Origin of the sequence: Micromonospora noduli (genome assembly GCF_003264475.1) — a bacterium.
Taxonomy (GTDB): Bacteria; Actinomycetota; Actinomycetes; order Mycobacteriales; family Micromonosporaceae; genus Micromonospora; species Micromonospora noduli.
Genome location: NZ_PYAC01000005.1, coordinates 1 through 56,658, shown reverse-complemented (window position 1 = coordinate 56,658; position 56,658 = coordinate 1). Strand labels below are relative to the sequence as shown.

Genomic DNA, 56,658 nt, shown 5'->3' with positions numbered 1-56,658 from the left:
GTCACAGTCCGACACCTCATCGGGGTCCGGCCCGATGTGGTTGACCCACCGGTTTCACCCCGGCGATAACCATGCCCCCGCAGGGCTTCCCCTGATCGTTCGTCCCGCCGTGGTTTCGGCATCGACCCTTCAGCCCCGGGATTCGCTCACCACGCATGCCCGGCGGATGCGACGGGCAGCGCTGCGCCTCGGCCATCGCCGGCCGCCACACCGGTGGGCTACTTCTTGGCTATCGCCGGCACCTTCCGTCGGCCTACCTGACCAGCCCCGCCGGCTTGCATGATCGACCCTGCCGGCCTGCGTGACTCCCGGGCGCGACCGCCCGGCGGACGTGACGCACCGCGCGGCGTCAGTGGTCGCGGCGACCCTGCGGGCGATGCTGGGCCACGCTGCCCTGGATCGCCTCCCACACGCTGCGTCCAGCCTCTCGCAGCGTCTCCCCCGCCTGCTCGGCGAACTGGGCTGCGCTCTGCGCTGCGGCTTGCGCCGCGCCCGGCAGACCACCGTCGCCATCCCTGGACGGGCTCGGACCGGACGCAGGCGACTGGCCGGGCTTGTTGCCGGTCTTCCCGGCCGCCGGCCCCGCCGATCCCTCGGGGCGCTGCTGGTCCCGGCCCGCCGCCGCTGGGTGCTCTCCGTCACCCGCGCCTTCGGGCCGCTGTCCACCGGCGTGACGCGACCCCTCGGACCGCTGGCCTTCCGGACCGTTGCCACCTGGCGCGCCGCCCTCCGGCTCACGGCCCTCCGGCTGCCGTCTATCTGGCTGCCGGCCCTGCGCATGCGGCCCCTCAGGACGCCGACCCTCCGGCTGCTGGCCCTCCGGCTGCTGGCCCTGCGCATGCGTCTGGTCGGCCGGCCCTGGGCCGCCGGCTCGCGGCCCTGGGCCGCCGGCACCCGGTCCCGAGCCGCCCGGCCCCGCCCCGGACCCACCCGCCTCCGGCCGACCCGCCTCCGGCCGATCAGAACCCAGACGACCGGGGCCGAGCTGATCGGGACCCGGCCGGCCAGAACCCGATGGCCGACCCGGACCCGGCCGGCCGGAACCCAGTCGGTCGCGGTCGGCCACCGGGCTGGCCGCGCCGACCTGCTGGCCCGGCTCGTCGCGTACGTCGTCCGAGCGTCGACTCGACGCCTTGATATCCACTGCGCCCGCAGCCAACTGCTGGGCGCTGCGGTTCACGTCGTCGACGGCGGTGCCGGCCGTGCGCGCGAGCGCCTCGATGATGTGTGGGTTGTGGTCGAGCGTGTCGAGCGCGCGGCCCAGGATTCTGGTCAGCTGCTCCAACCGCACCCGCAGCTGCGCCTCGGCGTTCACCCCGTCGATGTTCAACTCGCCGCCGTTGAGGTGCACGCGTACGCCGGCGTCGACCTGGAGCAGGTTGGCCACCCGGGCCCGCAGCGACAGGTCGGCCTCCAGACCGTCGACCGCCAGTCGGATGGAGTCGACGGAGACCTTCGGAATGTCGAGCAGGACGTCCGGGTCCTCGCTGTCGACGTTCCGGTCCGGCTCCCGCTGCTGCCCGCTGTCGCTCATGTTCTCCCGCCCCACCTGCGCACCAGCCCGGTCGTCCGGGCCGTTGGGCGCGGTTACCCGCTTTCCGGCGGGCCATCCCGTCCGTGACGACTCGACGACCCTCTGTCTGGAACCGGGCATCGCGTGAAGCTGCACACCGAGGCATCAGCCGGTATGGTCCGGGCCTATGGGACAGGAATTGACTGATCCGGCCGACATCCGGCAGGACGCCGGCCAGTTCTCTCTCCGGTGCAGCCTTCTCGTCCCGGGCTCCGCCGAGCACGCGTTCACGGTCTTCACCGACGAGCTGACCGACTGGTGGGTCACCGAATACACCTGGTCCGGCCCGGACGCGCTGGCCGAGCTGGGCATGGAGCCTCGGGCCGGCGGCATGCTCTACGAGATCGGCCCGTACGGTTTCCGCGCCGACTGGGGCCGGGTGCTCACCTGGGATCCGCCTCGCCGGCTGGTCTTCGTCTGGCAGATCGGCCCCGACCGGGCGCCGGTGCCGGACCCGGCCCGCGCGAGCGAGGTCGAGGTGCTGTTCCAAGCCGAGGGGCCGGATCGCACCCGGGTCGAGCTGGAGCACCGGCACTTCGACCGGCACGGCGAGGCTGCCGAGGGTTACCGCAAGGCGCTCACGGCCGGTTGGCACGAGCTGCTCACCCGCTACGTCGCCACCGTGTCGCGCCACCGCCCCAGCGCGACGGCCTGACGACCCACCGGGTCACCGACCGATGACCTACCGGGTCACCGGCCGAGCCGCCGACCGGCAGCGGCGCCGCCGAGGTCCCGACCACCAAGGTTCGCGCGTTGACCGGCCTCCGCCCCTGAACCGAAGCCGGTGCCGCCCAACCGACGTGGCGGTGCGGTGCGCAGCCGTGGGTACTCCTCGGTGAGCCGGCGCTGCACCCGGTCGGACCGGTCGGCCAGCACCAGCGCCATCGACGGTGTGCCCGACTCGCTGGCCGCCGCCGACTCCGCCGCCCAGAGTCGACCTCCGACCACCTCCGCGAAGCCGGCCAGCCAGGAGCGGCGGAAGGCGGCGGGGTGGTCGTCCGCGGGCACCTCGGTGGCGGCCAGGCCGTGCGCCGCCTGCACGAGCAGTGAGGTGAAGAGCAGGTCCACCCGTTCCAGGTCGCTGGCGAAGCCGAAGAGGTGCAGGGCGAAGCCGTTGCCCTGCCGACGGCGTACGCATCGGCAGCGCAGCGGCTCCGCCACCGCGGCGAGCAGGCCGACCTTGTCCCGGGCGTACGGGGCGACGACGTCCAGCACTCGATCGCCGACCGGGTCGGTGGTCGGGTCCCGGGCGGCGAGCAGCGCCCGGTCGACGCCGTAGCGGGCGATCAGCTCGGTCGCCTTGGCGGTGAACGCGGCCGACTCGGCCGGCGTGCAGGCCGGGTCCTCGGCCTGGGCCAGCAGCTTGCGCACCTTGCTGAGCATGGCCTCGGACATGCCTACAGAGCTACCACACGGGCCGGACATCATCGGGGCCGCGCCGCAATCAATCGATACGTATCATCGTCACGGCCAGATGATCAGTCCGATACGGACGGTCAGCCAACTGTTTGGAGGAACGAACGGATGCCATCCCCGACCGCTCGTCTGCTCGCCGTCGCCACGGCCGTCGCACTGCTTTCTGTCGGCACGCCCGCGCAGGCGGAGCCGACAACACCGACCACGCCGGTCAGCTCCGGGCCGAACGCGTTCGCTCCGCTCGCCACCTGTTACGGCGGGGCGGTCCGGTCGTACTTCGAGACCGGCCGCTACGGCGGCTCGGCCGGCCAGTACCGCACCACGACGCGCTGTCGCGACATCAACGTGCGTAACGCGAGCGTGTACGCCACCGAGGCGTGCGTGATCTTCGTCGACAAGACGAGCGCCTGCAACTACTGGACCTACCTGCCGGCCAACTCGGGCTGGATCACGGTGGCGACCAACGTCCGGGACGGCGTCAACTTCCGGGTCCGCTTCGAGAACCTGCGGTACGAGTACGAACCGCTGATCGCGTATCACGCGTTCTGACCGGCCCGCACGGTCGCGGCGTCCGCCCCCCGACGGACGCCGCGACCCGGCTGCGCGTCACCCGGCGCGGCTGCGCAGGGTGGCGATCGTCGAGCCGGCGAGTGTGAGCAGGCAGTCGGGGAGCAGCCCGTCGGCGGCCGCCGCGCCGAACAGCGCCTCCCCGGTCGGCTCGTCCCGATTCGCGTACGCACTGACGAAGCGGGCCACCCAGCGGGTGTCGTACCCGGCCTGATCGATTCCCGGAAAGTCGAGCGCCGCCCCGCTGGCCGCCGGCGCGTCACCGAGCATGGTCGCGGCCAGGCACCAGGCGACGCCGTACGCGCCGTCCAGGCCGGCCCGGTCGACGACCGCGTCGAACGCTCCCACCACCGCGTCTCCATCGCCGGTCAGCGCCGAACGGAGCACGGCGGCCGCGTCATCGAACGTCTGCTGTGGTAGGTCGGTCACGCAGCGCACAGTAGGACGGGTGGTCAAGCGCCTCCCGCAACCGTCACTGTCCGTGTTCAACGCGAGCTACCTGCGCATTACGCCACCTCCACGGTCCCGCCGCCGGCCTCGGCACGCTAATGTGCGCAGCGGACCTTCGCCGGAGGAAGGACGACCATGTTCGTATCACGCCGCTCGCGGGTAGCCACATTGGCTGCCTGCGCGACGATCCTGCTCGCCACAAGCGCTTGCGGGGAAGACAAGCCCGAAGAGGCCAGCGCCCAACAGGTGCGCCTCTACGGCACGGACGGCAACATGCTCAACTCCTATCCTGCCGAGTTGAAGGAACGGGCGAGTCTCGTGGACGGGATGAAGGGCACCACGCCCCTCGTACCGCTCCCAGACGACTTCAAGGGCCGGTTACGGGCCGTCAATCCGGCGCTGACGGACTACGTGTACTCCGCCGAGACGTACGACGCGGTGGTGATCGCCGTGCTCGCCGCCCAGTTGGCCGGGAGCACCGACCCGGCAGCCATCACCAAGCAGATCGTCGCCGTGACCAACGACGGGCAGCGCTGCGAAGACCCGGCAAGCTGTCTCGCGCTGGCCCGCAACGGGCAGGACATCGAGTACCGCGGCGTGTCGCTCACCCGGGCGGGCTTCACCGACAAGGGTGAGCCGGCCACCGCGAGCTACGCCACGCTGACCTTCGACGGGCAGCAGATCAACGACGGCAAGACCGAGTTCGTCGGCGCGGGCATCGAGTCGGCGGCGAGCACCAAGACGCCGCCGAAGCCGAAGAAGCAGCGCCCGGGTGGCGCCGCCGACCAGGAGCCGCTGATCCTGGGCGGCCTGCTGCCGAAGACCGGCGACCTGTCGATCGCCTACCCGCCGATGGCCGCCGGCGCCGCGCTGGCGATCAAGGAGATCAACGCCGCTGGCGGCGCACTGGGCAAGCCGGTGACGTGGCTCGACGGCGACGACGGCACCAACCCGGCGGTGGCCAAGGCGATGGTGGCCAAGCACGTGACGGACGGCGTCAGCGTGATCATCGGTGCCGGCGGTTCCGGCATCTCCCGGGCGGTGCTGCCGGATGTGGTGCAGGCCGGGAAGATCCTCTTCTCCCCGTCCAACACCGACAGCAGCCTGACCGACGTCGACGACCAGGGCCTCTACTTCCGTACCGCCCCGCCGGACAGCCTTCAGGGCCGGGCGCTGGCCGACGTGATCCTTCGCGACGGGTCACAGAAGATCGTCATCGTCGCCCGCAAGGACTCCTACGGTGAGGGCCTCCAGGGCACCGTCCGCGACGAGCTGGAGAAGGCCGGTATCGCCAACGACCGGCTCAAGCTGTTGACGTACGAGCCGCCGGCCGACGCGAAGGCCGCTCCGGTCGACTTCAGCGGTGGCGCGAAGGAGATCAAGGAATTCGGCGCGGACGCCGTACTGATCATCGGTTTCGGTGAGTCCGCCCAGGTGATCCGCGGCCTGGCCGACGCCGGGGTGCAGATCCGGCAGTAGGCAGGACCCGAAACCCGCGACGGCCGCACCGGCTTCCCGCCGGTGCGGCCGTTTCTGGTACGCGGGATCAGCGCGGCCGGCGACGCTCCAGGAACTCGGTCATCCGGCGGTGCTTCTCGTCGTCCTCGAAGAGCACCGCCTGGCTGACCAGGTCGAGCTGCGGGTGCGCGGCGGCGGGCGCGTCCACCGCCAGCTTGGTCAGCCGCACCGCCAACGGTGAGCCCAGGGCGATCTCGTCCAGCAATGCGTGCGCCACCGTCAGCAGCTCGCCGGGCTCGTCCACCACCCGGTTCACCAGGCCGATCCGCAGTGCCTCCGCGGCGTCCACCCGCCGGCCGGTGAAGAGCAGCTCCTTGGCCCGGCCCTCGCCGATCAACGCGGGCAGCCGGTGGGTCGCGCCGGCGCCGGCCAGGATGCCCAACCGCACCTCCGGCTGGCCGAAGACCGCCCGCGCCGTGCACACCCGCAGATCGCAGGCGTACGCCAGCTCCGCGCCACCGCCCAACGCCGGGCCGTCGACGGCCGCCACGGTCGGCATCGGCAGCGCCCGGATGCGGGCGAAGGCGGCCGAGTTGATCGCGGCGAGGGCGTCCGTGCGACCCCGTTCGCGGAGCTGGCCGATGTCGGCGCCACCGGCGAAGATGCCCGACGCGCCGCCGGTGAGCAGCAGCAGCCGCGGCCGCGCCTCCAACTCGGCGCAGACCTGGTGCAGCTCGGCGATCAGGTCGGCGTCGATGGCGTTGCGCTTCTCCGGCCGGTCCAGGGTGACCACCAGCCGGTCCGGCCGCTCCTCGATCCGCAGCCCGCTCACTGCTTGACACCGCCTTCCCAGCGGTAGAAGCCCTGACCGGACTTCTTACCCAGCCGCCCGGCGGCCACCATCTCGACCAGCAGCGGCGGCGGCGCGAAGCGGTCCCCGTACGCGGCCTGGAGGGTGCGGGCGATGTCCAGCCGCACGTCGAGGCCGACCAGGTCGGTGAGCTCCAACGGCCCGATCGGATGCCGGTAGCCGAGCACCATGGCCTTGTCGATGTCCGCCGGGCTGGCCACCTCGTCGGCGACCATCCGGATCGCCTCCAGCCCGAGGGTGACCCCGAGCCGGGAGGTGGCGAAGCCGGGCATGTCGCGTACGACGACGGGGTCCTTGCCCAGCCGGCCGGCGAGCGCGACGGCCGCGGCGGTGGTCTCCTCGGCGGTGGCCGGGCCGACCACGATCTCCAGCAGCGTCATCGCCCAGACCGGGTTGAAGAAGTGCAGGCCGAGGAAGTGCTCGGGCGCGTCCAGTTCGGCGGCCAGCGCCCCGATGGCGATGCTGGAGGTGTTGCTGCCCAGCAGCTCCGGGCGCAGCGCGGCGGCGTCCCGCAGCACCGCCCGCTTCAGGTCCAGGCGCTCCGGCACCGCCTCCACGATCACCTGGGGGGCGGGAGCGACAGCGGTGAGGGTCGGACGCAGCGTCACCCGCTGCCGGTTGGTGGCGGCCTCGTCAGCGCTCAGCTTCCCGCGCTGCACCGCCCGCTCCCACAGCTCGGCAAGCCGGTTCTGCGCGGCCGCGCCCCGCTCGGGGTCCACCTCGACCAGCTCGACGGCGTGCCCGGCGCCGGCCGCCACGTACGCGATGCCGAGCCCCATCGTGCCGGCACCCACGACCACGAAACGATCGCTCATCACGCCTCCCTGTCCCGCCCGCCGACGCGCGGGGTCCCCGCCACGCCGGCCCGGGTCTCCCGACCGCTCCGCTCGCTCATGGTGCGACCCTAGACAGCGCGACGACCCGGCCCATGCGTGGGGGAGCGCCGGATCGGGTAATGACGGCCCGTCAACCGAGGGAAGGACCGCATCGACATGAGCCAGGCACCGGAGAGCGTCACCGACGGGGAGATCGTGGAGACCCGAGGCGACGAGCGGGTCGAACTGCTGCGCGCCGACACCAACAACGACGGCAAGACCGACGTGTGGGTGGTGGACACCGACGGCGACGGCAAGGCGGACCTGTTCCAGTTCGACACCGACGGTGACGGCAAGGTGGACATCACCATGGTCGACATCGACGAGGACGGCCAACCGGACGAGGTGGTCGACGGCGACGGTGGCCTGCCGCCCGAGCAGCTCCCCCCGACCGTCCAGGTCTGAGACGTACGACGGCCCCCGCTCTCCGCCGGGCGGAGAGCGGGGGCCGTTCTGCTCAGTCGACGAGGCGCAGGGTGGCCAGGTAGTAGGGGGCGTCGCGGTCGTCCACATCGGTGAGCCGCCAACCGGTGCCGTGCACCAGGCTGGCGAACTCGTCCGCCGAGCAGACCAGGTAGTCGAACCACTCGGTGCTCAACTCGCGGTAGCGCAGCCTCAGCCGTAGCTGGCCACCGAGCCGGCCGCGCCGACGGTTGCGCTCGTGGTAGCCGGTGTGCAGCGGGTCGCGGGTGCCGTACGGGTCGGTGCCCTGCGCGATGATCTGCGCCCCAGGTCGGGCCAGCGCGGCGAGCGCGGCCAGGAACTCGGGAGCACGCTCCCGCCCCTCGAACAGCCCGAGGTTGTTGCCGAGCAGCAGGAACGTGTCGTACCTCGACCCGTCGGCGACGTGCGTGTCGACGGTGCCGTGCACCAGCCGCCGGACACCGCGACGCCGGCTCACCTCCAGCGCGCCCGCGGAGGTGTCCAGCCCGGTGACCGGTACGCCGCGCTCCTGGAGCAGCAGCGCGATCCGGCCGGCTCCGGTGCCGATGTCCAGCGTCTCGCCGTGCGCCCGGTCCACCGCGCGGTGGTCGTACGGCTGCCACTCCGCCGGCCCGTCCAGGTAGTGCGCGGACGGGGCGCCGTTGATCAGACCGTCGTCGCGTTCGATGATCTCGATGACCGGTCGCGGCAGTCGACCACCGACCAGGGGCCGGGGGCCTACCCCGGTGGCCACGGCGAGCGTGTCTCGCAGCAGTTCGCCGATCACGTCACCGATTAGAGGCTCAACCGTCACGACGTTCACGCTATCCGGCCACTCAGTGGCCCGCGCCGGCCGTATCCTGGCGGCGTGACCATGCTGGACCGGCTGTCGGCCGAGAAATACATCCTGCTCACGACCTTCCGCAAGGACGGTCGGGCGGTGCCGACCCCGGTCTGGGCGGTACGCGACGGGGAGGCGTTGGCGGTCTGGACCCGGGCCGATTCGGGCAAGGTGAAGCGGATCCGCCGCAACGGCGAGGTGACCGTGGCACCGTGCGATGTGCGGGGTCGGCCCCACGGGGCGGAGGTGTCGGCTCACGCGACGATCTACGGGAGCGGTGACACCGGTCGGGTCCGCGACCTGCTCAAGCACAAATACCGCCTGATCGGCCGACTCAGCCTGCTGGGCAGCCGGTTGCGTCGCGGTGAGGGCGGCACGGTCGGCATCCGGGTGACGTTGGCCGAGCCACGGCGCTGAGCCGCGGCCGGGCATACGAAAGGGGCGGCGGATCGAGATCCACCGCCCCTTTCGAAGAACTGTTGCCGGCTCAGTCGCCCTGCCGCTGCTGCGGGATCTGGCCCTGCAGCAGCGCCCTGACCTCCGACTCACGGTACCGACGGTGGCCACCCAGGGTGCGGATGGCACTGAGCTTGCCAGCCTTGGCCCACCGGGTCACCGTCTTCGGGTCGACCCGGAACATCGACGCCACCTCGGCCGGCGTGAGTAGCGGCTCTGGTTCGTGCGTTCGCGATGCCATCGGTCACTCCTCCACATGTATAGACATCGGCCGGGGTCCCGCCGGCCGACGCGTCTCCCATGGTCCGGCTAGTCCCCGATGTCCGACATGGGCCGAACGGATGAAGGTCCCTAGACGGACGGATGAACCATGCCCGATTTTTACGACTTTTACACGGCAGAAACTACCTTATTCGGACTCATGATCACGGTTCGTGATGCGTCAACTACGAGCACAACTCACCTTGGGAGCGCTCCTAGGGTGATATGCCCTAGTTGCACCGCTCCAGCAGCTGCACCGCGCGCCACCGCGCCACCAACTTGTCGTACGCGGCCGACGCCTCCTCGGCCTCGCCGCGCGACAGCCCCGCGAGGCCGCCGGCAACCAGCTCGGGCGAGTCGTCCGCGGCGAGCGTCTCGTCGGAGAGCAGGTCGACCAGACCGCCGTAGTCCAGCTCGACCACTGACCGCGGATGGAACTCCTCCAGCCAGCGGGCCGCCTCCTCCACCGCCTCGGTGATCGGCGCCTCGCCCACCGACTTGCGCAGCACCGACAGCGCCCGCGACGAGCGGCGTCGCGCCTTGGAGATTTCGGTGCGGTAGCGCAACGCCCGCCGGCCCGGCTGGGTGACCAGGTCCCGCTCCGCCGGCTCGAAGAGCACGAACCACCGCAGGGGTACGCCCCAGGTGGCGATCTGCTCGTGCACCCGGGGCACCCCGTGCTCCAGCACCCGGGCGCCACTGCGCCAGTCGTCCACCACCGCCCTGGCCTGCCCGGCGAGCACCGGCGGCACGAAGGCGTCGGCGAGCACCGAGGGCACCCCGTCCCGGGCGCTGAGCGCCGCCTCAGCGACCCGGATGCGCAGGTTCCAGGGGCAGACCAGCAGGCCGTCGTCCGTCTCCAGGACGTACGCCTCCTCCGGCAGGTCCGGCAGCCGGGTCCAGCCGGCACCCAGCGCCTCGATCACCGCCGTCCGCTGCCGGCCGGGCCCCTCGACAGGGGCGATCGCGCGCCCCTCCGAGACGTAGCGGCGCCAGTAGCTCTGCCGGTCTCGATCGAAGGCGGCCAGCGGTTCGTACACGCGCAGGTAAGAAGCGAAGAGCGACGGCACCGCGCGATCCTCCCACGAACCACGCCCGTACGCGGTCAGCGGCCGGAGCACGCGCGCCGCACCGTGGGACGGCGGCGGCGCGTCGAGCGCCCGCCCGGCGGCCGATACTAGGCTCGATCACACCGGCAGCATCCCCGCCGGGGTCCACCAGGTCCGCGTCCCACAAGGACGCACACCACAGTAGGAGCCAACCATGGGCGTATTCGCGAGCACCGACGACCCGGTATCGACCGGTCACGAACAGGTCGTGTTCTGCCAGGACAAGCAGAGCGGCCTGAAGGCGATCATCGGGATCTACTCCACCGCGCTGGGCCCGGCGCTCGGCGGCACCCGCTTCTACCCGTACGCGAGCGAGGACGACGCCCTCGCCGACGTGCTGGACCTGTCCCGCGGAATGGCGTACAAGAACGCGCTCGCCGGGCTGGACCTGGGCGGCGGCAAGGCCGTCATCTGGGGCGACCCGGAGCAGATCAAGAGCGAGGCGCTGCTGCGCGCGTACGGCCGCTTCGTGGAGTCGTTGGGCGGCCGCTACTACACCGCCTGTGACGTCGGCACGTACGTCGCGGACATGGACGTCGTGGCCCGGGAGACCCGCTACGTGACCGGGCGCAGCGTGGAGCACGGCGGCGCCGGCGACTCGTCGATCCTCACCGCCTGGGGTGTCTTCCAGGGGATGCGGGCCGCGGCCGAGCACGTCTGGGGCACCCCGAGCCTGCGGGGCCGGCGGGTTGGCGTGGCCGGGCTGGGCAAGGTCGGCAAGTACCTCACCGGGCACCTGCTGGAGGATGGCGCCGAGGTCGTCGCCACCGACGTCAACCCGAAGGCGCTGGCTTGGGTGCGCAGCAACCACCCGCAGGTCACCCTCGTCGATGACGCCAGCGCGCTGGTCGCCGCGGACATCGACGTGTACGCGCCGTGCGCGCTGGGCGGCGCCCTGAACGACGACACCGTGCCGGCGTTGCGCGCCAAGGTGGTCACCGGGGCGGCGAACAACCAGCTCGCCCACCCGGGCATCGAGAAGTTGCTGGCCGACCGGGGCATCCTCTACACGCCGGACTACGTGGTCAACGCGGGCGGCGTGATCCAGGTGGCCGACGAGATCGAGGGCTTCAACTTCGACCGGGCGAAGCTGCGGGCGACCCGGATCTACGACACCACCCGCGAGATCCTGCACCTGGCTGACGCGGAGGGTGTGCCGCCGGCGGTGGCCGCCGACCGGCTGGCGGAGCGGCGGATGGCGGACGTCGGCCGGCTGCGCGCGATCCACCTGCGCTGAGCGTTCCCCCGGGGGCGGATCGACGAGATCCGCCTCCGGGCCCCCGTGCCGGGCGTCGCTGGGTAAGCTGAGCCGGGGTCAAATTTGATGCGGTTTGTCCGGTGTCACGGGTGCTAACCGTTCCGCTCCTTACCCGGTACACTGGGTGACGGCCGGATCGACGCGACGCGCAGAGCCGGCTGACGGTAACCCGAGGTGCCGAACGATGGCATCCCCATGTACCGTAAGAGCCACGAGAGATGCCTGACGTCATCGGGGCCCGCCTTCGGGCTGCCCCGCATTCTGTGCGAGGGGGTCGAGCCATGGGGCGCGGCCGTGCTAAGGCCAAGCAGACTAAGGTGGCGCGGGAGTTGAAGTACCACTCCCCGAACACCGACCTCACCGCTTTGCAGCGCGAACTGGCGGGTGCTGGTAAGTCTGAGCACCACTTCGACGACGACTCTAAAGAGTTCGTCGACGACGATGATGAGGATCACGCGGACGACGATCCGGATCCCTGGGTCCGTCCGACCCGCTGACCTCTCGACGCAGCTGAGCACGCGGTAACCCCCGCGTGCTCACGCACGTCCCGTGCGGGTGCAATCGCCGACGATCAGGGGCCTGGCCCGACCGGATCACTCCGGCCGCTCGACAGGCCCCTGACAACGGCTTCCTCAGCGCGGGCGATTGTTCCAGTTGTAGAACGTCGGGATGTTCTCGAAGTGGTTCCAGGCGCAGACCGCGCTGGAGCCCTCTCCGCCCGACACCTCCGAACGCATCCGCCGTGCGTCCTCGGCCTCCTGGAGCAGTGCGACGAGCGCGGGAGCCGCGTCCCGCACCCGTTCGGTGACTCCGCCGTCCGCTTCGCGCTCAGGCCGCCGGTGACTGGTGGTCTCGGGCATGCTCCAACACTCCCTCCAATAGGCGGATCTTGCTGTTGCGGCAGTGCTCGGTCTCCGTACCGTCAAAACGCCCCAGTTCGAAGTAACGGTTGGCGGCATGGCCACCACCGCAGAAGCCGAAGTACGGGCAGGACGCCCGACACGCCTCCACCCCGGCCAGGAACTCCTTCACCCACGGCGTCGTCGCCGCGTTGCCGAGGATCTGCGCCAACGGGGTCGTCAGCACGTTGCCGCTGCTGAAGTCGCCGTAGCGGGGGTCAGTGAAGCCGGCCAACTCCGGGGAGAGCACGATCACCGAGCCGTCGTGGCCGATGGTCGGGATCGGGTCCAGGTGGCGGGGCAGCACCGCGTCCGCCGAGTTGTCGAGCACCGCGGCGGCGTAGCGCAACGACCACTCGATCTCGCGGAGGTGGATCCGGGGCTCCCGGCGCCACGCCCCGACCAGCTCCGCCCAGAACGCGGACACCGCCGCCGGGTCGTGGCGGTTGTCGCGGGTGTTGACGCCCTCGGTCTCCTCGATGTTGATGCCCAGCACGTCGCAGCCCAGCTCAAGGAAGTAGTCGTACAGCTCGGTGGCGAGCCCCGGCTCGGGCCGGGACACCACAGCCAGCGCGGAGAAGGGCAGACCGCGCCGGCGCAGCACCGAGATCCCGTGCAGGATCCGGTCGTACGCCGGCTGACCGCCCCGGTTGACCCGGTCGCCGTTGCGCGCCCGGGGCCCGTCGACGCTCACGCTCACCCGCATCTCGTGCCGGGCGAAGAAATCGCACCAGTCGTCGTCGATGAGGGTGGCGTTGGTCTGCACATGGTGCTCGACCTCTGGCCCGAACGGGGCGATCAGATCGGCCAGGTGCTCTCGACCGGCGGCCAGGGGCTCGCCGCCGTGCCACACCACCGAGAACCGACCGTTCGCCGCCCAGGGATTGACCGCGGCCGCGACCGCCTCGGCCACCGCCACCGGCATCCGCCGGTCGGTGGCGCGAAACGGCAGATAGCAGTACGCGCAGTCGAGGTTGCAGAGGGTGGTGGGCTGCATCACGACGTACGACGGGACGGCGGCCAGACCGCGCATCCCGCTGAACGACTGTCCCCGAGCAGCCATCGCCCTCCTCCGCCTAGCCTGAGGGGTGCCCTTCAGGCTAGGCGGCATTGGCCACTCGGGTGAAGCCCTGATCAGGTGCCCGTACGATCACCGGAAAGTGATCATCCTCGGGTGTGCTGACCGACCATCTGCACGTTGCCGGTGCCTTCGATGATCTCGCCGGCCTGCCACGCCTCGACGCCACGGCCGGTCAGGGTGGCCAGCGCGCGGTCAGCGTCCTCGGCCGAGACGATCGCGAACATGCCGACGCCCATGTTGAAGGTCGACTCCATGTCGTGGTCGTCGATCCGACCCTTCGTCTGGATCAGGTCGAAGATCGGCTGCGGCTTCCAGGTGGACCGGTTGACCACCGCGTCGACGTGCTCGGGCAGCACCCGGACCAGGTTGCCGGGAATGCCGCCACCGGTGATGTGGGACAGCGCCCGCACCTCGGCCTCGGCGATCAGCTTGAGGCAGTCCTTGGCGTAGATCTTGGTCGGCGTGAGCAGCTCCTCGCCGAGGGTCCGCTGCCGACCGAAGTCGTCGATCACGATGTCCAGACGCATCCGGGCCGCGCCCAGCAGCACGTGCCGGACCAGCGAGTATCCGTTGGAGTGCAGGCCGGAGGAGCGCATGGCGATCACCACGTCGCCCACCTCGACCCGGTCGGGGCTCAGGATGTCGGCTTCCTCGACCACGCCCACGCCGGTCGCGGAGATGTCGTACTCGTCCGGACGCAGCACGCCGGGGTGCTCGGCGGTCTCCCCGCCCAGCAGCGCGCAGCCGGCGTAACGACAGCCGTCGGCGATGCCCGCGCCGATCTCGGCGACCTTGTCCGGCACGACCTCGCCGGTGGCGATGTAGTCGAGCAGGAACAGCGGCTCGGCGCCGCAGGCCACCAGGTCGTCGACGACCATGGCGACCAGGTCGATGCCGACCGTGTCGTGAATGTCCATCTGCTGGGCGATCACCAGCTTGGTGCCAACCCCGTCGGTGGAGGACGCCAGGATCGGGCTCTTGTACTTCTTCGTGTCCAGCCGGAACAGGCCGGCGAAGCCACCGAGGTCACCGAGCACCTCGGGACGGCGGGTCTGCCGCACCTTCGACTTGAGCAGCTCCACCGCGCGGTCGCCCGCGTCGATGGAGACACCGGCGTCGGCGTACGAGACCGAGCGTTTGCGCGCCTGGCGGCCAGCACCGCCCGTCCACGGCTGGCGGTCGCCGCCGGCGCCGGTCGGGCTGCTTCCTGCGCCGCTGCGCTCGGACACGTGCGTCACGGTTCTCCCCTTTGGTTCTCGGTGCCGCCGGCGGTAGCCGGGCCGCGCCGGTTGGTGCTACGGGCGGTTTGCGGTAACGCCACCCGGAGTGGCGACGGACGAGCCGTTGGTGTGCGGGGCCTCCGGCGCCGAGTTGGCGACGCGTCGACCCACCCCTTCGAGCACGTGCTTGCCGATCAGGTTGCCGGCTGGCAACTCGATCGGGTACTCCCCATCGAAACACGCCCGACACAACCTGGTCTTCGGCTGCTCGGTCGCGGCGATCAGGCCGGGAAGGGAAACGAAGCCCAGCGTGTCGGCGCCGATGGAGCGCCGGATGCCGTCGTTGTCCAACCCGTTGGCCAGCAGCTCCGCCCGGGTGGCGAAGTCGATGCCGTAGAAGCACGGCCAGCTGACCGGCGGGGAGGAGATCCGGACGTGCACCTCCAGCGCCCCTGCCTCACGCAGCATCCGCACGATGGCGCGCTGGGTGTTGCCGCGCACGATCGAGTCGTCCACTACCACCAACCGCTTGCCGCGGACGTTCTCCCGCAGCGGGTTGAGCTTGAGCCGGATGCCGAGCTGACGCAGGGTCTGCGACGGCTGGATGAAGGTGCGACCCACGTACGGGTTCTTCATCAGGCCGGCGCCGTACGTGATGCCGGACGCCTCCGCGTACCCGATGGCGGCTGGAGTGCCGGACTCGGGCACCGGGATCACCAGGTCGGCTTCGACCGGGTGCTCCTTGGCCAACTGCCGGCCGATCTGCACCCGGGCCGAGTGGACGTTGCGCCCGGCGATCGTGGCATCCGGGCGGGCGATGTAGACGTACTCGAAGAGGCAGCCCTTCGGCTCCGGCGCGGCGAACCGGGTGGAGCGCAGCCCGTTCTCGTCGATCGCGATCAGCTCGCCCGGCTCTACCTCGCGCACCACGCTGGCGCCGACGATGTCCAGGGCGGCCGTCTCGCTGGCCACGACCCAGCCGCGCTCCAGGCGGCCGAGCACCAGCGGGCGGACGCCGTGCGGATCGCGAGCCGCGTAGAGGGTCGACTCGTCCATGAAGACGAAGCTGAACGCGCCGCGCAGCTGCGGCAGCACCTCCAGCGCGGCCGCCTCGACCGACAGATCCGGTCGGCTGGCGAGCAGCATCGTCACCAGGGAGGTGTCGTTTGTCGAACCGTCCGCGATGAGGCCGCGCTCGGCGACCTCCTTCTCCAGCTCGGCAGTGTTGACCAGGTTGCCGTTGTGGGCCAGCGCGATGGTCGTACCGGAGGTGGTCGACCGGATCGTCGGCTGGGCGTTCTCCCAGTTGGACGCGCCGGTGGTGGAGTATCGGGCGTGCCCGATCGCCAGGTGACCGCGCAGGCTGGCCAGGGTGGGCTCGTCGAAGACCTGCGCCACCAGGCCGAGGTCCTTGTAGACCACCACGCCGGAGCCATCGCTCACCGCGATGCCCGCCGCCTCCTGACCGCGGTGCTGCAGGGCGTAGAGGCCGAAGTAGGTCAGATTGGCAACCTCTTCGCCGGGGGCCCAGACGCCGAAGACGCCGCAGGCATCCTGGGGGCCAGGTCGTTGGGGGTCAAGGTCGTGGCTCAGCCGGCCGTCGCCTCGGGGCACCTACCGCTCCCTCATGCTGGTCTGGACCGGCCGGGCGGGGATCACTGGCGGATCCACTCTCCTCTGCCGGGACCACTGTCATCGCCTGACAGTGTACGCGAATCGACGTCAATACAGAAAGTCACGATTCCCCTGCTCAGCGTTACAGCGAGTGGGACATCGGGACGACTAGAGGGGCAGATAGGCCGAGAGGTCCGCCCGGTTGCCACTCATCTGGACGCGACCGTCGGTGACCGCCGACGCCCAGTCGACCCTGCCGGTTGCCAGCTCCAACCAGGTGTTCGGGGCCATCTCGACCACGTTTGGTGGATTTCCTCTGGTGTGTCGAGGCCCCGGTACGCACTGGATCGCCCCGTATGGTGGGACGCGCACCTCCACCGATCGGCCGGGGGCGCGCTCCGCGAGGACGGCCAACAGCGACCGGACCGCCTCCCGGAACACCGGCCTTTCGGGTGTACGCCCCTCGTCGAGCGCCGACAACGCGGCCGCAATGGCAGCGGACTTACTGTGCGGAGAGGACACGACGGGACGATACGACCCCCAGGCCAGACACGCGACGCTGGCCCTGGGTCGCGCTCATGCAGTCGGACAAGGCATAGTTGCCGACGGCGTATTCGTACCGTGATGATCCCCGGCCCGGCGCCCCGCCGGTCAGAGGGAAGTCAGCCCGGAAGGCGGTGGACGTGTCAACACACCGACGTGCCTGGAAGCAGCGGGCCGGTGTGGTCGTAGCGCTGGTTGCCGGCGCTCTGCTCGCCGTCCCCGCCACACCAGCCATGGCCGCAGATGTCAGCGTTTCCCCCGGCTCGATCACCGTAAACGCCGGCAGCGACGCCACGATCACAGTGAGCGTCACCCCGGGTAACGGTGACGACAAGGCGACGATCAGCCTCGCCGGCCTGCCCTCGGGTGTTCGATGTGCCAGCGGTTGTGGCGAGATCGACCTGCCCGGCCTGGGCAATCAGCCGAGGTCGCAACTGGTCCGGATCGCGGCCAACGACAACGCTGGCGACGCGACAGCGACCGTCACGGTGGCAGTCGAGGCCGAGTCCGGCCCGGACACCGCCACCGTCTCGCTGACCGTGAAGGGCAAGGCCGCTCCGCCGCCGCCGCAGAACCAGACCGTGCGGTCGATCTCCGGCAAGGTGATCTCACAGGCCAACAGCAAGGCGGTCGCGAACGCGGTGGTCATGCTGCGCGACAGCACCGGCCGGCAGTTGGACACCACCAGCAACGGCAGCGGCGACTTCCGCTTCACCGGCACTAGCGACAAGCCGATCGCACCCGGTCGGATCGACCTGGGCGCCAGCTTCGACAACGTGGTGGCCACCAAGACCATCAACGCCGCCGCCGGACAGGCCGTCACCGGGCAACGGATCAGCCTCGCGATCAAGGTCGAGGTGACGCCCAGCGCCACCCCGTCCGCCACCCCCGAGGCCACGCCCACCGATGAGGCGACCGAGGAGGGCACCGAAGAGGAGCCCACCGAGGAGGCCAGCCAGGGTGCTCCGGCGAACGCCGCGAACAACGAGGACAGCGGTGGCATCGGCTCGTACATGATCATTTTGCTCGGTGGTCTCCTGGTCGCCGCCGGTGTCGGCACGATCGTGCTGCTCTGGATGAAGCGCAAGGAGAACGGCGACGACGACGACGCTCCGGCGGCCGCTGGTGGCGGCGGTGTGGTGCCGCCCTCGCGGGGCGGGTTCCGCGGTCCCGACGACCAGACCCGGGTGGTCGGCGGTCGTCCCGGCGGCGGCGTGGACCCGACCATGGTCGGCGGCGCGGCGCTGAGCGAGGCGCCGACGATGATGCACCGACCGGTGGTCGACGACGTTCCGCCGGACCCGTACGGCGCGCCTGCCCAGGCGTACGGCGGCGCGGGTCAGCAGGGCTGGGGCGGCGCCGGCTACGGCGAGGAGCCAGCGTCCGCTGGGTACGGTGCCGGCGGCTACGGCGCTCCGGCCGGCCCGGAGGGCGGGTACGGCGCCGGTGCGGCCGGTGACGGTTACGGTGCCGCGCCCAGTGGCGGCTACGGCAACGCTCCGGCCTCGGGTGGCGGCTACGGCAACGCACCGGCCTCCGGCGGCGGCTACGGCAGTCGCGACTACGACGCCCCGGGTGGCACCGCCGCGTATCCGGCGGCTCCCGCTGGCGGACCGGCGTACGGCGAGCGGTTCGACGAGCCGACCGGCCGGTACACCGGCGACAGCACCCAGTACCCGGCCCCGGCCGACCCGTACGCCACCGGCGTCTACCAGCCTGAGCAGGGGCAGGGTTACGGCCAGCCCGATGCCGCCCCGTACGGCGGTCGCGCTGCCGAGCCGACCGCGGGGTACGGCGCTCCGGAGGCGGGCGGGTACGACCAGGGTGGCTACGGTCAACCGGCCGGCGGGTACGACCAGGCCGGCAACTACGGCCAGGAGCCTCCGCAGCAGCGCGGCGGCTACGACGACCGGGGCTACGACCAGGGTGGCTACGGCCAGCAGCCCGCCGGCGGGTACGACCAGGGCGGTAACTACGGCCAGGAGCCTCCGCAGCAGCGCGGCGGCTACGACGACCGGGGCTACGACCAGGGTGGCTACGGCCAGCAGCCCGCCGGGCGGAACCGACCGGACACCCCGCCGCCACCGCCGCCGACCGAGCGGGGCGGTCGCCGCCTCGACTGGCTGGACGACTGACCCCACCCACCACAGCGCCATGGAAACGGCCACCCGGATCTCCGGGTGGCCGTTTCGCTGTCACAAGACCCACTCGCGATCAGTGAAGTCGGGCCATCCCGCAAGCGTGGACACCGCGACTTCCTGAAAGCCGAGTTGATCACAAGGCACGGTCAGGCACGGTCAGGCACGGTCAGGCACGGTCAGGCGCGGGCCGGCGCGGTCAGGCGCGGGCCGGCGCGGTCAGGCGCGGGCCGGCGCGGTCAGGTGCGGGCCGGCGCGGTCAGGCGGCGGAGAAGACGCCCTGGTGGAGCACCGGCACGACGTCCGACACGCCGATCCGGACGGCGACGTCCACGTCCGCGGCGAAGCCGCTTTCGGTCAGCTCCCGTCCGGAGACGCTGCCGCGCACCGCGGCGGGCAGATCCGGGGTGCTCGCCAGCGCGGCGAGCGCCATGGCCGCCTCCACCGAGAGCCCACCCGGCACGCCGGAGAGGGCGTCCAGCACCGAGGCGGCGCCAAGTTGGTCCTCCACCGACGGTCGCAGCGACCCGTCCGGCCACCGCTCCCCCGAGGCGATCACGCCGATCGGGGCGTCCAGCGTGCCGTACCCCTGGCGGCGCAGCCAATGCCCGACGGCGCGCGCGTTGCGCAGGCACGCCGCGACCACCGGCAGGCCGGTGGCGCTGGCGGCGGCGCTGATGGCCGAGCCGTTCGGGGAGGGCAGCACGAGGTCCGCCACCACGGGTGCGCTGCTCAGCGCGGCGGGCGAGAGCGACCACGGGTGTTCCGCTGTCGTCTGCCGCCGCCCGACAGCAGCGGTCGCACCGACCCGTACGGCGTACTCGGCGGCCTGCTCACCCCAGGGGAACGGGTGCACCCGCATGCCCCGGGCGACCGCCACCTCCACGGCGGTGGTGAACGAGAGGACGTCCACCACCACCAACGCCGCGCAGACCCGGCCGAGTTCCGCCGCCCCGGTCAGCCCCCAGTCGAACCGGGCACCCGATCCGGGTTGGCCGTAGACGGCGGCCGTCAACGCCTCAGCGCTCGTCGGGCGACGGCTCGGTGACACCGGAGTCAGACTCGGACGCCCCGCCGGGCTGCTCCGACCCGATCGGCTCGACCGCGCCGGTCTCCGGGGAAGGACCCGAGGAAGCGATCGGCTCGGAGACCACCGCCGCCGCGTCCACCGGCTCAGCCTGTGCGACCGGCAGCGGAACGGCCTCGACCGCACCCGCCACACCGGCAGCCGGCGCGGGCACCTCGACTGCCGCCGAGCCCCCGAAGAGGCGCGGCAACGTCTCGGTGTGCGCGGTGCGCAGCTCGTCCAGGCCGATCCGGAACTGGCCGTGCACCTCGAGCGCCCCGCCGGACGGGTCGGTGACGCCGATCAGCTCGAACGGCACGCCCCGCTCGGCGCAGAGCGCCGCGAACGCCTTGTCGTGGCCGCGCGGCACCGAGACCAGCGCCCGCGTGGCGGACTCGCTGAACAGGTAGACGAACGGCATCGAGCCCTCGGCGAACTGCTCCGGCACCGCGATCCGCGCACCGACGCCGCGCCGCAGGCAGGACTCGACAAGGCTCTGGGCGAGACCGCCGTCGGAGAGGTCGTGCGCGGAGGCAAGGTGACCGACCCGGGCCGCCTCGGCCAGCAGCTCGGCGAGCGCCTTCTCGCGGAGAAGGTCGACCTGCGGCGGAATACCACCGAGGTGCTCGTGCGTCACCCAGGCCCACTCCGAGCCGGACAGCTCCACGTTCGTCTCGCCGAGCAGGTAGAGCTGGTCGTGGTCGCCGCCGGCGCGCGGCACGAAGCCCATCGGCACCCGGTCGGCGACGTTGTCCAGCACGCCCAGCACACCGACCACCGGGGTCGGGTGGATGGCCGCGGCACCGGTCTGGTTGTAGAAACTCACGTTGCCGCCGGTCACCGGGATGCCCAGCTCCAGGCAACCGTCCGCCAGGCCGCGGACGGCCTCGGCGAACTGCCACATGACGCCCGGGTCCTCCGGGGAGCCGAAGTTGAGGCAGTCGGTGACGGCGATCGGCTTGGCGCCGGTCACCGCCACGTTCCGGTACGCCTCGGCCAGGGCCAGCTTGGTGCCGTTGTACGGGTCGAGCCTGGCGTACCGGCCGTTGCCGTCCACCGACAGCGCCACACCGAGACCGGTCCGCTCGTCGATCCGGATCACGCCGCCGTCCTCCGGCTGGGCGAGCACAGTGTTGCCCAGCACATAGCGGTCGTACTGCTCGGTGACCCAGGACTTGTCGGCCAGATTGGGCGACGCGATCATGCGCAGCACGGTCTCCCGCAGCGCCTCCGGGTCGGCCGGGCGGGGCAGCGTCTCGGCCCGGTCGGCCTGGAGCAGGATCAGGTCGGCCGGCTCACGCATCGGTCGGGCGTAGACCGGGCCGTCGTCGACCAGCGAACCCGGCGGCACGTCGACGACGAGGTGGTTCTGCCAGGTGATCAGCAGGCGACCGGGGCTGCCGTCCGGCTCCGGTGCGGTGACCTCACCGATCGCGGTGGCGAGGACGCCCCACTTCTCGCAGGTCTTGAGCACCGCGTCGAGCTTGTCCGGCTCGACGACCAGCAGCATCCGCTCCTGCGACTCGCTGGCCAGGATCTCGTGCGGGTCCATCGAGGGCTCGCGCAGCGGCACCCGCTCCAGCCAGACCCGCATGCCGGTGCCGGCAGCGGCGGCGGTCTCGGTGAGCGCGCAGGTCAGACCGGCGCCGCCGAGGTCCTGGATGCCGACGACCAGTTGGCCGTCGTACAGCTCGAGGCACGCCTCGATCAGCAGCTTCTCGGTGAACGGGTCACCGACCTGCACGGCGGGGCGACGCGCTTCGCTGCCCTCGTCGAAGGTGGCGCTGGCCAGCACCGAGACGCCGCCGATGCCGTCGCGGCCGGTCTTGGCGCCCATCAGCACGACAACGTTGCCCGGGCCGGCGGCGGCCTTGTTCTGCAGCCGGCTGACCGGCAGCACGCCCAGGCAGAGCGCGTTGAGTAGCGGGTTGCCCTGGTAGGAGGGGTCGAAGACCAGCTCACCACCGATGTTGGGCAGGCCCAGGCAGTTGCCGTAGCCGCCGACGCCGGCGACCACACCGGTGAGCACCCGGGCGGTGTCCGGGTGGTCCGCGGCACCGAAGCGCAGCGGGTCCATCACCGCGACCGGGCGGGCGCCCATGGCGAGGATGTCCCGGACGATGCCGCCGACGCCGGTCGCCGCGCCCTGGTACGGCTCGACGAAGCTCGGGTGGTTGTGCGACTCGACCTTGAAGGTCACCGCGAGCTCGTCGGAGATCTGCACGACACCGGCGTTCTCACCGATGCCGGCGAGCATCCGGTCGCTGTGCGGGGCCTTCTCACCGAACTGGCGCAGGTGCACCTTGCTCGACTTGTAGGAGCAGTGCTCGCTCCACATGATCGAATACATCGCCAGCTCGGACTGCGTGGGCCGGCGGCCGAGGATCTGCCGGATCCGGTCGTACTCGTCGTCGCGCAGACCAAGCTCGGTGTACGGCTGAAGCTCGCCCGGGGTGCCACCGGCGCGCGGCACGGTGTCCACGCCCTCGGTCCATACGGCGGCGGCCGGCTGGGCGGGAGCGGTCGCCGGTGCGACCGGCTGCGCCGCGCTCGGCTCGGCCGGCTGCGCCGGGGCGGAGTACGCCTCCGGTGTGTCCCGTACCGGGTCCGGATGGGTGGTCATGACCTCTCCTCGCTGCGCTCGTGCCCGCCAGGCCGGCGGTTGAGCTGACCGATGATCGTGCCGCCGGTCATGCCGGCGCCCCCACCAGGTGCTTGAGGACCGACGTGAAGAAGCCGAGGCCGTCCAGCGAAGGGCCGGTGAGCGCCTCCACCGCGTGCTCGGGGTGCGGCATGATGCCGACCACGTTGCCGGCGGCGTTGGTGATCGCGGCGATGTCGCGCTGGGACCCGTTGGGGTTGCCGCCGACGTAGCGGGCGACCACCCGACCTTCGGCTTCGAGCTGGTCCAGCGTCGCGGTGTCCGCGACGTAGCAGCCCTCGCCGTTCTTGACCGGGATGAGCACCTCCTGGCCGGGCTGGAACGCGTTGGTCCACGCCGTCCCGGCCGACTCGATGCGCAGGACCTGGTCCCGGTTGCGGAAGTGCAGGTGCTGGTTGCGGGTGAGCGCGCCGGGCAGCAGGTGCGCCTCGCAGAGGATCTGGAAGCCGTTGCAGATGCCGAGCACCGGCAGACCACCCCGGGCGGCGTCCACGATCGTCTCCATCACCGGGGCGAACCGGGCGATGGCGCCGCATCGCAGGTAGTCACCGTAGGAGAAACCGCCGGGCAGGACGACCGCGTCGACACCGTGCAGCTCCGGGTCGCCGTGCCAGAGCCGGACCGGCTCAGCGCCAGCGATCCGGACGGCCCGGGCCGCGTCCCCGTCGTCGAGCGAGCCGGGGAAGGTGACCACACCGACCCGGGCGGTCACGAGCGGGCGTCCGCAGTCTCGTCGGCCTCGACCAGGCGGACGGTGAAGTCCTCGATGACCGGGTTGGCGAGCAGTTTGTCGGCAATCTCCCGAGCGCGGTCCAGGTCCGGTTCACCGGTGAACTCGATCTCGATCCGCCTGCCGATCCGAACCGAGGCGACGTCACCGACGCCGAGCCGGGGCAGCGCGTTTGCGACGGCCTGGCCCTGCGGATCAAGGATCTCGGGCTTGAGCATGACGTCGACGACGACGCGAGGCACTGGGCACTCCTGACTGTGTACGCAGTTGGGTGCCGACCCACAATGGGCGAGCGCAGCCAGCGTACCTGGCAGATATCGCCGCGGACGCACCGGCCGGGTGCAGTTCAGGCAGTGATCGACATTACTGAGGCTCAGTCGGACCTGTCACGCACGACAGGTGGCCCTAGCAGGACATATACGGCGCAGCGGGTGGCCGAATCGTTACATTGGGCAACCTCGATCAACTCCTTGATAACGATCGCGTCGCGTCCTACTCTACATCGACGCAAGTCGATTTCGCCGGCTCCGGGAACCCCCGCCGCCCGGCACCATCCGCACCCGGCGACCCCGGGCCCGCCCCGTCCAAGGAGTCCACCCGATGCGCATCCGCCCCCTGCTCGCCGTACTCAGCACCGCGCTGGTCGGCGCCCTCGGCGTCACGTCCGCCGCGTCCGCCGCCCCCGTTGCCCCCGCCGGCCCACAACCCATCATCGGCGGCGGCACCGTCTCGTCCGCGCCCTGGGCCGCCGCGGTGCTCAGCAACGGCTCGTTCACCTGCTCCGGCAGCGTCATCGCCGCGCAGTGGGTGCTCACCGCCCGGCACTGCATCAGCGGCACCATGTCGGTGCGCGTCGGCAGCGTGAACCGCACCTCCGGCGGGGTCACCCGCACGGTCAGCGCCACCTACACCCGCAACGACCTCGCGCTCATGCGGCTCTCCAGCACGGTCAGCACCTCCGCGGTGAGCCTGGCCAGCAGCAACCCGCCGATCAACTCGACGAACTCGATCTACGGCTGGGGCATGACCTGCTACAGCGGCTGCTCGGCGTCCACCGTGCTGAAGACCGCCACCGTCCGGGTGACCAGCAACAGCGCCACCGACGCGTACGGCGGTCAGGCGATCCGCAGCACCCGGATCAACGGCAACGCCTGGCGCGGTGACTCCGGCGGCCCGCAGTTCTACAACGGTCAGCAGGTCGGCGTCGCCTCCACCGCCGACGGGTCGAGCATCCAGAACTACGGAAGCGTTGCGTACAACCGGGCCTGGATCACCTCGGTGGCCGGTGTCTGACGGTTAGCGCCCCGCTCGGCGCGGATGGTCGGCCACGTGCCGGCCGTCCGCGCCGCGTCGTTTTGCAGCATCCGATCAGGTGAACAATGCACACGATCGGGTCGCGCCACTCCTGACAGCATCGGAACCGTGCTGGTCGTGACGACAGAGCAACTGCCCGGCTACGAGATCCGCCAGATTCTCGGTGAGGTGGTGTCATCGATGGCCAGGACGCGCAACCCGTACCGCGAGGGTGTGAAGAACCTGCGCGGTGGCGCGTACGACCCGATGGCCCCGGACAACCTGACCCGGTGGCGCACCGACTCGGTGGCCCGCCTCGGCGAGGAGGCCCTGCGGCTCGGCGCGAACGCGGTGATCGGCATGCGATTCGACAGCCGGGACTGTGGCGAGATGTGGATGGAGATCTGCGCGTACGGGACGGCCGTGGTCGCCGTACCCAAGATGCCCGAGGTCATGCCGGCCGACCAGCCGGCGGTCGCCGCGGAAACCGCGGAAATCGCGGGCTTCACCGGGTCTCCCGGCGGCATCGCCGAACCGGCCAGCGCTCCCAACCTGAGAACCGCCGCCGAAACCCCAACCGGCGAATAACCCACCAACCGGCCCACCGGGCCCCCTCTCCCGTGTTGATCAAGAGGTTTCGGTCATCACGGAGATCGAAAATGACGCAAACCTCTTGATCACCCGGGGAAGGGCGGGCAACGCCGGGTGGGGTGGGGTGGGAGGGGTGGGGTTAGAGGATGGGGGGTGGGCTGTAGGTTGCCGCGTTTGGGTGGGCGGTCACCACAGTGGTGATGCGGCTTGTCACCGCTGCCACCTGGGCTTGGGCGGCACCTACGAAGGCGTTGCGGTCGGCGACCAGGGTGTCGATGTCGGCGCGGGACAGGCCGAGTCGACCGTCCGCCGCCAGGCGGTCGAAGAGGTCGTTCTCCGGTGAGCCCTTCTCGCGCATCCCCAGGGCCACCGCCACCGCGTGCTCCTTGATCACCTCGTGGGCGACCTCCCGGCCGACGCCCCGCCGGACCGCCGCGACGAGGATCTTCGTGGTGGCCAGGAACGGCAGGAAGCGCTCCAGCTCCCGGTTGATCACCGCCGGGTACGCGCCGAACTCGTCGAGCACGGTGAGGAACGTCTGGAACAGCCCGTCGGCGGCGAAGAACGCGTCCGGCAGTGCCACCCGGCGGACCACCGAGCAGGACACGTCCCCCTCGTTCCACTGGTCACCGGCCAGCTCGCCGACCATCGACAGGTAACCCCGGATGATCACGGCGAAGCCGTTCACCCGCTCGGAGGAACGGGTGTTCATCTTGTGTGGCATCGCGCTGGAACCGACCTGACCCGGCTTGAAGCCCTCGGTCGCCAGCTCCTGACCGACCATCAACCGGATCGTGGTGGCCAGCGACGACGGCGCGGCGGCCGTCTGGGCCAGCGCGGCCAGCACGTCGAAGTCGAGCGAGCGCGGGTAGACCTGCCCGACGCTGTCCAGCACCCGGGAGAAGCCCAGGTGCTCGGCGACCCGTCGTTCCAGCTCGGCCACCTTGTCGGCGTCGCCGTCGAAGAGGTCGAGCTGGTCGGCGGCCGTGCCGACCGGTCCCTTGATCCCCCGCAGCGGGTAGCGGGCGATCAGCTCCTCCAGCCGCTCGTACGCGATCAGCAACTCCTCCGCCGCCGACGCGAAGCGCTTGCCCAGCGTGGTGGCCTGCGCCGCCACGTTGTGCGAACGGCCGGTCATGACCAGCTCGGAGTGCTCGTGGGCCAGCCAGGCCAACCGGGCCAGGGTGGCCACCACCCGGTCGCGGATCAGCTCCAGTGAGGCGCGCACCTGGAGCTGCTCGACGTTCTCGGTGAGGTCCCGGGAGGTCATCCCCTTGTGCACGTGCTCGTGCCCGGCGAGCGCGCTGAACTCCTCGATCCGGGCCTTCACGTCGTGCCGGGTGACCCGCTCCCGCTCGGCGATCGAGGCGAGGTCGACCTGGTCGAGCACCCGCTCGTACGCCTCGACCACGCCGTCCGGCACCGGCACGCCCAGGTCGCGCTGAGCGCGGAGAACGGCGAGCCAGAGCCGCCGCTCCATCCGGACCTTCTCCTCCGGGGACCAGAGGGCGACCAGTTCAGGCGAGGCGTACCGGTTGGCCAGCACGTTGGGGATCGTCGTCACGTGCCTCATTCTCTCCTACCCGGCGGCCCGTCCGGCCAGCAGGCCAGGGCGGGTGCCGGTGGGGCCGGTTGGCCGTTTTGTCGCCCGGGGCGGTGTGCTACCAGCCGGTATCGGATCATGGTCTCCGTCTGATTACCGGCGAAGCCGAATCCACCCTTCACGACAGAGGGCATGCATGCGCAGAAGATCCCTCGCCGGCCTCACCGCGATCGCGGTGACCGGCGGCACCCTGCTGACCACCGGCGCACCCGCCCAGGCAGCCGAACCTGAGGTCCTGTACGTCAAGCAGGCCGACGCGAACTGCTCCGACCAGGGGCCAGGCTCCGAAACCACGCCGTTCTGCACGATCGGTGCAGCAACCGCCGTGGTGACCGCCGGCGGGACGGTTCGTGTCGACGGCGGCACCTACGCCGAGCGCGTCACCCTCACCAGCTCCGGCACACCGGAATTGCCGATCTCCTTCATCGCCAATACCCCTCGCACGCGGGTGACGCTTGTCGGTCCGAACGCGGGCCTGGTCGTCGACGGCCAGCACGACATCTACATTCAGGAATTCAATGTCAGGGGGTCTGCCGATGTACCCGCCATCGATCTGCGTAACGCCTCGAACATCTTGATCTCGGGCGGCGAATTCACGATGGCGAACGTCGCGACCGCGCCCGCCATCCGACTCGCCAATGTGAAGATGGCGATGCTGGAAGAGATCATCGCCACCGGGACAGCGCTCGCCGGCGGCTTGACCATGGATGCCTCCACCAGCGAGGTGATCGTCGACGACACGCTGGTGGCGACCGACCCGAAACACATTGCCGCCGATGACGGCGTGGGCATTCGAATCGACGGGCCGCACAACACGATCGTCGGCGGCGATGTTGCCGGCTTCTCCGGAGCTGCCATCTCGGTGGGCCCTGCCGCCTCCGGGACGGTGATCGCCAACAACCGGATCAGGGGCGGGATCGGATACGGCATCCACAACCGCGGAGCCGTGGGCACGGGCATCGCCAACAACGACATCCAGGACCGTTGCCTGGGCGGCGTCCGGGTCGACGGGGCGTCGTCCCAGGTCTCGGTACAGAACAATGTGCTCCGCAACAACGGCGCCTTCAACCAGGGCTACTGCGATCCGCAGGCTCCCGCGGGTGCCGAGATCGGGGTCCACGGCGCGGCGCTGAGCGGCACGGTGATCGATTACAACAACACCTGGCATCAGTCCACGTCCGCGACCGGCTACTCCTGGAACGGAACCAGGATGGGTCTCACCCAGTTCCGCACCGTCTCCGGGCAGGCCGCACACGACCGGTACACGTCGGATGTCCGGGACAACGTCGACTCGGCGAACTCGACGGCACCCGGCTACCAGGACCTTGACACCAGCGGAAAGCCACGCCGGGACGATCCGGCCGTTGCGAACACCGGCGCAGGCCCGATCGTGTACGCCGACCGTGGCACTGCTGAGTCCATCAAATACCCGGTGTCGTCCTTCGACGCCACAGTGGACCTGGCCACGAGCACTGTCAGGGTGGACGCCTCCGCCTCCACGCCGGGCTTCGTCCCGATCGATAGTTACGAGTTCCGTTGGGGCGACGGCACCTCCACCAGCCAGTCCGGTCCGATCGCCACGCACAAATACGCCACGTCGGGCACCTATGACGTGACGGTTGTCCCCAGGGGTAGCGATGGCCTCGTCGGCAGCAGCACCGAGCAGGTCAGCGTGCTGCGGCGGACCGCTTCCGTGGGCCTGCTCGCGTTGTCCAACCGTCGCTACGTAGGTACATCCGCGTCGGTTCTCCTGCCGAACCAGGTCGGGTTGACCGCCGCCGCGCAGTACGACCTGGCGGACGCCGGCAACGGCCAGGTGGCCCTCGTCGCGCGGGCCAACGGCCGCTACGTCACGCAGTCGGCCAACGAGTCCCTGAACGCCGCGGGCCAGGTGGTTGGCACCACCGAGAAGTTCACTGTCGTCCGCAACAGTGAGGGCACCGTCAGCCTCAAGGCGAGCAACAACCTGTACGTCACCGCCGACGCCAGCGGCACCGTCTCGATGAGCGCCAGTCGGTCCACCATCGGCACCTCGGAGAAGTTCGCCCAGGTTCCGGTCGCCGACGCGAACAGGTCGCTGAAGGCCAGCGTGAACGGCCGTTTCGTGATGGCCGACGGTGCCGGTGTGAAGCCGCTGATCGCGAGCGCGGCGACCGCCGGTAGCTGGGAGCGGTACGACTTCGCCGACCTCGGTGGCGGTCAGATCGCCGTCTTCGCCCGCGCCAACAGCCGTTTCGTGTCCGCCGACGGCGCAGGCACCAAGCCACTGATCGCCAACGGCCCGGCCGTCAGCACCTGGGAGCGGTTCACAATGGTCCGCAACAGCGACGGCACTGTCAGCTTCAAGGCCGGCATCAACAACAAGTACGTCAGCGCCGACGGCGCGGGCAGCAAGCCGCTGATCGCCAACGGCCCGGCCGTCAGCACCTGGGAGAAGTTCACCCTCGGCTGAGCCCTACCGCACTGTCGACGCCCGCCGGACCCTCGGGTCCGGCGGGCGTCGTCGTGCGAGGGCACAGTCAGCGCAGCTCGTAGACCGTCAGCCACCCGTTGGTGGCCGTTTTGTCACCCGGGTCAGCGCCTCGCTTGTTGATCATGCAGGATCGCCTTATCTGACTCCCGGCATCGCCGGGTCCTCCTCATCTTCGAGGCCAGCATGCGTAAATCCTTCTTCTCCGCTTTCGCGACAGTCGTACTGACCGGCGGCACCCTGGTGGGCACCGCGCTGCCCGCCCAGGCGGACGCTCCGACGACGCTCTACGTCCGACAGAATCCCGTCGGCGGCTGCTCCGACCAGTACCCGGGCACCTTGGCGCAACCGTTCTGCACCATCGGTGCCGCGGCCACGGTGGTCACGCCCGGCCAGTCGGTGGACGTCGGCGGCGGCAACTACCGGGAGCGCGTCACGATCCGCACGTCCGGCACGCCTGAGCAGCCGGTCACCTTCTTCGCTAGCTCTGGGGCGACCCTGATCGGCGCGACGGCCGGCTTCGTGATCGACGGCCAGCACGATGTCGTACTCCGGAATTTCCGCAGCATCGGGTCGACCAGCGTGCCCGGCCTCGACCTGCGCAACTCCTCGCGGATCACCGTTCAGGTCGGCACCTTCGCGATGGACACCTCCTCGACCGCGCCCGCAGTGCGGTTGGCTGGCGTCATCGGGTCGACACTGAGGCAGATCAGCACCGGCGGGGTGGCCCCGAGCGGCGGGATCACCATCGACGCCGCGAGCAGCGACGTGCTCGTCCAATCCGTGAACGTGTCGAGCAACATCGCGCACGAGCCACCCACCGGCAGCGTCGGCGTTCAGGTCGACGGGCCGAGGGTCAGCATCCTCGACAGCACGTTCAGCGGCTTCAGCGGTGCGGCAGTCGCCATCGGGGTGGGCGCGGTCGGCACGGTGGTGGCCAACAACCGGGTCGACGGTGGTCGCGGTCACGGGGTGCACAACAACGGTGGCACCGGCACGGCGATCACCAACAACACCATCAAGGACCGCTGCCGCGACGGCATCCGCGTCGACGGAGCCTCGTCCGGCGTTTCAGCGCAGAACAACGTGCTGATCACGAACGGCTTCTTCCGCCAGGGCTACTGCGACGCGGCGTTCCTCGACGGTGTCGAGATCGGCGTCTACGGCGGTGCGGTCGGGAAGACGGTGGTCGACTACAACAACGCCCACCACTACTACAACGACTCCCCGCAGATCTACGCCTGGAACACCCCGATGGGTCTCGCCGCGTTCCGGGCCGCCTCCGGCCAGGCCGCCCACGACCGCGAGACGGGACAGACCCGGGACAACATCGACTCGGCGAACTCGGCGGCCCCCGGTTACCCGACGCTCGACCGCGCCGGCTCGCCGCGCATCGACGACCCGACCGTGCCGAACACCGGCGCCGGCTCGGTCACCTACGCCGACCGTGGAACCGTGGAGACCATCCGAAGCCCCGTGGTGTTGTTCGACGTCGCCCTGAACATCCAGGCGCGCTCAGTCACCGTGGACGCGTCCGCCTCCACCCCCGGCCTCAATCCGATCGCGTCCTACGAGTTCTCGTTCGGTGACGGCAGCCTGGTCACCCAGACGAGCCCGATCGCCTCGCACACCTACGCGAACCCCGGCACCTACTTCGTCAACATCACTGTCAAAGGCACCGACGGTCGGTCAACGACCCGCAATACTCAGATCAGCATGCTGAGGCCGACCGGGACCATTGGTCTACGCGCCCTGTCCAACCGGCGTTACGTCAGCTACGAGACCGGCTTCGGGCTTCGGCCCAACCAGGCCGAACCGAGCACCATCGCGCAGTTCGACCTGGCGGACGCTGGCAACGGCAAGGTCGCCCTCTTCTCCCGGGCGGTCGGGCGCTACGTCGCCATCTCCCAGTTCGACCTCTCCGTATTGACGGCGGACAGCATCCTCGTGGACGTACGCGAGTCGTTCACGCTGGTGCGCAACGGCGACAGCACCATCAGCCTCCAAGCCCCCATCACCAACAAGTACGTGACCGCCGACGTCGACAGCGCCGTTCCGATGAGCGCCAGCGTGTCCACCATCGGCACCTGGGAGAAGTTCCTCCAGGTCGTCGTACCAGACGCGAACCGGTCCCTGAAGGCGAAGGTCAACAGCCGCTTCGTCAGCGCCGACGGCGCGGGGACCAAGCCGTTGATCGCGAGCGCGGCAACCGCCAGCAGTTGGGAACGGTTCGACGTGGTGGATGTCGGCAACGGGCAGGTTGGCCTCCTCGCCCGCGTCAACAACCGCTTCGTGTCGGCCGACGGCGCAGGCGCCAAGCCGCTGATCGCGAGCGCATCGACGGCCAGCACCTGGGAGCGGTTCACAATGGTCCGCAGCAGCGACGGCACTGTCAGCTTCAAGGCCGCCGTCAACAACAAGTACGTCAGCGCCGACGGCGCGGGCAGCAAGCCACTGATCGCCAACGGCCCGGTCATCAGCACCTGGGAGAGGTTCACGCTCGGCTGAGCCCTACCGCACTGTCGACGCCCGCCGGGACCCTCGGGTCCGGCGGGCGTCGCCTTGCACACACCGGCGGAGTGGCAGTTTTGTCACTGCGGTCAGCGCCTCAACCGGCCGGTAATGCATGATCACCTTTATCTGACTCCCGGCGATCGCCGGATCCTCCTCATCCCCGAGGCAAAGCATGGGTAAATCCCTCCTTTCTGGTCTCGCGACCGTCGTGCTGACCGGTGGTGCCCTGGTGGGCACCACACTGCCGGCCCAGGCGGACGCTCCGACGACGCTCTACGTCCGACAGAATCCCGTCGGCGGCTGCTCCGATCAGTTCCCAGGCACGTTGGCACAGCCGTTCTGCAGCATCGGCGCGGCGGCTGCGGTGGTCACGGCCGGTCAGACGGTGGACGTCGGCGGCGGTAACTACCCGGAGCGCGTCACGATTCCCATGTCCGGCACGCCCGAGCAGCCGGTCACCTTCTTCGCCAGTGACGTGGCAACTCTGATCGGCGCGACCGCCGGCTTCGTGATCGACGGCCAGCACGATGTCGTACTCAAGAATCTGCGCAGCAACGGGTCGACAAGCCTGCTGCCCGGCCTCGACCTGCGCAACTCCTCGCGGATCACCATCCAGGGCGGCAACTTCGCGATGGACGCCTCCTCGACCGCGCCCGCGGTCCGGTTGGCCGGCGTCACCGGGTCGACGCTGAAGCAGATCAACGCCAGCGGGCCGACCCTGAGCGCTGGAATCATCATCGACGCCGCGAGCAGCGACGTGCTGGTCAAATCCGTGAACGTATTGAGCAGCGCCGGGTACCGGACCACCAAGAACGGCGTCGGCGTTCGGGTCGACGGGCCGAGAGTCAGCATCCTCGACAGCAAGGTCAGCGGGTTCACCGGAGCGGCAGTCACCCTCGGGGTGGGCGCTGTCGACACTGTGGTGGCCAACAACCAGATTGACGGTGGCTCCGGCCACGGGGTGCACAACAACGGGGCCACCGGCACGGCGATCACCAACAACACCATCGAGGACCGTTGCCGCGACGGGATCCGGGTCGACGCAGCTTCGTCGGGTGTCGCCGTGCAGAACAATGTGCTGATCACGAACGGCTTCTTCGACCAGAGCTACTGCGACCCGGCGTTCATCGACGGTGTCGAGATCGGCGTCTACGGCGGGGCTGTCGGGAAGACGGTGGTCGACTACAACAACGCCCACCACTACTACAGCGACTCCCCGCAGATTTACGCCTGGAACACCCGGATGAGCCTCGTCGCGTTCCGGACCGCGTCCGGGCAAGCCGCACACGACCGGGAGACGGGACAGCCACGGGACAATCTCGACTCGGCGAATTCTGCGGCCCCCCGGTTCCCGGCACTCGACCGCATCGGCACCTCGCGCATGGACGACCCGGCCGTAGCGAACACCGGTGCCGGCCCCATCACCTACGCCGACCGTGGCGCGGTGGAGACCATCAGGCCGCCGGCAGCGTCGTTCGGCGTCAGCATGGATCTCGGAGCGCGCTCGGTGGAGCTGGACGCCTCCGCGTCCAAGCCGGGCCTCCATCCGATTGAGTCCTACCGGTTCGAGTTCGGGGACGGATCCGGGGTCACCCAGAGCACCCCGGTGGCCTCGCACACGTACGCCAACCCGGGCACCTACAGCGTCAGCGTCAAGGTGACCGGGACCGACGGTCGGACGGACACCAGCTCTCAGCAGGTCAGCGTCCTGCGGCGGACCGCGACGGTGGGTCTCCTCGCCCTCTCCAACCGCCGCTACGTCGACGGAGCCGGCACGCCGACCGGTCTCGTGCCGACCAGACCCGAGTTGGGCCTCACCGCGCAGTTCGACCTCACCGACGCGGGCGGCGGCCAAGTCGCGCTCTTCTCCCACGTCACCGGGCGGTACGTTAGCCGGACCTCCAACGGCGGCCCGGGCTGGCTGCACGCCATGAGCCAGGTCGTGGCGGCTCCGGAGCGGTTCAGCCTCAACCGGAACAGCGACGGCACCACCAGCCTCAAGGCCGACAACGGCCAGTACGTCACCGCCGACCCCAGCGGCGCCGTGCCGCTGGCCGCCACCCGGCCGACGATCAGCACCTGGGAAAAGTTCCACCAGGTCACAGTCGCCGACGCCAACCGGACGTTGAAGGCGCGGGTGAACGGCCGCTACGTCAGCGCCGACGGCGCCGGGTCGAAGCCACTGATCGCCAACGGCCCGGCGGTCAGCCTCTGGGAGCGGTTCGACGTGGTGGACCTCGGCAACGGGCAGGTCGCCCTCCTCGCCCGCGTCAACAACCACTTCGTGTCCGCCGACGGCGCAGGCGCCAAGCCGCTGATCGCCAACGGCCCGACGGCCAGCAGCTGGGAACGGTTCACCATCGTCCGCAACAGCGACGGCACGGTCAGCTTCAAGGCCACCATCAACAACAAGTACGTCAGCGCCGACGGCGCAGGATCCAAGCCGCTGATCGCCAACGGCCCGGCCATCAGCACCTGGGAGAAGTTCACCCTCGGCTGAGCCCTACCGCAGGCTCCGACGCCCGCCGGGACCCTCGGGTCCGGCGGGCGTCGCCTTGCACACTCCGCTCAGCGCTCCAGGATGGCGGTCACGCCCTGACCACCGGCGGCGCAGATGGAGATCAGCCCTCGCCCGCTGCCCCGCTCGGCCAGCAGCTTGGCCAGGGTCGCCACGATCCGTCCACCGGTGGCGGCGAACGGATGCCCGGCGGCCAGCGACGACCCGTTGACGTTGAGCCGGTCGGTGTCGATCGCGCCCAGCGGCGCGTCCAGGCCGAGCCGGTCCTTCGCGAACTCCGGCGACTCCCAGGCGGCGAGGGTGGCCAGTACCTGCGACGCGAACGCCTCGTGGATCTCGTAGTAGTCGAAGTCCTGCAAGGTCAGCCCGGCACGGGCCAGCATCCGGGGCACCGCGTACGCGGGTGCCATCAGCAACCCCTCGTCGCCGTGCACGAAGTCCACCGCCGCCGTCTCCGACCAGCTGAACCAGGCCAGCACGGGCAGGTGGTGCGCCGCCGCCCACTCCTCGCTGGCCAGCAGCACTGTGGACGCGCCGTCGGTGAGCGGCGACGAGTTGCCGGCCGTCATGGTGGCCTGCTCGGCATCCGGGCCGCGGGTGCCGAAGACCGGCTTCAGCGAGGCGAGTTTCTCCAGGCTGCTGTCGGGGCGCAGGTTCTGATCCCGGGTGAGCCCCAGGTACGGCGTCATCAGGTCGTCGAAGAAACCCCTGTCGTACGCGGCGGCGAGGCGCTGGTGTGAGCGCAGCGCCAGCTCGTCCTGGGAGCGCCGGTCGATCTGCCAGCGCAGGGCGGTGCGGGCGGCGTGGTCGCCCATGGACAGGCCGGTACGCGGTTCTGCGTTGCGCGGGATCTCCGGCTTGAACGGCTGAAGTGGGCGCAGCTTCGCCGCGATCTTGAGCCGTTCGCCCAGCGTGCGGGCCGAGTTGAGCTTGAGCAGCGTGCGGCGCATCTCCTCGTTGACGGCGAGCGGGGCGTCGGAGGTGGTGTCGACACCGCCGGCGATGCCCACGTCGAGCTGCCCGAGGGCGATCTTGTTGGCGACCAGGATGGTCGCCTCCAGGCCGGTGCCGCAGGCCTGCTGGATGTCGTACGCCGGGGTGTGTGGGTCGAGCCGGGAGCCGAGGACCACCTCGCGGGTGAGGTTGAAGTCGCGGGAGTGCTTGAGCACCGCCCCGGTGACCACCTCGCCGATGCGCTGCCCGGCCAGCCCGTAGCGGGCGATCAGGCCGTCGAGCGCCGCGCCGAGCAGGTCCGCGTTCGACGCGTCCGCGTAGCGGGCGTTGGAACGGGCGAAGGGGATGCGGTTGCCCCCGATGACCGCGACCCGCCGGATGCTCTGCACGATCCGCCTCCTCGACATGTGTTGCTCGAACCCTACTCGCCAGTAGGCTACGCCCATGACCGACAGGTACGCGAGCTTCGTCCAATCGGCCGCCGGCCGCGCGCTGGTCAAGCGCCTCGGGCTGCCCGACCCGCCCCGACTGCGCCGGCACCACCCCGGCGACCCGCTGCTGGCCGGCCCGGCCCTGCTCGGCGCGGCCACCGGCGGCCGGCTCGGCGAGCCGATCGCCAAGATCCTCACCGCCGCCGGTGTCGAGCTGGCCGACCCGGCCGCCGCCACCCCGCAGCGGTACGGGGCACTGCTCTTCGACGCCACCGGGATCACCGACTCGACCGAGCTGCGCCAGCTCTACGACTTCTTCCACCCGCAGGCCCGGGCCGTGCTGCCCAGCGGCCGGGTGATCGTGCTGGGCACCCCGCCGCAGGAGTGCCCGACACCCCGCGAGGCGACCGCCCAGCGCGCCCTCGAAGGGCTGGTCCGCAGCATCGGCAAGGAGTTCGGCCGGGGCACCACCGCGCAACTCGTCTACGTGAGCAGTACCGCAGCCGACGACCCGGCCCACTCCGCTGGCACGACCACGAGCCTCGAATCGACACTCCGGTTCCTGCTGTCCGGCCGGTCCGCGTACGTGTCGGGCCAGGTCATCCGGGTCGGCGGCGGCGCGGCGAGCGTCCCGGCCGACTGGGACCGCCCACTGGACGGGCAGGTCGTGCTGGTCACCGGCGCCGCACGGGGCATCGGTGCGGCGCTGGCGAAGGTGCTCGCCCGCGACGGCGCGAAGGTGGTGGCCCTGGACATCCCGGCCGCCGGTGACGCGCTCGCCGCGGTGGCGAACGACATCGGCGGCACCGCCGTCCAACTCGACCTGACCGCGCCGGACGCGCCGACCCGACTCGCCGAGCACCTGGCCAGCCGGCACGGTCGGGTCGACGTGGTGGTGCACAACGCCGGCATCACCCGGGACAAGACGCTCGGCCGGATGGACGCCGACCGGTGGGACCAGGTGATCGACGTCAACCTCTCCAGCCAGGAGCGGATCAACGACGTACTGCTGGAGCGGGAGCTGATCCCGGCCGGCGGGCGGATCATCTCGGTCTCCTCGATCGCCGGGATCGCCGGCAACCGGGGCCAGACCAACTACGCCACCAGCAAGGCCGGCGTGATCGGGCTGGTCGACTCGCTCGCACCGGCCCTGCGGGAGCGCGGGATCAGCGTCAACGCGGTGGCCCCCGGCTTCATCGAGACCCGGCTGACCGCGCGCATCCCGCTGGTGGTCCGCGAGGCGGGCCGGCGGATGAACAGCCTGGCCCAGGGCGGGTTGCCGGTGGACGTGGCCGAGACGATCGGCTGGCTGGCCTGGCCGGCCAGCGGCGCGGTCAGCGGAAACGTGGTCCGGGTCTGCGGCCAGAGCCTGCTGGGGGCGTGATGGGCGCGCGGCCGGAGTCGGGCAGCCGTACCCCTGTCGAGCTGCCCCGGATGCCGGCGGTCGGGGCGCTGCACCGACGGGCGTTGCTCGGCGCGCTGCCGGGCCTCGGCAAGGGGCGGCGCGGGCCCGACCTGCCCGCGGTCGAGTTGACAGTGGGCGGGGTGAGCGTCGACCGGGGGCAGGTGGCCGACTACGACCGGGTCTGCGGGTTCCGGCTCAGCGACCGGCTGCCCGCGACGTTTCCGCACGTCATGGGCTTTCCGCTGGCCCTGCGCCTGATGACCGCGCCGGACTTTCCCCTCCCGCTGATCGGCCTGGTGCACGTCGGCAACCGGATCACCACGCACCGCCCGATCACCGCCGACGAGACCCTCGACTTCACCACGTACGCGGAGAACCTGCGCCCACACGACCGGGGGCGGCAGGTGGACGTGGTGCTGGTCGGCTCGGTTGACGGGGAGGAGGTGTGGCGCGGCGTCTCGACGTACCTCGGTCGGGAGCGCAAGCCGGGCGGGCGCGAGGCCGGCGAACGTCCCGCGGCGCCGACGGCCACCGCCAGCTGGCGGGTGGAGCCGCGCATCGGTACGGAGTACGCGCGGGTCTCCGGCGACCACAACCCGATCCACACCTCCCGACTCGGGGCGCGGTTGTTCGGCTTCCGCCGGCCGATCGCGCACGGCATGTGGAGCAAGGCGCGCTGCCTGGCCGCGCTGGAGGCCCGGCTGCCGGACGTGTACACCGTCGAGGTCGCCTTCAAGCTGCCCGTGCCGCTGCCGAGCACCGTGAGCTTCGCGCTCCTGCCGGACGGCGGGTTCGCCCTGCACGACTCCCGTGGCCGACCCCACCTGACCGGTTCCGTGCGCTGAACGCACCGCGCTTGTCTCGTGCGCTGAACGCACCGCGCTGGTCTCGTGCGCTGAACGCACCAGGCAGGTTCGTGCGCTGAGTTGCCCTTGGCAGCCGCGCACTTCTGCGCTAGGTTGTTCTCACAGCGAGATGTTCTCAGAATGAGAGAGACGTGATGAACGAGCAGGAGTTCCTGGCCGCGTACGACCCCCGGGCCTATCCGTCGGTCGCCGTGACCGTCGACGTGGTGGCGCTGACCATCCGCGACGACGCACTGCACCTGCTGCTGATCCGGCGCGGCGAGGCACCCTTCGCGGGGCACTGGGCGCTGCCCGGGGGCTTCGTCCGCCCCGACGAGGACCTGACCGCTGGCGCCCGACGGGAGCTGGCCGAGGAGACCGGGCTCGGCGGCGAGGCGCTGCGCCGCGTACACCTGGAGCAGTTGGGCAGCTACGGCGCTCCCGACCGTGACCCGCGCATGCGGGTCGTCTCGATCGCCCACCTCGCGTTCGCCCCCGACCTGCCGGACCCGGCCGCCGGCAGCGACGCCGACGAGGCAGTCTGGCTGCCGGTGACCGCGTTGACCAGCCGACAGCTCGCCTTCGACCACGGCCGGATCATCGACGACGCATTGGAACGGGCCCGCTCCAAGCTGGAGTACACCCCGCTCGCCACCCGCTTCCTCGCCGCCGAGTTCACGATCAGCGAGCTGCGCGCCGTCTACGAGACGGTCTGGGGGCACCCGCTGCACGCCGGCAACTTCCACCGCAAGGTGCTCTCCGTGCCGGGCTTCGTGGAGAGCACCGGCGCCAGCACCGAGCGCGGTGGTGCCCGAGGCGGCCCGCGCGCCCGGCTCTACCGGGCCGGTGACGCCCGCCTGCTGCACCCGGCGCTGCTGCGCCCCGCCCGCGAGGAGACGGCGCGGTGAGGGCCGCGGAGGCCATTCGCCTGGTCGCGGCCGCCCGCACCGACGCGGACCTGTTCGGCGCCGACCAGCCCGCCCGCCGCTACCGCGAGCTGGTCGCGGCCCTGCACCCCGACCGCCTGCCGACCGACCCGGCGGTACGCGCCGAAGCCATCGACGCGTTCGTCCACGTCACCACACGGTGGCAGGCACGGCAGACCACCGTCCTCGGCAACTACCGGCTCGGCGCGCCGGCCCACTCGGGTGACCTGGCCGACCTCTACGACGTCGGCGAAGACCGGCTGCTCAAGCTTCCTCGACGGCCCACCGACAACGACCTGATGGCCCGCGAGGCGCATGCCCTGCGCACCATCGCCGAGCGCGGCGACCCGCGCTACCTGCCGTACGTGCCCCGGCTCGTCGACGAGTTCCGGCACCGGGACGCCGCCACCGGCGCGGAACGGCGGATCAACGTCCTCGCCGCCGCACCCGGCCTGCACGACCTTGAGGAGGTGCGGCGCGCATACCCCGACGGGCTGGACGCCCGGGATGTGGCCTGGATGTGGCGGCGGCTGCTGGTGGTGCTCGGCCTGGCCCACCGGGCGGGCGTGGTGCACGGCGCGGTACTGCCCCGGCACGTGCTGATCGAGCCGAACGCCCACGGCGTGGTGCTGATCGACTGGTGCTTCTCCGCGGCCGTCGGGAGCACGATCCCGGCGGTCGCACCCGGCCACGGCTGGGACCCGGAGGAAGTCCTCAAGAAGCAGCCCTCGGGGCCGGGCACCGACATCGCGATGGCCAGCCACTGCATGAGCTGGCTGATGGGGCCGCGCGTACCCCGCGAGCTGCACACCTTCGCGCAGGGCTGCCGGCAACGATCCCTGGACGCCCGCCCCGACGACGCCTGGCGCCTGCTGCGCGAACTCGACCAGGTGCTGGACCGGCTCTACGGGCCACGCACCTTCCGACCCTTCACCCTCACCCCCTAAGGAGCTGTCATGGGCAGTGGAATCTGGTCCACCGACGTGTACGACGCCGCCGACCGCTACCGCCGGTCCACCGGCAGGAGCGCCTTCTCCTACAGCGACAGCGGGGCGCGCACCGTGCACCCCGCGCTCGACCCCAGGGACGCGACCCGCGAGAGCCGCGACTCCGACGAGCACCCCCGGTCGACGCCCGTCGCGGTGCTCTTCGACGTGACCGGCTCGATGCGCACGGTGCCGCGGGTCCTGCAGACCAAGCTGCCGCAACTGCTCGGGCTGCTGCAACGGCAGGGCTACGCGAGCGACCCGCAGATCATGTTCGGTGCCATCGGTGACGCCACCTGCGACCGGGTGCCGTTGCAGGTGGGCCAGTTCGAGTCGGACAACCGGATGGACGACGACCTCGGCCGGATCGTGCTGGAGGGCGGTGGCGGCGGACAGATGAGCGAGTCGTACGAGCTGGCCATGTACTTCATGGCGCGGCACACAGTCACCGACAACTGGGAGAAGCGCGGCCGGCGCGGCTACCTGTTCATCATCGGCGACGAGCTGGCGTACCAGCGGGTGAAGGCCCGGGAGGTGGCCAGCCTGATTGGGGACGGCCTCTCCGAGGACGTGCCGCTGCGGCAGGTCGTCGACGAGGTGACCCGCCGCTGGGACACCTACTACCTGCTCCCCGCCGGCAGCCACTACGCCGGCAACGCCAAGGTGCTCGACTTCTGGCGGGACCTGTTCGGGCAGAACGCCGTGGTGCTCGACGACCTCGACGCGGTCTGCGAGACCATCGCGCTCACCATCGGCCTCGGCGAACAGGCCATCGACCTGGACGAGGGCCTGCGCGACCTGGACCGCGCCGGCTCCGGCGCCACCGGGACCGTGTCGAAGGCGCTGGCCCGCCTCGGCCGGGACCGGCGCGCCGAGGTGTCGACGCTGCCGGCGTTCACCGACACGGCCAGCGGGGTGACCCGGCTGTGAACCACGTGGCGGTGGTCGACCTCGGCTACGGCGACGCCGGCAAGGGCACTGTCGTGGACTGGCTCTGCGCCACCCGTCCCGTACACACTGTGGTCCGCTTCAACGGGGGCGCGCAGGCGGCACACAACGTCGTGCTGCGCGACGGGCGGCACCACACGTTCGCCCAGTTCGGCGCCGGCACGTTCCATCCCGGTGTGCGAACGCACCTGTCCCGGCACGTGGTGGTGGACCCGCTGGCGTTGGCCGCCGAGGCCGACCACCTCGCCACGGTCGGGGTGCCCGACGCGCTCGACCGGCTGACCGTCGACGGGGACGCACTGCTCGCCACCCCGTACCACCGGGCCGCCAACCGGGCCCGCGAGATCGCCCGGGGAGCCGACCGGCACGGCTCCTGCGGGCTGGGGGTGGGCGAGGCCGTCGCGTACGGTCTCGCCCACCCCGACGACGCGCCCCGGATCGCCGACTGCCACCACCCAGCGCTGCTGCGCCGCCGGCTGACCACGGTGCGGGACCGACTGACCGCCGAGCTGGGCCCGCTGGACGCGCCACCGATCGAGGACTGCCTGCCCGCGTACACCGGGTTCGCCGACCGGGTCGCCATCGTCGACGGCAGTTGGCTCGCCGGGGCGCTGCGCACCGGGACCTGCGTCTTCGAGGGCGCGCAGGGGGTGCTGCTCGACGAGTGGCACGGCTTCCACCCGTACACCACCTGGAGCACCACCACGTTCGCCAACGTCGACAGCCTGCTCGCCGAGGCGGGCCGGCCCGGCGACGTGACCCGGATCGGGGTGCTCCGCGTGGTCACCACCCGGCACGGGCACGGCCCGTTGGTGACCGAGGACCCCAGCCTGTCGTTCGCCGACGCGCACAACGCCACGAACCCGTGGCAGGGCCGGTTCCGGTTCGGTCACTTCGACGCGGTCGCCCACCGGTACGCCCTCGCGGCGGCTGGCGGCGTCGACGGCCTGGCCCTGACCCACCTCGACCTGGCCGGCCCCGACCTGCGGATCTGCCGCCGCTACGACACCACCGACCGGCTCACCCCGGGCCAGCCCGGTGACCTGGGCCGGCAGGCCGCGCTCACCGCCCGCCTGCTGCGTTCCCGCCCGGTGTACGACGAACCGCGGGAGGACTGGCCGGCAGCGGTACGCGCGGAGTTGGACACCCCGGTGGTGCTCACCTCGCAAGGCCCCACCTCCGACGACAAGACCCCACACGGCTCGCTGCTCGCCCCACCGGCCCTGGTCCGCACTGCCTGACCACCCCGCCCCAACGCGTCGATCTTGCACTTTCGGTCGCTGTTCTGCGGCTCTTGCAGAGTTTGGTTCGGGCACAAAGTGCACGATCGGCGCGGGGCGAGGTGGGGTTATCCAGCGGCTTCGGCCACCGGGCGGGTCGCACCCGGCGAGCATGGGGGGCATGGACTCCGCGCTCGACCTGCTCCGACAGCTGGTCACCTCACCGTGGGTGTACCTGCTGATCTTCGGGCTCACGGCGGTCGACGCGTTCTTTCCGGCCGTACCCGGCGAGGCGGCCGTCATCACCGCCGCCGTGCTCTCCACAAGCGGAAATCCCAAGCTGGCGGCGGTGATCGTCGCCGCCGCGCTGGGCGCCTGCGCCGGTGACCACGTCTCGTACGCCATCGGGCGCGGTGGCGGCGCGAGACGCCTCGCCGGGTTTCCCGATGGCAGCCGCCGACGTGCCAGCTCGGAGTGGGCCCGGCGCGCGCTGAACCGGCGCGGCGGGCTGATCCTGACCACCTCCCGGTATCTGCCGGGCGGGCGGACCGCCGTCACCCTCACCATGGGCGCGGTGCGCTATCCCCGCCGGTCGTTCCTGCTGTACGACGCGATCGCGACGGTCACCTGGGCCCTGTACTGCGGGCTGCTCGGCTACTTCGGTGGGCTGGCCTTCGAACGGCACCCCGTCAAGGGCGTCCTCGCCGGGATCGGCCTGTCGGTGATCGTCACGCTGGGCATCGAGGGCATCCGTTGGCTGCGGCACCGGGCGCGCCGCCGCGCCGCCGCCACCACCGATCGGGCCGGGTCGACCTGACACCCGTCACAGCAGGTCGGCGTCGTACACCAGGATGGCCAGCTGCACCCGATTGCCCGCGTGGAGTTTCGCCAGTGCCCGGCTGACGTGTGCCTTGACGGTGGCCTCGCTCATCGTCATCCGCCGGGCGATCTCCGCGTTGCCGTGCCCGCGCGCCACCTCCCGGACGATCGCCAACTCCCGCTCGGTCAGCGGTGCGAGTCGCTCACGGGCCGCGTCCCGGCGGGCCGGACCACGCTCGGCGAACGAGCTGATCAAGCGCCGGGTCACCGTCGGGGCGAGCATGGCGTTACCGGCGGCCACCGTACGAACGGCGGCGGCCAACTCGCGGGGCGGGGTGTCCTTGAGCAGGAAGCCGACCGCGCCGGCCCGCAGCGCGCGGTGCACGTACTCGTCGAGGTCGAAGGTGGTCAACATGATCACCTTTGGGCCGACGGCGACCACGTCAGGCGCCACGGTCAGCCCGTCGACGCCCGGCATCCGCACGTCGAGCAGCACCACGTCGGGGCGTAACCGCTGTGCCTGCTCCAGCGCGCCGGCGCCGTCCGCTGCCTCACCGACGACAGTGATGTCCTCCGCCGCCTCAAGGATCAGCCGCAGCCCGGCCCGAACCAGCTGCTCGTCGTCGACCACCACCACCCGGATCACGCCGCACCCGCCAGCGGGATCAGGGCCCGGACCAGGAAGCCGCCGTCCACGGGAGCTGCCTCCAACCGGCCGCCGAGCAGCTCCACCCGCTCACGCAGCCCGAGCAGCCCCTGCCCGGCACCCGGCAGCGTCGACCCGCCCTCGGACGGGCCGTTGCGGACCAGCACCTCCAGCCCGTCGGGCAGGTAGCGCAGGCAGACCGTCGTCTCGGCGTCGGCCGCGTGCTTGCGCACGTTGGTCAACGCCTCACGGACCACCCGGTACGCGGTACGCCCCAGCGTCGCCGGAAGGATCGCCGGCACACCCTCGTCCTGTCGGGACACCCGCAGCCCGGCGGCACGGGACTCCCCGATCAACTCGTCCAACGTGTCGAGCCCCCGCTCCGGTGTCACGGCCGGGCCGGCCTGGCGCAGCACACCCAGCACCTCGCGCAGGTCGGTGAGCGCCTGCCGGCCGGTCGTCCGGATCAGCGCGGCGGCCTCGACGGTCGCCGGGTCCACGGCGGTCACCTCCAGCGCCCCGGCATGCACCACCATCAACGAGACCCGATGCGCCACCACGTCGTGCATCTCCCGGGCGATCCGGGTCCGCTCCTGGGCACGGACCCGGTCGGCGCGGGCCTCCTGCTCGCGTTCCAGCCGCTCGGCCCGGTCCCGCAGAGCGGCGAGCGTGTCCTGACGGGCCCGCACCCAGAGGCCGAAGACCAACGGAAGCCCCACCAGACAGGCGGCGAGCAGCAGCACGTTGCCGGTGCTGGCGGTGGTGATCCGGCGTACGCCACCCACCGCCAGCCCGACCAGCACCCCACCGGTCAGCACCACTGCCGCCCCGGCGAGGTAGCCGGCGAGTTGGCGACCTCGCAACCGCAGACCCGCCTGGTACGAGGCCAGCACCCCGGCGGCCGCAGCGGCGAGCACCAACCAGCCGACCGCCGCGGCCAGGAACAACGGCCAGCGGCGGGTCCGGACCGTGCCGGCTGCCCACGCCGAGCCCAGTGCGATCAGCAGCACGACCACGCTCGGCAGCGGCGAGCGGACCCCGATGTCACCGGTCGCGCTGGCCCACACGGCCGCGGCGACCAGGACAGCGAGCAGCGGCGGGGCGTACCGATGGACGACCCGCCGGAGGGCGACGGCGCTGGAGGCCACGCAGCGAGCCTAGGGCTCAGCCGACGCATGGGGCCGCCCCGCAGCGCCGTACCCGGGTGAGGTGGGGGATGACCCCGATGCACAGTCCGGGCCGGCCGCTACCTAAGTAGTGCCGCTCACCTGACCACTGGCCGATGTCGGGAGCCGCCGCCCCGACCAGCATCGGGATCATGGATCTGCTCGACCTGCTGCACGACACGATGTCCTCGCCCTGGGTGTACCTGGCGATCTTCGCGATCGCGGTGCTCGACGGCTTCTTCCCGGTGGTGCCGAGCGAGACGGCGGTGATCACCGCGGGGGTGTTCGCGGCCTCCGGAGCGCCGTACCTGCCGGCGGTGATCCTGGTGGCCGCCGCCGGGGCGCTGGTCGGCGACCACGTCTCGTACGCCATCGGGCGGGGTGGCGGCACCCGGCTGCTCGACCGGCTGCCGCCCGACGGTCGACGCCGAGCCGCCATCGACCGGGCCCGTCGGGGGATCGCCACCCGGGGCGGTCTGATCCTCACCGTGGCCCGCTACATTCCGGGCGGCCGGACCGCTGTCACCCTCACCATGGGGGCGGTGCGCTATCCACGGCGACGGTTCCTGGCCTTCGACGCGCTGGCCGCCGGCTCGTGGGGGCTCTACTCGGCGCTGGTCGGCTACCTCGGCGGGCTGGCCTTCGAGCAGGACCCGCTGCGTGGTCTCCTGCTCGGTCTGGGCCTCGCCCTGACGGTGACGGTGGTCGTCGAGTTGGTGCGCTGGCTCCGCAACCGCCGCCGTACGGCGCGGGCCGGTGAGCCGGGCACCGACGCGCTTCCCGCCGGGGCCGTCAGTCGGCCGGCGGACGCCAGGTGACGCCGTGCAGCAGTTGGGCGGCACCGAGCCAGGCCACGTTCATCATCCGGGTGGCCGTCTTCTCCGGGTCGGCGTCCGGGTGGTCCGCGAGCCAGTCGGCCAGCGACTCGGTGGCGCCGACCAGGGCGTACGCGACGACCTCCAGGTCGATGGCGGCGATCTCGCGGCCCTCGGCGCGCAGCGCGTGGTCGAGCATGCCGGCCACCACCTCGACCAGCCGGGCCCGCATGGTGGCCAACTCGCCGGCGAACGGCTGCTCGCCCCGGGCCTGCCGGTAGAGCACCGCCCAGCCGTCCCGGTGGGCGCCCACGAAGCCGAAGAACGCCCTCAGCCCGCGCCAGAGCCGCTCGTCGGCCGGCAGGTCGGGGGCCGCCGCCCCGGCGATGGCCTGCATCATCCGGGTGCCCTCCCGGTGCAGGCAGGCGACGAAGAGCTCCTCCTTGGTGCCGAGGTACGCGTACACCATGGGTTTGGAGATGCCGGCGTCCTCGGCGATCTCGTCCATGCTGGCGGCGTGGAAGCCTCGTCGGGAGAAGACCTTGACGGCCGCGTCGAGCATCTGCTGCTCGCGGACGGCGCGAGGCAGGCGCTTGAATGCGGGGACGCTGGACACCTTGCGAGCATACCTACTCGTGCGTAGGGTTACGCGCGAGTAGCCAATCTTCCGGAAGGCGCACCTGATGACTGACTTCGACCCGGCCACCTTCGCCAACGTGGGCCCCAAGGAGTTCGCCCAGCTGGTCAAGTCCACCCCGGACGACAAGATCGCCCAGGTGATGTCCGGCGACATGCGCGACAAGGTCCTGGGCGAGGTGTTCGGCCGGATGCCGTCGCTGTTCCGCGCGGACCGGGCCGGTTCCACCAACGCGGTCATCCACTGGATCATCACCGGTCGCCCCGACGGCGGCAGCGACACCTACGAGGTGGTCATCGCCGACGGCACCTGCGTCGTGAACGAGACCCCGCAGCACGACCCGAAGCTGAGCCTCACCATGGGCCCGGTCGAGTTCCTGAAGATCGTCTCCGGTGGCGCCAACCCGGTGATGATGTTCATGACCGGCAAGTTGAAGGCGAAGGGCGACCTCGGCCTCGCCGCCAACATCGCCAACCTGTTCGACATCCCCAAGGCCTGACATGGCTGAGTTCTCGCTCGACCTGAACGAGGAACAGCGGGATCTACGCGACTGGGTGCACGGCTTCGCCGCCGAGGTCGTGCGCCCAGCCGCCGCCGAGTGGGACGAGCGCGAGGACACCCCGTGGCCGGTGATCCAGGAAGCCGCCAAGGTCGGCCTCTACGGCTTCGAGTTCCTCGCCACCTGCTGGGCCGACCCGACCGGGCTCTCCCTGCCTATCGCCAGCGAGGAACTCTTCTGGGGTGACGCCGGCATCGGCCTGAGCATCTTCGGCACCTCGCTCGCCGTCGCCGCCATCTACGGCGCCGGCACCCCCGACCAGATGGTCGAATGGGTGCCGCAGTGCTTCGGCGACGTCGACTCGCCGGCCGTCGCCGCTTTCTGCACCAGCGAGCCGGAAGCCGGCTCCGACGTCGGCGCGATGCGCACCCGGGCCGTCTACGACGAGGCCACCGACGAGTGGGTGCTCACCGGCCAGAAGGCGTACGCCACCAACGGCGGAATCGCCGGAGTGCACGTGGTCACCGCCTCCGTCGACCCCGCGCTCGGCTCCCGGGGTCAGGCGGCGTTCGTCGTGCCACCGGGCACCCCCGGCCTGGCCGCCACCCGCAAGCTGCGCAAACTCGGCCTCCGCGCGTCACACACCGCCGACGTCTTCCTCGACGGGGTACGCGTACCCGGCCGCTGCCTGCTCGGCGGACGGGACGCCCTGCTGGAACGCCTGGACCGGGCCCGCTCCGGTCAGCGGGCCACTGGACAGGCCGCGATGCGCACCTTCGAGCTGTCCCGGCCCACAGTCGGCGCCCAGGCGCTCGGCGTGGCCCGGGCCGCCTATGAGTACGCCCTCGACTACGCGAAGGACCGGGTCCAGTTCGGACGCCCGATCATCGAGAACCAGGCGGTCGCGTTCGCGCTGGCCGACATGCGGATGGAGATCGACGCGGCGCGGCTGCTGGTCTGGAGGGCCTCGTGGATGGGCCGCAACAACCGCCCGTTCACCGCGGGCGAAGGGTCGATGTCCAAGCTCAAGGCAGGCGAGGTGGCCGTGTCGGTCACCGAGAAGGCAGTGCAACTGCTCGGCGGAGCCGGCTTCCTGCGTGACCACCCGGTCGAGCGCTGGTACCGGGACGCCAAGATCTACACCATCTTCGAGGGCACCTCGGAAATCCAACGACTGGTCATCTCCCGGGCGATCTCCGGGATGCAGATCCGCTGACCGCCGTCGGCCCAGCCCCTCCTCGACCGGGGTCGGGCCGACGGTGGCCCGGATTCCACGATCTGTGCCGTCTTTGTCACCCCACGCCGACGTCAACTGGGCCTTCAGCCGCGCCCAGTGCATGATCAAGGAAAGAAGCCCTGATGGACGGGCCGGCAGCCGCCCCGTCCGCGCACCACCCCGAGGAGGTCTGCGGCATGGACCTGCCGTTCATCGTTGCCACGCTGACCCGTCGCGGGCTGCTCACCCCCGGTAGCCCGGTCCGGGTCGCCTCGCAGCTCAACGCGTTGCGGACGTGGGGGTGGAGCCTGGCGGGCGAGCTACGCCAAGCAGCCGCCCGGGACCCGGGCCGTCCCGCCGTCATCGACGAGAACGGCGTCGAGCTGACCTACCACGACCTGCTCGACCGGGCCGAACGGATGGCCCGCTCGATGCGGGCCGGGCTCGGCGTACAGGCCGGCGACCGGATCGGCGTGCTCTGCCGCAACCACCACGGGCTGATCGAAACGATCGTCGCCGCCACCCTGCTCGGCGTCGACGCGGTACTGGTCAACACCGGGCTCAGCGCCGCCCAGCTGGGCACCGTCGCCGAGGAGCAGCGGCTGCGGCTCCTCGTGCACGACGACGAGTTCGCCGAGCGGGTCCTCGGCCTCCCCGCCGAGCTGCCCCGGCTCGACGAACGCGCCCGCGAGGAGTTGGTGGCCGGGGCACTGCCGGGTGACCTGCACCCGCCCGAGCGCGACGGCCGGATCATCGTGCTCACCTCCGGCACCACCGGTACGCCCAAGGGCGCCCGCCGGCCGACGCCCAGCGGCTTCGGCCCACTGGTGTCCATCATCGACCGCATCCCCCTGCACGCCCGGGACCGGGTGATGATCGCCGCGCCGATCTTCCACACCTGGGGATTCGCCGCTCTCCAGGTCTGCCTGGCCCTACGGGCCACCATCGTGCTGCACCGCCGCTTCGACCCGGCCGCCACGCTCGCCGCCCTGACCGCGCACCGGTGCGACGCGCTCTTCGCCGTACCGGTGATGGTGCAACGGCTGATGGAGGTGCCCCCGCCGGACCCGCGCCCCCCGCTCACTGTCGTCGCGGTCAGCGGCTCAGCCCTGCCCGGCGGGCTGGCCCCGAAGTTCATGGACGTCTACGGCGACGTCCTCTACAACCTCTACGGGTCCACCGAGGTCTCCTGGGCCTCCATCGCCGGCCCGCAGGACCTGCGTCAGGCACCCACCGCCGCTGGTCGTCCGCCGCACGGCACCCGACTGGAGCTGCTCGACGACGACGGCCAACCCGTACCGGACGGACGGGTCGGGCGGATCTTCGTCGGCAACGAGATGCTCTTCGAGGGCTACACCTCAGGTGCCAGCCGGGAAACCCACGACGGCCTGCTCGACACCGGCGACCTCGGCCGGCTCAACGCCGACGGGCTGCTCTTCGTCGACGGCCGGGCCGACGACATGATCGTCTCTGGGGGCGAGAACGTCTTCCCGTCCGAGGTGGAGGACCTGCTCGCGCAACTGCCACAGGTCCGCGAGGCCGCCGTGATCGGCGTGCCCGACCCCGAGTACGGCCAGCGCCTCTCCGCGTTCCTCGCCCTGCACCCCGGCGAGACCCTCGACCCCGAGGCGGTCCGCGAATACGTCCGGCACTTCCTGGCCCGGTTCAGCGTCCCCCGAGACGTGATCTTCGTGAAGTACCTGCCCCGCAACGCCACCGGCAAGGTGCTCACCCGAGAACTGCGCCGCTACTACGGCTGACCGCCGTTCACGGATAGAGGGTCAGACCCGGCGCCCGCGCCAGTTCGACGAGCTCCTGCGAGGTCAGCAGCGCCTCGCGGGCAGCCCGGTCGACCGGACCGCGGTCCCCGTAGAGGAGGTTGCCAACGCTGACCGTCACCGACGTGCCGTCCACCCGCATGAGCCGCACCCAGCGCAGAGTGCCCCCGGCCGGGTCCGTACTGGTGCTGAGCATCACCCTCCCGTCGTCGTCCAGCCCGAGCACCTCGCAGTTGCGAGGGTCAGGCGCGCCCACACAGTCCGCCTGCGCTTCGGCTCCAGTGGGGTGCACGGCGACCTTCAGATGGCTGTGCCGCCCGTCGCGGCTGAGAGTCGCGATCGTCTCGTACTGCCGGTATGGAGGTTGATACGCGAACTGCGGCCGATCGCACTCGGGCACCGTCCCGGTCACCGTGAGGTTCGTGGGCACGGTGGTGGCCAGCGCCGCCCGCAGCGCCGCAGTCAGCCGAGGCACGCCCGCCTCCGAGGACTCCGTCGGACGTGCGCGCACCGTGTCGTACGTCTGCAACGATGGCTCCGGCCCGCTGGGCGACGGGATCGGTGCCGCGCAGAGCGACCCGTCACCTGACTCGGAACTCATCGGCGGCAGGGCCATCCCGCCCGGTCCCGGTGCGGCTACCAGGGTCGGCACCGCGACGGCCGCGACGGCCGCGGCCACCCCGGTGCCGGCCAACGTCCACGCTCGGTGTCGACGGCGCTGCCGGTCGGCGGCGATCAACCCGTCCAGATCGATCCGGCTCGGCGGCGACCCGGCCACGGCGTCCCGGAAATGCTCCGTCAGCTCATCCATCGGTCCGTACCTCCTCGACTCGAGTCGGCACGTCGACGAGGCGACCACGCAGCGCCTCGATCGCGCGAGCCGACTGGCTCTTCACGGTGCCGGCGGTGCAACCCAACTCGCGGGCGGTCTCCTCGACGGACAGGTCACAGAAATAGCGCAGTACCAGGACCGCCCGACGACGCGGAGGCAGCTCGGCCAGCAGAGCGAGGATGGTCAGTCGGTCGGCAGCGCCGTCCGTGCCGCCGGCCGCAGCCGCCTGTTCCGGCACCTCGGCCCAGGCGGCCTCACGTCGCCACGGCCGGCGCCGCTCGTCCAGCCAGACCCGCAACAGGGTCCGCCGGACGTACGCGTCCGGGTTGTCCATGGCGGACACCCTCGGCCAATGCCTGAGCAGCTTGACCAGGGCCGTCGACACCAGATCGTCGGCCGTGTGCCAGTCGCCGCACAACAGGTACGCCGTGCGGCGCAACGACTCCAGCCGCGCGCCGACGTAGTCGCGGTAGCCCTCGACATCAACCGGCATCCGCCGCCACCCCCTCGTCTCACTGAGCAAACGGAGACGAGGCGGGCCGAGGTTGCCCGGGTTCAGCCGGGAATCGTGATCCGATCCTCGATTGCGGCGGCGGCGATGTCGGTGCGGTGCTGCGAGCCGGCCAGCTCTACCCCGTCCACCAGCGCGTACGCGGCGTCCCGCGCGGCAGCCAGGTCGGCGCCGGTGGCCGTACCGCAGAGGACCCGGCCGCCGGCGGAGAGCAACGCGCCGTCGCTGGCCCGGCGGGCGGTGCCCGCGTGGATGATGCCCGGACGGTCCGCACCGGTGATCACGTCGCCGGTGCGCGGCGCGGCCGGATAACCCGCCGAGGCAAGCACCACGGTCACGGCGCTGCCGTCCCGCCATTGCAGCGGCGGGTGCTCGGCCAACGTGCCGGTGGCCGCCGCGTGCAGCAACCCACCCAGCGGGGTCTCCAGCAGCGCGAGCACCACCTGGGTCTCCGGGTCACCGAAGCGCGCATTGAACTCGATCACCCGAGGGCCGGCGGCGGTGATCGCGAGCCCCACGTAGAGCAGGCCGGCGAACGGCGTGCCCCGGCGACGCATCTCCGCCAGCGTCGGGTGGACCACATCGCGCATCACGTCGTCGACCAGGCCGGACGGGGCCCAGGCCAGCGGCGCGTACGCCCCCATGCCACCGGTGTTCGGCCCGGTGTCGCCGTCACCGAGCCGCTTGAAGTCCTGTGCCGGCACCAGCGGCAACGCCGCCTCGCCGTCGGTGACCACGAAGAGGCTGACCTCCGGGCCGTCGAGGAACTCCTCGACCACGACACGTCCACACTCGTTGGCGTGCGCCAACGCGGCGGCCCGGTCGTCGGTCACGACCACGCCCTTGCCGGCGGCGAGCCCGTCGTCCTTCACCACGTACGGCGCGCCGAACTCGTCCAGCGCCCGAGCGGTGCTCTCCTCGTCCGCGCAGACGTACGCCCGTGCGGTCGGCACGCCGGCGGCGGTCATCACGTCCTTGGCGAACGCCTTGGAGCCCTCCAGTTGGGCGGCCGCACCGGATGGACCGAACACGGCGATGCCCTTGGCTCGTACCGCATCGGCGACCCCGGCGACCAGCGGCGCCTCGGGCCCGACCACCACCAGGTCAGCCGCCACCTCCACGGCCAACGCCGCCACCGCGGCCGGATCCGTCGGAGTGACCGCTCGCAGCTCAGCCACGCCAGCGATCCCCGGATTACCCGGTGCCGCAATCAGCGCGGAAACACCCGAATCCGCCACCAGGCCAAGCGCAAGCGCGTGCTCCCGCCCACCACCACCCACCAAAAGAACCCGCACGCCCGAGATCCTACTGTCCCCCTCCCCCACCCTGTTGATCATGAGGTTGACGGGCCATCTGGTGATCCACTGGCCAGTCAACCTCATGATCAACGGGTGCGAAGGGCTGCGATCGCTTGGCGGACGGTGTGGGGGATGTAGGTGGGTTGGAGGGTGTCCTGCCAGGTGAAACGGAGGATGGTCCAGCCGGCGTTGACCAGGCGGTTCTGGCGACGGCGGTCGGCGTAGGCGGCCTCCGGGGTGCCATGCGCGTCTCGGCCGTCCGCTTCGGCGATCAGCCTTGGGCCGCGCCAGCCCAGGTCGCCAATGCCGAGCAGATAGCCGTCATCGTCGCGCACTTCCAACTGCAGCGTGTCCGGCGGAACTCCCCCGTCAACGCATCGCAGTCGAGAGCGAGTCTCCAGTGGCGACTGTGCCCGGCCATCCGCCTCAGCGAGGTAACCGCGTGCTGCGACCGCACCACGTCGGCCTCGAATCAGGGCTGGAATGGTTGCTAGGCATTCGGGTGTGAGTAGTCCCCGATTGAGGGCGGAATCGAGCACCGCGACCGCCGCGTACCGGCACTCCCGCAGGATGATCTCGGAAACGGTCAGCCGTGGCTCCGTAGCCGCGATCCCGTTCACCCGCGCCACCGCGCCCAGAGGGTGTTCGATCTGGTGCAGCACGATTGCGGGGTCCGACACCCGCGCCAGCTTTGCCGCCCTGCCCGGCAGCGCCACATGGATCTCGTCCCGACGCGGCAGTCCGGCGATGCCGTACAACTCGGCCGCGGTGCCGAACACCGCATGAGCCGCCGGGCCTAGCGAGAGAACGGCAGCACGAATGCGACACCGACGAGCAGGTGGGTCACCGTACGGGCCGCGCGTCAGATAGACCGCTCGTGCAAGTGCTCGCCAACGACCAACAGCTACCAGATGGTCGATTTCGTGCCGGCTGAAGCCGGCTCCAAGCGCTTGCGCTCGGGTGATCAGGCCATCCTGCGTGGCAGCAACCGAGCGAACAAACTCTGCGCGATCCACACAGCCCACGCTGACCGCTCCACCAGCCAACCACCAGCCCTGTGGATAACCCTGTGGACAATGGTGCCCACCATCTCAATGATCATGGGGTTAACGGGACTCTGGTAGATCGAATAGCCCGTTAACCCCATGATCACCGCAGTGATCGGGTGGGGGTTAGGGGAGGAGGGGGTGGAGGACTACGTTTTCTTCTCGGCCTGGGCCTACGCCTACGACGCTCACCCTCGTGTTGCAGAGTTCTTCGACCCTCGCGATGTAGCGGCGGGCGTTCTCCGGGAGGTCGTCGATGGTGCGGGCCTTGGTGATGTCCTCCCACCAGCCGTCGAGTTCCTCGAAGACGGGCTTGGCGTGGTGGAAGTCCGTCTGGCTCATCGGCATGTCGTCGACCCGGACGCCGTTGATCTCGTAGCCGACGCAGATCGGCACCTTGGGCAGGCCGGTGAGCACGTCCAGCTTGGTGATGACCAGATCGGTGACGCCGTTGAGGCGGCAGGCGTACCGGGCGACGACCGCGTCGAACCACCCGCACCGGCGCTCCCGCCCGGTGGTGGTGCCGTACTCCGCGCCGATCTTGCGCAGGTGGTCACCGTTGGCGTCGAACAACTCGGTCGGGAACGGCCCGGCACCCACCCGGGTGGTGTACGCCTTGCTCACCGCGATGACCTTGGTGATCGCGGTCGGCGGGATGCCCGCGCCGACGCAGGCACCACCGGCGGTCGGGTTGGACGAGGTCACGAAGGGGTAGGTGCCGTGGTCCATGTCGAGCATGGTGGCCTGGGCGCCTTCCAGCAGCACCGTCTCGCCCCGGTCCAGGGCGTCCCAGAGCATCGCCCGGGTCTCCGCGATGTACGGCTTGAGCCGCTCCGCGTACGCCAGGTACTCCTCGACGGTCGCCTCAAGGTCGATCGCCTTGCGGTTGTAGACCTTGAACAGGATCTGGTTCTTCTCGCGCAGCGCGAGTTCCAGCTTCTTGCGCAGGATGCCCGGGTCGAGCAGGTCCTGGAGGCGGATGCCGATCCGAGCGACCTTGTCGCCGTACGCGGGGCCGATGCCGCGGCCGGTGGTGCCGATCCGGGACGAGCCGAGGTAGCGCTCGATGACCCGGTCCAGCGCCCGGTGGTGCGGCATGATCAGGTGCGCGTCACCGGAGATCCGCAACCGGGACACGTCGACGCCGCGCTCCGCCAGGCCGTCGATCTCGGCGAGCAGCACCTTCGGGTCGACCACCACACCGTTGCCGATGACGATCATCGCGTCCGGCGAGAGCGCGCCGGACGGCATCAGGTGCAGCGCGTACTTCTGGCCGTCCGGGGTGATCACCGTGTGCCCGGCGTTGTTGCCGCCGGAGTAGCGCACGACGTAGTCGACCCGCTCACCCAGCAGGTCGGTAACCTTGCCCTTGCCCTCGTCGCCCCACTGAGCGCCGATGAGCACGATCGCTGGCATCTTTTCCGCCTCCAGAAGGCTCGGGTGCCAGGTGGCGACCGCTCGGCGAGCCCGGGGTGTCAGGTTAACAAGTAGTGACGGCGTGGCCGGCAGGGGTCGCGTCGAGAGGCAGGAGGCTCCTTCCGTGTACGACGTGGTGCTGCTCACCCTCGGTTCGGAGCGGGACGCTCCCGGGGGCTGTGGCAGCGGTGGAGCCTGCTGCGGCGGCGCGACCGGGGCCGACACCGTCCCGACGAGCCAGACCGACTCCGGCCAGGCCAACACCGACCAGGCCAGCAGCAGCCAGACCGACTCCGGCCAGGCCAACACCGATCAGGCCAGCAGCGGCCAGACCGACATCGAGCAGTGCGCGACGGAACGGCCACGGGTGCCGGTGCTGGCTTGCGCCGACGCGCTGAACGCCCGGGGCGCCCGGGTGGAGACGGTCACCGCCCGCTCCGACGCGGAAATCGACGCGGTGCTGGCCCGGCTCGACGGCCCGGCCCGCCCGGATGGCCTCACCTGGCCGGACCCGGACAGCAAGACCCGGCTGATCGTCGCCACGGCCAGCGACGGGCAGTTACGCGCCGTGCTGCGCCGACTGGTCAAGCGGTACGCCCCGGCGCCGAGCAAGCGCCCGGCGGATCTGCCCGGCAACCGGACCCTGCCCGACCTGCCGCCGGTGGCCGTACTCCCGCTCGACCCGGCCCGTGGCGGCACCCACCGGGACCTGGCCGCGCAGCTCGGGCTGCCCCGTGACCCGGCGGCGGTGGCCGCCGCGGTGCTGGACGGCACGCCGCGCCGGCTGGACCTGCTGCGCAACGACGGCGGCTCGGTGACCCTGGACGGCGCGCTCCTCGGCGCTGCCGACGACGCCGGCCGGCCGCTGCACTGGCGCGCCCGGGTGGAGGTCGACGACACCATCCTCACCGACGGTACGGAACCGCTGCTGGCCTGCGCGGTCGGCAACGCCGGCGGGTACGCGACGCTCAACGACGTGACGCTGCTGACCGCGCCGGACCCGGGCGACGGCCAGGTCGAGGTCGCGGTGGCCGTGCCGGTGGTCGTCCGCTCGGCGTGGGGGCGCAAGCGGGTACGCCTCGAAGTTCGGCGGGCCCGTGGGCGGGCGGTGTCGGTGCTGCCCAGGGAGGGCAAGGTGCCGTACCTCGACGATGGTGTCGAGGGCGAGCTGACCCGTAAGCGTTCCTGGTGGGTCGAGCCGGGCGCCTGGGCGGTCTGGTCGATCTGACCTGGACCGGCACCGACCGGCCGACCTGCCTGCGCCGATCGGCCCTGCTGGGCGATTGGGCCTATCCTCGCAGGAGGACTGGGGAGGGCCGTAATGGACGAGAACGCCGACCGGGCGCAGGTGCCCGGCCAGCAGCCGGTGCCGGAGCGGGACGTCGAACCACTCTGGCCGCCGGATCCGGGCGACCGGGGCGCGGTGCCGCCGTGGGCTGCGGTCGCCGAGCAGCGGGGTGGGCCGTCGTCGGTCACACCACCGGTCACGCCACCGGTGGCCGCGCCGCCGATCGGGCGACCGCCGGTTCCCGGCCAGCCCGGCGCTGCGGCCCAGTCGCCGCCTTCGCCGTCGGACTACCCGTCGCTCACCGGCGCCGTCCCGGCGCCCGGGGGGTGGGGGCCAAGCGGCCCGTCCGGCGCGGGGTCCGGTTGGGCACCGGCGCAGCCGAGTTGGCCGCCGCCGACCGGCCCGGCCGCCGCGTCACCGCCGAGCACCCCGGCCGCCACCTCACCGCCGACCGGCCCGGCCGCCGCGTCACCGCC

At 71.2% G+C, this 56,658-nt stretch carries 52 protein-coding genes and 1 pseudogene; 26 read left to right on the top strand and 27 right to left on the bottom strand.

Going from position 1 to position 56,658, the window contains the following annotated elements; genetic code table 11:
* Window positions 1-349: 349 nt before the first annotated feature.
* A complete protein-coding gene (locus tag MED15_RS08485) occupies window positions 350-1,534 on the bottom strand; it encodes a hypothetical protein (protein WP_112735273.1) in 1,185 nt (394 codons plus the stop codon).
* Window positions 1,535-1,700: 166 nt separating this feature from the next.
* Between MED15_RS08485 and MED15_RS08480 the strand changes: the two genes are divergently transcribed.
* Window positions 1,701-2,228: an SRPBCC family protein gene (locus MED15_RS08480; protein WP_112602154.1), complete on the top strand. Its 528-nt coding sequence runs from the start codon at window positions 1,701-1,703 to the stop codon at window positions 2,226-2,228.
* A 35-nt stretch (window positions 2,229-2,263) separates the two neighbouring features.
* Here the strand turns inward: MED15_RS08480 and MED15_RS08475 are convergent, their stop codons facing one another.
* Window positions 2,264-2,968, bottom strand: coding sequence for a DUF2786 domain-containing protein (locus MED15_RS08475; RefSeq protein WP_091396006.1), 705 nt, complete (start codon window positions 2,966-2,968; stop codon window positions 2,264-2,266).
* A 129-nt stretch (window positions 2,969-3,097) separates the two neighbouring features.
* On the opposite strand from MED15_RS08475, the gene MED15_RS08470 reads away from it, so the two are divergent.
* Window positions 3,098-3,538: a hypothetical protein gene (locus MED15_RS08470; RefSeq protein ID WP_112586221.1), complete on the top strand. Its 441-nt coding sequence runs from the start codon at window positions 3,098-3,100 to the stop codon at window positions 3,536-3,538.
* A gap of 57 nt (window positions 3,539-3,595) precedes the next feature.
* On the opposite strand, the gene MED15_RS08465 is transcribed toward MED15_RS08470, so the two are convergent.
* The gene (locus MED15_RS08465) at window positions 3,596-3,985 is read right to left on the bottom strand and encodes a hypothetical protein (RefSeq protein WP_091396011.1); all 390 of its coding nucleotides are present in this window, start codon (window positions 3,983-3,985) and stop codon (window positions 3,596-3,598) included.
* A 156-nt stretch (window positions 3,986-4,141) separates the two neighbouring features.
* On the opposite strand from MED15_RS08465, the gene MED15_RS08460 reads away from it, so the two are divergent.
* On the top strand, window positions 4,142-5,485 hold the full coding sequence (locus MED15_RS08460; RefSeq protein ID WP_112586219.1) for an ABC transporter substrate-binding protein: 1,344 nt from the start codon (window positions 4,142-4,144) through the stop codon (window positions 5,483-5,485).
* A 67-nt stretch (window positions 5,486-5,552) separates the two neighbouring features.
* Here MED15_RS08460 and MED15_RS08455 read toward each other — a convergent pair whose 3' ends face one another.
* Both MED15_RS08455 and MED15_RS08450 read right to left on the bottom strand, forming a co-directional pair.
* Window positions 5,553-6,296: an enoyl-CoA hydratase/isomerase family protein gene (locus MED15_RS08455; RefSeq protein WP_112735271.1), complete on the bottom strand. Its 744-nt coding sequence runs from the start codon at window positions 6,294-6,296 to the stop codon at window positions 5,553-5,555.
* Window positions 6,293-7,150, bottom strand: a complete 858-nt coding sequence (locus tag MED15_RS08450; RefSeq protein WP_112735269.1) for a 3-hydroxyacyl-CoA dehydrogenase family protein — start codon at window positions 7,148-7,150, stop codon at window positions 6,293-6,295. The genes MED15_RS08455 and MED15_RS08450 overlap by 4 nt, the downstream gene beginning before the upstream one ends.
* Before the next feature lie 177 nt (window positions 7,151-7,327).
* Between MED15_RS08450 and MED15_RS08445 the strand changes: the two genes are divergently transcribed.
* The gene (locus tag MED15_RS08445) at window positions 7,328-7,615 is read left to right on the top strand and encodes a hypothetical protein (RefSeq protein WP_091396025.1); all 288 of its coding nucleotides are present in this window, start codon (window positions 7,328-7,330) and stop codon (window positions 7,613-7,615) included.
* A 52-nt stretch (window positions 7,616-7,667) separates the two neighbouring features.
* Here MED15_RS08445 and MED15_RS08440 read toward each other — a convergent pair whose 3' ends face one another.
* Window positions 7,668-8,447, bottom strand: a complete 780-nt coding sequence (locus tag MED15_RS08440; RefSeq protein ID WP_112586442.1) for a class I SAM-dependent methyltransferase — start codon at window positions 8,445-8,447, stop codon at window positions 7,668-7,670.
* A 54-nt stretch (window positions 8,448-8,501) separates the two neighbouring features.
* Between MED15_RS08440 and MED15_RS08435 the strand changes: the two genes are divergently transcribed.
* Complete coding sequence (locus MED15_RS08435) at window positions 8,502-8,891, top strand: PPOX class F420-dependent oxidoreductase (RefSeq protein WP_112586213.1); 390 nt, start codon at window positions 8,502-8,504, stop codon at window positions 8,889-8,891.
* A gap of 70 nt (window positions 8,892-8,961) precedes the next feature.
* Here MED15_RS08435 and MED15_RS08430 read toward each other — a convergent pair whose 3' ends face one another.
* Window positions 8,962-9,171 carry a BldC family transcriptional regulator gene (locus MED15_RS08430; protein ID WP_007073996.1) on the bottom strand — a complete coding sequence of 70 codons (210 nt, stop codon included), beginning with the start codon at window positions 9,169-9,171 and terminating at the stop codon, window positions 8,962-8,964.
* A 250-nt stretch (window positions 9,172-9,421) separates the two neighbouring features.
* Window positions 9,422-10,261 carry a DUF8083 family protein gene (locus MED15_RS08425; protein WP_112586440.1) on the bottom strand — a complete coding sequence of 280 codons (840 nt, stop codon included), beginning with the start codon at window positions 10,259-10,261 and terminating at the stop codon, window positions 9,422-9,424.
* A 193-nt stretch (window positions 10,262-10,454) separates the two neighbouring features.
* Here MED15_RS08425 and MED15_RS08420 point away from each other — a divergent pair, with 193 nt between their 5' ends.
* Both MED15_RS08420 and MED15_RS08415 read left to right on the top strand, forming a co-directional pair.
* Entirely contained in the window at window positions 10,455-11,537 is a 1,083-nt protein-coding gene (locus MED15_RS08420) for a Glu/Leu/Phe/Val family dehydrogenase (RefSeq protein ID WP_112586211.1), read from the top strand.
* 302 nt (window positions 11,538-11,839) lie between these two features.
* Window positions 11,840-12,055: a DUF3073 domain-containing protein gene (locus MED15_RS08415; RefSeq protein ID WP_030332207.1), complete on the top strand. Its 216-nt coding sequence runs from the start codon at window positions 11,840-11,842 to the stop codon at window positions 12,053-12,055.
* Window positions 12,056-12,190: 135 nt separating this feature from the next.
* Here the strand turns inward: MED15_RS08415 and amcA are convergent, their stop codons facing one another.
* The 5 genes from amcA to MED15_RS08390 form a co-directional block, all read right to left on the bottom strand.
* A complete protein-coding gene (gene amcA / locus MED15_RS08410) occupies window positions 12,191-12,418 on the bottom strand; it encodes a multiple cyclophane-containing RiPP AmcA (protein WP_112586209.1) in 228 nt (75 codons plus the stop codon).
* A complete protein-coding gene (amcB, locus tag MED15_RS08405; protein ID WP_283016230.1) occupies window positions 12,387-13,490 on the bottom strand; it encodes a cyclophane-forming radical SAM peptide maturase AmcB in 1,104 nt (367 codons plus the stop codon). The genes amcA and amcB overlap by 32 nt, the downstream gene beginning before the upstream one ends.
* A 131-nt stretch (window positions 13,491-13,621) precedes the next feature.
* Complete coding sequence (gene purM / locus MED15_RS08400; RefSeq protein WP_091396042.1) at window positions 13,622-14,776, bottom strand: phosphoribosylformylglycinamidine cyclo-ligase; 1,155 nt, start codon at window positions 14,774-14,776, stop codon at window positions 13,622-13,624.
* 57 nt (window positions 14,777-14,833) lie between these two features.
* Window positions 14,834-16,372 (bottom strand): amidophosphoribosyltransferase, encoded by a 1,539-nt coding sequence (purF, locus tag MED15_RS08395; RefSeq protein ID WP_091396045.1) that lies wholly within the window; start codon window positions 16,370-16,372, stop codon window positions 14,834-14,836.
* Window positions 16,373-16,540: 168 nt separating this feature from the next.
* Window positions 16,541-16,864, bottom strand: coding sequence for a sterol carrier family protein (locus tag MED15_RS08390; RefSeq protein WP_112586438.1), 324 nt, complete (start codon window positions 16,862-16,864; stop codon window positions 16,541-16,543).
* A gap of 191 nt (window positions 16,865-17,055) precedes the next feature.
* Here MED15_RS08390 and MED15_RS08385 point away from each other — a divergent pair, with 191 nt between their 5' ends.
* On the top strand, window positions 17,056-19,050 hold the full coding sequence (locus MED15_RS08385; RefSeq protein WP_167457626.1) for a hypothetical protein: 1,995 nt from the start codon (window positions 17,056-17,058) through the stop codon (window positions 19,048-19,050).
* Between the two features lie 262 nt (window positions 19,051-19,312).
* Here MED15_RS08385 and MED15_RS08380 read toward each other — a convergent pair whose 3' ends face one another.
* The 4 genes from MED15_RS08380 to purS form a co-directional block, all read right to left on the bottom strand.
* Window positions 19,313-20,068 carry a 2-phosphosulfolactate phosphatase gene (locus tag MED15_RS08380; protein WP_112586203.1) on the bottom strand — a complete coding sequence of 252 codons (756 nt, stop codon included), beginning with the start codon at window positions 20,066-20,068 and terminating at the stop codon, window positions 19,313-19,315.
* 4 nt (window positions 20,069-20,072) lie between these two features.
* A complete protein-coding gene (gene purL / locus MED15_RS08375) occupies window positions 20,073-22,742 on the bottom strand; it encodes a phosphoribosylformylglycinamidine synthase subunit PurL (protein WP_112586201.1) in 2,670 nt (889 codons plus the stop codon).
* Between the two features lie 67 nt (window positions 22,743-22,809).
* Window positions 22,810-23,493 (bottom strand): phosphoribosylformylglycinamidine synthase subunit PurQ, encoded by a 684-nt coding sequence (gene purQ / locus MED15_RS08370; protein ID WP_091396055.1) that lies wholly within the window; start codon window positions 23,491-23,493, stop codon window positions 22,810-22,812.
* The gene (purS, locus tag MED15_RS08365) at window positions 23,490-23,753 is read right to left on the bottom strand and encodes a phosphoribosylformylglycinamidine synthase subunit PurS (protein ID WP_030491392.1); all 264 of its coding nucleotides are present in this window, start codon (window positions 23,751-23,753) and stop codon (window positions 23,490-23,492) included. Before purS ends, purQ begins: the two co-directional genes overlap by 4 nt.
* 358 nt (window positions 23,754-24,111) lie before the next feature.
* On the opposite strand from purS, the gene MED15_RS08360 reads away from it, so the two are divergent.
* Together MED15_RS08360 and MED15_RS08355 are read left to right on the top strand one after the other, a co-directional pair.
* A complete protein-coding gene (locus tag MED15_RS08360; RefSeq protein ID WP_112602151.1) occupies window positions 24,112-24,804 on the top strand; it encodes a S1 family peptidase in 693 nt (230 codons plus the stop codon).
* A 24-nt stretch (window positions 24,805-24,828) separates the two neighbouring features.
* Window positions 24,829-25,392 carry a YbjQ family protein gene (locus tag MED15_RS08355; protein ID WP_112586197.1) on the top strand — a complete coding sequence of 188 codons (564 nt, stop codon included), beginning with the start codon at window positions 24,829-24,831 and terminating at the stop codon, window positions 25,390-25,392.
* A 142-nt stretch (window positions 25,393-25,534) separates the two neighbouring features.
* Here MED15_RS08355 and purB read toward each other — a convergent pair whose 3' ends face one another.
* Window positions 25,535-26,959, bottom strand: coding sequence for an adenylosuccinate lyase (gene purB, locus MED15_RS08350; RefSeq protein ID WP_112725810.1), 1,425 nt, complete (start codon window positions 26,957-26,959; stop codon window positions 25,535-25,537).
* 175 nt (window positions 26,960-27,134) lie between these two features.
* On the opposite strand from purB, the gene MED15_RS08345 reads away from it, so the two are divergent.
* The 3 genes from MED15_RS08345 to MED15_RS08335 all read left to right on the top strand — a co-directional run bounded on the left by MED15_RS08345 (window position 27,135) and on the right by MED15_RS08335 (window position 34,482).
* A complete protein-coding gene (locus tag MED15_RS08345) occupies window positions 27,135-29,450 on the top strand; it encodes a PKD domain-containing protein (protein WP_112735265.1) in 2,316 nt (771 codons plus the stop codon).
* 204 nt (window positions 29,451-29,654) lie between these two features.
* Window positions 29,655-31,976 carry a PKD domain-containing protein gene (locus MED15_RS08340; RefSeq protein ID WP_112735263.1) on the top strand — a complete coding sequence of 774 codons (2,322 nt, stop codon included), beginning with the start codon at window positions 29,655-29,657 and terminating at the stop codon, window positions 31,974-31,976.
* A gap of 178 nt (window positions 31,977-32,154) precedes the next feature.
* Window positions 32,155-34,482, top strand: coding sequence for a PKD domain-containing protein (locus MED15_RS08335; RefSeq protein ID WP_112735261.1), 2,328 nt, complete (start codon window positions 32,155-32,157; stop codon window positions 34,480-34,482).
* Between the two features lie 68 nt (window positions 34,483-34,550).
* On the opposite strand, the gene MED15_RS08330 is transcribed toward MED15_RS08335, so the two are convergent.
* On the bottom strand, window positions 34,551-35,843 hold the full coding sequence (locus MED15_RS08330; protein ID WP_112586187.1) for an acetyl-CoA C-acetyltransferase: 1,293 nt from the start codon (window positions 35,841-35,843) through the stop codon (window positions 34,551-34,553).
* A gap of 55 nt (window positions 35,844-35,898) precedes the next feature.
* On the opposite strand from MED15_RS08330, the gene MED15_RS08325 reads away from it, so the two are divergent.
* From MED15_RS08325 to MED15_RS08295, 7 genes are all read left to right on the top strand, one after another.
* Window positions 35,899-37,269 carry a 3-oxoacyl-ACP reductase gene (locus MED15_RS08325; protein ID WP_112735260.1) on the top strand — a complete coding sequence of 457 codons (1,371 nt, stop codon included), beginning with the start codon at window positions 35,899-35,901 and terminating at the stop codon, window positions 37,267-37,269.
* Window positions 37,269-38,135 carry a MaoC/PaaZ C-terminal domain-containing protein gene (locus MED15_RS08320; protein ID WP_112735258.1) on the top strand — a complete coding sequence of 289 codons (867 nt, stop codon included), beginning with the start codon at window positions 37,269-37,271 and terminating at the stop codon, window positions 38,133-38,135. Before MED15_RS08325 ends, MED15_RS08320 begins: the two co-directional genes overlap by 1 nt.
* Before the next feature lie 155 nt (window positions 38,136-38,290).
* Complete coding sequence (locus tag MED15_RS08315) at window positions 38,291-39,043, top strand: NUDIX hydrolase (protein WP_112698762.1); 753 nt, start codon at window positions 38,291-38,293, stop codon at window positions 39,041-39,043.
* Window positions 39,040-40,008 (top strand): protein kinase family protein, encoded by a 969-nt coding sequence (locus tag MED15_RS08310; RefSeq protein WP_112735256.1) that lies wholly within the window; start codon window positions 39,040-39,042, stop codon window positions 40,006-40,008. The genes MED15_RS08315 and MED15_RS08310 overlap by 4 nt, the downstream gene beginning before the upstream one ends.
* Before the next feature lie 9 nt (window positions 40,009-40,017).
* Entirely contained in the window at window positions 40,018-40,977 is a 960-nt protein-coding gene (locus MED15_RS08305; RefSeq protein WP_112605704.1) for a hypothetical protein, read from the top strand.
* Window positions 40,974-42,236 carry an adenylosuccinate synthetase gene (locus MED15_RS08300; RefSeq protein WP_112735254.1) on the top strand — a complete coding sequence of 421 codons (1,263 nt, stop codon included), beginning with the start codon at window positions 40,974-40,976 and terminating at the stop codon, window positions 42,234-42,236. The genes MED15_RS08305 and MED15_RS08300 overlap by 4 nt, the downstream gene beginning before the upstream one ends.
* 160 nt (window positions 42,237-42,396) lie before the next feature.
* Window positions 42,397-43,032, top strand: a complete 636-nt coding sequence (locus MED15_RS08295) for a DedA family protein (protein ID WP_091396100.1) — start codon at window positions 42,397-42,399, stop codon at window positions 43,030-43,032.
* A 6-nt stretch (window positions 43,033-43,038) separates the two neighbouring features.
* On the opposite strand, the gene MED15_RS08290 is transcribed toward MED15_RS08295, so the two are convergent.
* Entirely contained in the window at window positions 43,039-43,680 is a 642-nt protein-coding gene (locus MED15_RS08290) for a response regulator (protein WP_112732983.1), read from the bottom strand.
* The gene (locus MED15_RS08285) at window positions 43,677-44,828 is read right to left on the bottom strand and encodes a sensor histidine kinase (protein ID WP_112732985.1); all 1,152 of its coding nucleotides are present in this window, start codon (window positions 44,826-44,828) and stop codon (window positions 43,677-43,679) included. The genes MED15_RS08290 and MED15_RS08285 overlap by 4 nt, the downstream gene beginning before the upstream one ends.
* 170 nt (window positions 44,829-44,998) lie before the next feature.
* Between MED15_RS08285 and MED15_RS08280 the strand changes: the two genes are divergently transcribed.
* Window positions 44,999-45,664: a DedA family protein gene (locus MED15_RS08280; RefSeq protein WP_425271075.1), complete on the top strand. Its 666-nt coding sequence runs from the start codon at window positions 44,999-45,001 to the stop codon at window positions 45,662-45,664.
* Here the strand turns inward: MED15_RS08280 and MED15_RS08275 are convergent.
* Window positions 45,639-46,277 carry a TetR/AcrR family transcriptional regulator gene (locus MED15_RS08275; RefSeq protein WP_112586169.1) on the bottom strand — a complete coding sequence of 213 codons (639 nt, stop codon included), beginning with the start codon at window positions 46,275-46,277 and terminating at the stop codon, window positions 45,639-45,641. The genes MED15_RS08280 and MED15_RS08275 overlap by 26 nt on opposite strands.
* 67 nt (window positions 46,278-46,344) lie before the next feature.
* On the opposite strand from MED15_RS08275, the gene MED15_RS08270 reads away from it, so the two are divergent.
* The 3 genes from MED15_RS08270 to MED15_RS08260 all read left to right on the top strand — a co-directional run bounded on the left by MED15_RS08270 (window position 46,345) and on the right by MED15_RS08260 (window position 49,773).
* Window positions 46,345-46,797 carry an SCP2 sterol-binding domain-containing protein gene (locus MED15_RS08270; RefSeq protein WP_030332160.1) on the top strand — a complete coding sequence of 151 codons (453 nt, stop codon included), beginning with the start codon at window positions 46,345-46,347 and terminating at the stop codon, window positions 46,795-46,797.
* Window position 46,798: 1 nt separating this feature from the next.
* On the top strand, window positions 46,799-48,013 hold the full coding sequence (locus MED15_RS08265) for an acyl-CoA dehydrogenase family protein (protein WP_112586166.1): 1,215 nt from the start codon (window positions 46,799-46,801) through the stop codon (window positions 48,011-48,013).
* Window positions 48,014-48,210: 197 nt separating this feature from the next.
* Window positions 48,211-49,773 carry an AMP-binding protein gene (locus MED15_RS08260; RefSeq protein ID WP_112605723.1) on the top strand — a complete coding sequence of 521 codons (1,563 nt, stop codon included), beginning with the start codon at window positions 48,211-48,213 and terminating at the stop codon, window positions 49,771-49,773.
* Between the two features lie 7 nt (window positions 49,774-49,780).
* On the opposite strand, the gene MED15_RS08255 is transcribed toward MED15_RS08260, so the two are convergent.
* The 5 genes from MED15_RS08255 to MED15_RS08235 form a co-directional block, all read right to left on the bottom strand.
* Window positions 49,781-50,602 (bottom strand): hypothetical protein, encoded by an 822-nt coding sequence (locus MED15_RS08255; protein WP_112735252.1) that lies wholly within the window; start codon window positions 50,600-50,602, stop codon window positions 49,781-49,783.
* Window positions 50,595-51,116: a SigE family RNA polymerase sigma factor gene (locus MED15_RS08250; RefSeq protein WP_112735250.1), complete on the bottom strand. Its 522-nt coding sequence runs from the start codon at window positions 51,114-51,116 to the stop codon at window positions 50,595-50,597. The genes MED15_RS08255 and MED15_RS08250 overlap by 8 nt, the downstream gene beginning before the upstream one ends.
* 62 nt (window positions 51,117-51,178) lie before the next feature.
* A complete protein-coding gene (purD, locus tag MED15_RS08245) occupies window positions 51,179-52,429 on the bottom strand; it encodes a phosphoribosylamine--glycine ligase (RefSeq protein WP_112586160.1) in 1,251 nt (416 codons plus the stop codon).
* 89 nt (window positions 52,430-52,518) lie between these two features.
* A complete protein-coding gene (locus MED15_RS08240; RefSeq protein ID WP_112698759.1) occupies window positions 52,519-53,448 on the bottom strand; it encodes a type IV toxin-antitoxin system AbiEi family antitoxin domain-containing protein in 930 nt (309 codons plus the stop codon).
* A 156-nt stretch (window positions 53,449-53,604) separates the two neighbouring features.
* Window positions 53,605-54,894: an adenylosuccinate synthase gene (locus MED15_RS08235; protein WP_112586156.1), complete on the bottom strand. Its 1,290-nt coding sequence runs from the start codon at window positions 54,892-54,894 to the stop codon at window positions 53,605-53,607.
* Window positions 54,895-55,018: 124 nt separating this feature from the next.
* Between MED15_RS08235 and MED15_RS08230 the strand changes: the two genes are divergently transcribed.
* The gene (locus MED15_RS08230; RefSeq protein WP_112735248.1) at window positions 55,019-56,122 is read left to right on the top strand and encodes a diacylglycerol kinase family protein; all 1,104 of its coding nucleotides are present in this window, start codon (window positions 55,019-55,021) and stop codon (window positions 56,120-56,122) included.
* Between the two features lie 93 nt (window positions 56,123-56,215).
* Window positions 56,216-56,658, top strand: a pseudogene (locus MED15_RS08225) (chromosome partitioning protein); the annotation flags it as partial.

Bases quoted from the DNA above. Each gene is read 5' to 3' on its own strand.
- MED15_RS08485 (WP_112735273.1), bottom strand. From the start codon at position 1,534: ATGAGCGACAGCGGGCAGCAGCGGGAGCCGGACCGGAACGTCGACAGC.
- MED15_RS08480 (WP_112602154.1), top strand. From the start codon at position 1,701: ATGGGACAGGAATTGACTGATCCGGCCGACATCCGGCAGGACGCCGGC.
- MED15_RS08475 (WP_091396006.1), bottom strand. From the start codon at position 2,968: ATGTCCGAGGCCATGCTCAGCAAGGTGCGCAAGCTGCTGGCCCAGGCC.
- MED15_RS08470 (WP_112586221.1), top strand. From the start codon at position 3,098: ATGCCATCCCCGACCGCTCGTCTGCTCGCCGTCGCCACGGCCGTCGCA.
- MED15_RS08460 (WP_112586219.1), top strand. From the start codon at position 4,142: ATGTTCGTATCACGCCGCTCGCGGGTAGCCACATTGGCTGCCTGCGCG.
- MED15_RS08450 (WP_112735269.1), bottom strand. From the start codon at position 7,150: ATGAGCGATCGTTTCGTGGTCGTGGGTGCCGGCACGATGGGGCTCGGC.
- MED15_RS08445 (WP_091396025.1), top strand. From the start codon at position 7,328: ATGAGCCAGGCACCGGAGAGCGTCACCGACGGGGAGATCGTGGAGACC.
- MED15_RS08430 (WP_007073996.1), bottom strand. From the start codon at position 9,171: ATGGCATCGCGAACGCACGAACCAGAGCCGCTACTCACGCCGGCCGAG.
- MED15_RS08420 (WP_112586211.1), top strand. From the start codon at position 10,455: ATGGGCGTATTCGCGAGCACCGACGACCCGGTATCGACCGGTCACGAA.
- MED15_RS08415 (WP_030332207.1), top strand. From the start codon at position 11,840: ATGGGGCGCGGCCGTGCTAAGGCCAAGCAGACTAAGGTGGCGCGGGAG.
- amcA (WP_112586209.1), bottom strand. From the start codon at position 12,418: ATGCCCGAGACCACCAGTCACCGGCGGCCTGAGCGCGAAGCGGACGGC.
- amcB (WP_283016230.1), bottom strand. From the start codon at position 13,490: ATGCGCGGTCTGGCCGCCGTCCCGTCGTACGTCGTGATGCAGCCCACC.
- purL (WP_112586201.1), bottom strand. From the start codon at position 22,742: ATGACCACCCATCCGGACCCGGTACGGGACACACCGGAGGCGTACTCC.
- MED15_RS08360 (WP_112602151.1), top strand. From the start codon at position 24,112: ATGCGCATCCGCCCCCTGCTCGCCGTACTCAGCACCGCGCTGGTCGGC.
- MED15_RS08355 (WP_112586197.1), top strand. From the start codon at position 24,829: ATGGTCGGCCACGTGCCGGCCGTCCGCGCCGCGTCGTTTTGCAGCATC.
- MED15_RS08345 (WP_112735265.1), top strand. From the start codon at position 27,135: ATGCGCAGAAGATCCCTCGCCGGCCTCACCGCGATCGCGGTGACCGGC.
- MED15_RS08340 (WP_112735263.1), top strand. From the start codon at position 29,655: ATGCGTAAATCCTTCTTCTCCGCTTTCGCGACAGTCGTACTGACCGGC.
- MED15_RS08335 (WP_112735261.1), top strand. From the start codon at position 32,155: ATGGGTAAATCCCTCCTTTCTGGTCTCGCGACCGTCGTGCTGACCGGT.
- MED15_RS08325 (WP_112735260.1), top strand. From the start codon at position 35,899: ATGACCGACAGGTACGCGAGCTTCGTCCAATCGGCCGCCGGCCGCGCG.
- MED15_RS08320 (WP_112735258.1), top strand. From the start codon at position 37,269: ATGGGCGCGCGGCCGGAGTCGGGCAGCCGTACCCCTGTCGAGCTGCCC.
- MED15_RS08315 (WP_112698762.1), top strand. From the start codon at position 38,291: ATGAACGAGCAGGAGTTCCTGGCCGCGTACGACCCCCGGGCCTATCCG.
- MED15_RS08305 (WP_112605704.1), top strand. From the start codon at position 40,018: ATGGGCAGTGGAATCTGGTCCACCGACGTGTACGACGCCGCCGACCGC.
- MED15_RS08295 (WP_091396100.1), top strand. From the start codon at position 42,397: ATGGACTCCGCGCTCGACCTGCTCCGACAGCTGGTCACCTCACCGTGG.
- MED15_RS08280 (WP_425271075.1), top strand. From the start codon at position 44,999: ATGGATCTGCTCGACCTGCTGCACGACACGATGTCCTCGCCCTGGGTG.
- MED15_RS08270 (WP_030332160.1), top strand. From the start codon at position 46,345: ATGACTGACTTCGACCCGGCCACCTTCGCCAACGTGGGCCCCAAGGAG.
- MED15_RS08265 (WP_112586166.1), top strand. From the start codon at position 46,799: ATGGCTGAGTTCTCGCTCGACCTGAACGAGGAACAGCGGGATCTACGC.
- MED15_RS08260 (WP_112605723.1), top strand. From the start codon at position 48,211: ATGGACCTGCCGTTCATCGTTGCCACGCTGACCCGTCGCGGGCTGCTC.
- MED15_RS08255 (WP_112735252.1), bottom strand. From the start codon at position 50,602: ATGGATGAGCTGACGGAGCATTTCCGGGACGCCGTGGCCGGGTCGCCG.
- MED15_RS08250 (WP_112735250.1), bottom strand. From the start codon at position 51,116: ATGCCGGTTGATGTCGAGGGCTACCGCGACTACGTCGGCGCGCGGCTG.
- MED15_RS08235 (WP_112586156.1), bottom strand. From the start codon at position 54,894: ATGCCAGCGATCGTGCTCATCGGCGCTCAGTGGGGCGACGAGGGCAAG.